Source organism: Cupriavidus sp. 05N39 (assembly GCF_056397325.1).
Genome location: NZ_JBFTNE010000005.1, coordinates 1 through 57,478, shown reverse-complemented (window position 1 = coordinate 57,478; position 57,478 = coordinate 1). Strand labels below are relative to the sequence as shown.

Annotated in this window: 49 protein-coding genes and 8 pseudogenes (1 of these 57 cut by a window edge); 24 read left to right on the top strand and 33 right to left on the bottom strand. The window is 64.0% G+C overall.

What is annotated here, in order from left to right; translation table 11 throughout:
* Together AC1DN0_RS04120 and AC1DN0_RS04115 are read right to left on the bottom strand one after the other, a co-directional pair.
* Positions 1-819, bottom strand: partial view of an acyl-CoA dehydrogenase family protein gene (locus AC1DN0_RS04120; RefSeq protein ID WP_441630881.1) — the 5' portion only. The gene continues 318 nt to the left of window position 1, outside the view; 819 of the gene's 1,137 nt are visible here — the first part of the coding sequence; it begins with the start codon at positions 817-819; the stop codon falls past the left edge of the window.
* Positions 820-893: 74 nt separating this feature from the next.
* Entirely contained in the window at positions 894-2,798 is a 1,905-nt protein-coding gene (locus AC1DN0_RS04115; protein WP_441630883.1) for an AMP-binding protein, read from the bottom strand.
* Between the two features lie 240 nt (positions 2,799-3,038).
* On the opposite strand from AC1DN0_RS04115, the pseudogene AC1DN0_RS04110 reads away from it, so the two are divergent.
* Positions 3,039-3,289 (top strand): annotated as a pseudogene (locus AC1DN0_RS04110) (H-NS histone family protein).
* Positions 3,290-3,396: 107 nt separating this feature from the next.
* On the opposite strand, the pseudogene AC1DN0_RS04105 reads toward AC1DN0_RS04110, so the two are convergent.
* Positions 3,397-3,675: pseudogene (locus AC1DN0_RS04105) on the bottom strand (IS6 family transposase); the annotation flags it as partial.
* Between the two features lie 480 nt (positions 3,676-4,155).
* On the opposite strand from AC1DN0_RS04105, the gene AC1DN0_RS04100 reads away from it, so the two are divergent.
* From AC1DN0_RS04100 to AC1DN0_RS04070, 7 genes and pseudogenes are all read left to right on the top strand, one after another.
* Positions 4,156-6,918: a winged helix-turn-helix domain-containing protein gene (locus tag AC1DN0_RS04100; RefSeq protein WP_477145557.1), complete on the top strand. Its 2,763-nt coding sequence runs from the start codon at positions 4,156-4,158 to the stop codon at positions 6,916-6,918.
* Positions 6,919-7,046: 128 nt separating this feature from the next.
* The gene (locus AC1DN0_RS04095; protein ID WP_042887778.1) at positions 7,047-8,186 is read left to right on the top strand and encodes an acyl-CoA dehydrogenase family protein; all 1,140 of its coding nucleotides are present in this window, start codon (positions 7,047-7,049) and stop codon (positions 8,184-8,186) included.
* A gap of 45 nt (positions 8,187-8,231) precedes the next feature.
* The gene (locus tag AC1DN0_RS04090; protein WP_045242023.1) at positions 8,232-9,419 is read left to right on the top strand and encodes a lipid-transfer protein; all 1,188 of its coding nucleotides are present in this window, start codon (positions 8,232-8,234) and stop codon (positions 9,417-9,419) included.
* A 159-nt stretch (positions 9,420-9,578) separates the two neighbouring features.
* Positions 9,579-9,773, top strand: a pseudogene (locus tag AC1DN0_RS04085) (transposase); the annotation flags it as partial.
* A 52-nt stretch (positions 9,774-9,825) separates the two neighbouring features.
* Positions 9,826-9,955 (top strand): annotated as a pseudogene (locus AC1DN0_RS04080) (IS110 family transposase); the annotation flags it as partial.
* 272 nt (positions 9,956-10,227) lie between these two features.
* Positions 10,228-10,371, top strand: coding sequence for a hypothetical protein (locus AC1DN0_RS04075; RefSeq protein WP_441629686.1), 144 nt, complete (start codon positions 10,228-10,230; stop codon positions 10,369-10,371).
* Entirely contained in the window at positions 10,372-10,896 is a 525-nt protein-coding gene (locus tag AC1DN0_RS04070; RefSeq protein ID WP_477111392.1) for an IS110 family RNA-guided transposase, read from the top strand.
* A 99-nt stretch (positions 10,897-10,995) separates the two neighbouring features.
* Here AC1DN0_RS04070 and AC1DN0_RS04065 read toward each other — a convergent pair whose 3' ends face one another.
* The 11 genes from AC1DN0_RS04065 to AC1DN0_RS04015 all read right to left on the bottom strand — a co-directional run bounded on the left by AC1DN0_RS04065 (position 10,996) and on the right by AC1DN0_RS04015 (position 21,999).
* On the bottom strand, positions 10,996-12,693 hold the full coding sequence (locus tag AC1DN0_RS04065; RefSeq protein WP_477145556.1) for an AMP-binding protein: 1,698 nt from the start codon (positions 12,691-12,693) through the stop codon (positions 10,996-10,998).
* A 35-nt stretch (positions 12,694-12,728) separates the two neighbouring features.
* The gene (locus AC1DN0_RS04060; RefSeq protein ID WP_045238235.1) at positions 12,729-13,148 is read right to left on the bottom strand and encodes a MaoC/PaaZ C-terminal domain-containing protein; all 420 of its coding nucleotides are present in this window, start codon (positions 13,146-13,148) and stop codon (positions 12,729-12,731) included.
* Between the two features lie 13 nt (positions 13,149-13,161).
* Complete coding sequence (locus AC1DN0_RS04055) at positions 13,162-13,605, bottom strand: MaoC family dehydratase N-terminal domain-containing protein (protein WP_045238236.1); 444 nt, start codon at positions 13,603-13,605, stop codon at positions 13,162-13,164.
* Between the two features lie 28 nt (positions 13,606-13,633).
* Positions 13,634-14,566 (bottom strand): SDR family oxidoreductase, encoded by a 933-nt coding sequence (locus AC1DN0_RS04050; protein ID WP_441629688.1) that lies wholly within the window; start codon positions 14,564-14,566, stop codon positions 13,634-13,636.
* Positions 14,567-14,733: 167 nt separating this feature from the next.
* Positions 14,734-15,723 (bottom strand): Bug family tripartite tricarboxylate transporter substrate binding protein, encoded by a 990-nt coding sequence (locus tag AC1DN0_RS04045; RefSeq protein ID WP_045238238.1) that lies wholly within the window; start codon positions 15,721-15,723, stop codon positions 14,734-14,736.
* Between the two features lie 87 nt (positions 15,724-15,810).
* Positions 15,811-16,641, bottom strand: coding sequence for an SDR family NAD(P)-dependent oxidoreductase (locus AC1DN0_RS04040; RefSeq protein WP_477145555.1), 831 nt, complete (start codon positions 16,639-16,641; stop codon positions 15,811-15,813).
* 517 nt (positions 16,642-17,158) lie between these two features.
* Positions 17,159-19,258: an acetate--CoA ligase family protein gene (locus tag AC1DN0_RS04035; protein ID WP_441629689.1), complete on the bottom strand. Its 2,100-nt coding sequence runs from the start codon at positions 19,256-19,258 to the stop codon at positions 17,159-17,161.
* A 46-nt stretch (positions 19,259-19,304) separates the two neighbouring features.
* Positions 19,305-19,703, bottom strand: a complete 399-nt coding sequence (locus tag AC1DN0_RS04030) for a Zn-ribbon domain-containing OB-fold protein (RefSeq protein WP_441629690.1) — start codon at positions 19,701-19,703, stop codon at positions 19,305-19,307.
* 32 nt (positions 19,704-19,735) lie between these two features.
* Entirely contained in the window at positions 19,736-20,902 is a 1,167-nt protein-coding gene (locus tag AC1DN0_RS04025) for a thiolase domain-containing protein (RefSeq protein WP_477145554.1), read from the bottom strand.
* A gap of 111 nt (positions 20,903-21,013) precedes the next feature.
* Positions 21,014-21,604, bottom strand: coding sequence for a DUF2889 domain-containing protein (locus AC1DN0_RS04020; protein WP_441629692.1), 591 nt, complete (start codon positions 21,602-21,604; stop codon positions 21,014-21,016).
* A complete protein-coding gene (locus AC1DN0_RS04015; RefSeq protein ID WP_441629693.1) occupies positions 21,601-21,999 on the bottom strand; it encodes a hypothetical protein in 399 nt (132 codons plus the stop codon). The genes AC1DN0_RS04020 and AC1DN0_RS04015 overlap by 4 nt, the downstream gene beginning before the upstream one ends.
* Before the next feature lie 316 nt (positions 22,000-22,315).
* Here AC1DN0_RS04015 and AC1DN0_RS04010 point away from each other — a divergent pair, with 316 nt between their 5' ends.
* Positions 22,316-26,221, top strand: a complete 3,906-nt coding sequence (locus AC1DN0_RS04010) for a LuxR C-terminal-related transcriptional regulator (protein WP_477145553.1) — start codon at positions 22,316-22,318, stop codon at positions 26,219-26,221.
* A 109-nt stretch (positions 26,222-26,330) separates the two neighbouring features.
* On the opposite strand, the gene AC1DN0_RS04005 is transcribed toward AC1DN0_RS04010, so the two are convergent.
* Positions 26,331-26,759, bottom strand: a complete 429-nt coding sequence (locus tag AC1DN0_RS04005; protein WP_441629695.1) for an acyl-CoA dehydrogenase family protein — start codon at positions 26,757-26,759, stop codon at positions 26,331-26,333.
* Positions 26,760-27,033: 274 nt separating this feature from the next.
* Here AC1DN0_RS04005 and AC1DN0_RS04000 point away from each other — a divergent pair, with 274 nt between their 5' ends.
* A complete protein-coding gene (locus tag AC1DN0_RS04000) occupies positions 27,034-27,879 on the top strand; it encodes an enoyl-CoA hydratase/isomerase family protein (protein ID WP_441629696.1) in 846 nt (281 codons plus the stop codon).
* 104 nt (positions 27,880-27,983) lie between these two features.
* Positions 27,984-29,165: a porin gene (locus AC1DN0_RS03995; RefSeq protein ID WP_477145552.1), complete on the top strand. Its 1,182-nt coding sequence runs from the start codon at positions 27,984-27,986 to the stop codon at positions 29,163-29,165.
* Between the two features lie 66 nt (positions 29,166-29,231).
* On the opposite strand, the gene AC1DN0_RS03990 is transcribed toward AC1DN0_RS03995, so the two are convergent.
* Entirely contained in the window at positions 29,232-30,209 is a 978-nt protein-coding gene (locus AC1DN0_RS03990) for a Bug family tripartite tricarboxylate transporter substrate binding protein (protein WP_441629698.1), read from the bottom strand.
* Positions 30,210-30,538: 329 nt separating this feature from the next.
* On the opposite strand from AC1DN0_RS03990, the gene AC1DN0_RS03985 reads away from it, so the two are divergent.
* Genes AC1DN0_RS03985 through AC1DN0_RS03965 form a run of 5 tightly spaced genes read left to right on the top strand, consistent with a single transcriptional unit; the run spans position 30,539 to position 36,005 of the window.
* The gene (locus tag AC1DN0_RS03985) at positions 30,539-31,750 is read left to right on the top strand and encodes a CaiB/BaiF CoA transferase family protein (protein ID WP_045238248.1); all 1,212 of its coding nucleotides are present in this window, start codon (positions 30,539-30,541) and stop codon (positions 31,748-31,750) included.
* A gap of 27 nt (positions 31,751-31,777) precedes the next feature.
* Positions 31,778-32,941, top strand: coding sequence for an acyl-CoA dehydrogenase family protein (locus AC1DN0_RS03980; protein ID WP_441629699.1), 1,164 nt, complete (start codon positions 31,778-31,780; stop codon positions 32,939-32,941).
* Between the two features lie 19 nt (positions 32,942-32,960).
* A complete protein-coding gene (locus tag AC1DN0_RS03975; protein ID WP_477111331.1) occupies positions 32,961-33,977 on the top strand; it encodes an acyl-CoA dehydrogenase family protein in 1,017 nt (338 codons plus the stop codon).
* Positions 33,978-34,029: 52 nt separating this feature from the next.
* A complete protein-coding gene (locus AC1DN0_RS03970) occupies positions 34,030-35,223 on the top strand; it encodes a thiolase family protein (protein WP_441629701.1) in 1,194 nt (397 codons plus the stop codon).
* An 11-nt stretch (positions 35,224-35,234) separates the two neighbouring features.
* A complete protein-coding gene (locus AC1DN0_RS03965) occupies positions 35,235-36,005 on the top strand; it encodes an enoyl-CoA hydratase/isomerase family protein (RefSeq protein WP_042885533.1) in 771 nt (256 codons plus the stop codon).
* A 27-nt stretch (positions 36,006-36,032) separates the two neighbouring features.
* Here the strand turns inward: AC1DN0_RS03965 and AC1DN0_RS03960 are convergent, their stop codons facing one another.
* The 5 genes from AC1DN0_RS03960 to AC1DN0_RS03940 all read right to left on the bottom strand — a co-directional run bounded on the left by AC1DN0_RS03960 (position 36,033) and on the right by AC1DN0_RS03940 (position 40,837).
* The gene (locus AC1DN0_RS03960; protein ID WP_045238277.1) at positions 36,033-36,932 is read right to left on the bottom strand and encodes a LysR family transcriptional regulator; all 900 of its coding nucleotides are present in this window, start codon (positions 36,930-36,932) and stop codon (positions 36,033-36,035) included.
* Between the two features lie 157 nt (positions 36,933-37,089).
* Entirely contained in the window at positions 37,090-37,845 is a 756-nt protein-coding gene (locus tag AC1DN0_RS03955; protein ID WP_441629702.1) for an SDR family NAD(P)-dependent oxidoreductase, read from the bottom strand.
* Positions 37,846-37,870: 25 nt separating this feature from the next.
* The gene (locus AC1DN0_RS03950) at positions 37,871-38,656 is read right to left on the bottom strand and encodes a crotonase/enoyl-CoA hydratase family protein (RefSeq protein WP_042885535.1); all 786 of its coding nucleotides are present in this window, start codon (positions 38,654-38,656) and stop codon (positions 37,871-37,873) included.
* Positions 38,657-38,696: 40 nt separating this feature from the next.
* Positions 38,697-39,872: a CaiB/BaiF CoA transferase family protein gene (locus tag AC1DN0_RS03945; protein WP_477111330.1), complete on the bottom strand. Its 1,176-nt coding sequence runs from the start codon at positions 39,870-39,872 to the stop codon at positions 38,697-38,699.
* 23 nt (positions 39,873-39,895) lie between these two features.
* A complete protein-coding gene (locus AC1DN0_RS03940) occupies positions 39,896-40,837 on the bottom strand; it encodes a Bug family tripartite tricarboxylate transporter substrate binding protein (RefSeq protein WP_477145551.1) in 942 nt (313 codons plus the stop codon).
* Between the two features lie 471 nt (positions 40,838-41,308).
* Between AC1DN0_RS03940 and AC1DN0_RS03935 the strand changes: the two genes are divergently transcribed.
* The 6 genes and pseudogenes from AC1DN0_RS03935 (at position 41,309) to AC1DN0_RS03910 (ending at position 45,297) form a co-directional block, all read left to right on the top strand.
* A complete protein-coding gene (locus AC1DN0_RS03935; RefSeq protein WP_441629705.1) occupies positions 41,309-41,857 on the top strand; it encodes a plasmid pRiA4b ORF-3 family protein in 549 nt (182 codons plus the stop codon).
* 96 nt (positions 41,858-41,953) lie between these two features.
* Positions 41,954-42,653: pseudogene (locus AC1DN0_RS03930) on the top strand (hypothetical protein); the annotation flags it as partial.
* A gap of 134 nt (positions 42,654-42,787) precedes the next feature.
* Positions 42,788-43,051: an H-NS family nucleoid-associated regulatory protein gene (locus AC1DN0_RS03925; protein ID WP_441629706.1), complete on the top strand. Its 264-nt coding sequence runs from the start codon at positions 42,788-42,790 to the stop codon at positions 43,049-43,051.
* Positions 43,052-43,565: 514 nt separating this feature from the next.
* On the top strand, positions 43,566-43,967 hold the full coding sequence (locus tag AC1DN0_RS03920) for a copper resistance protein CopQ (RefSeq protein WP_441629707.1): 402 nt from the start codon (positions 43,566-43,568) through the stop codon (positions 43,965-43,967).
* A 253-nt stretch (positions 43,968-44,220) separates the two neighbouring features.
* Positions 44,221-44,805, top strand: a complete 585-nt coding sequence (locus tag AC1DN0_RS03915; RefSeq protein ID WP_477111329.1) for a TetR/AcrR family transcriptional regulator — start codon at positions 44,221-44,223, stop codon at positions 44,803-44,805.
* A gap of 255 nt (positions 44,806-45,060) precedes the next feature.
* Positions 45,061-45,297 carry a GMC oxidoreductase gene (locus AC1DN0_RS03910; RefSeq protein ID WP_441629709.1) on the top strand — a complete coding sequence of 79 codons (237 nt, stop codon included), beginning with the start codon at positions 45,061-45,063 and terminating at the stop codon, positions 45,295-45,297.
* A 66-nt stretch (positions 45,298-45,363) separates the two neighbouring features.
* Here the strand turns inward: AC1DN0_RS03910 and AC1DN0_RS03905 are convergent.
* The 12 genes and pseudogenes from AC1DN0_RS03905 to AC1DN0_RS03850 all read right to left on the bottom strand — a co-directional run.
* Positions 45,364-45,621, bottom strand: a pseudogene (locus AC1DN0_RS03905) (glutathione S-transferase N-terminal domain-containing protein); the annotation flags it as partial.
* Positions 45,622-45,632: 11 nt separating this feature from the next.
* Positions 45,633-46,706, bottom strand: coding sequence for a phenylacetaldoxime dehydratase family protein (locus tag AC1DN0_RS03900; RefSeq protein WP_477145550.1), 1,074 nt, complete (start codon positions 46,704-46,706; stop codon positions 45,633-45,635).
* A gap of 299 nt (positions 46,707-47,005) precedes the next feature.
* Positions 47,006-47,518, bottom strand: a pseudogene (locus AC1DN0_RS03895) (MFS transporter); the annotation flags it as partial.
* Between the two features lie 482 nt (positions 47,519-48,000).
* A complete protein-coding gene (locus AC1DN0_RS03890; protein WP_441629711.1) occupies positions 48,001-48,747 on the bottom strand; it encodes a TrmB family transcriptional regulator in 747 nt (248 codons plus the stop codon).
* 150 nt (positions 48,748-48,897) lie between these two features.
* Complete coding sequence (locus AC1DN0_RS03885; protein WP_441629712.1) at positions 48,898-50,358, bottom strand: alginate export family protein; 1,461 nt, start codon at positions 50,356-50,358, stop codon at positions 48,898-48,900.
* Positions 50,359-50,429: 71 nt separating this feature from the next.
* On the bottom strand, positions 50,430-51,140 hold the full coding sequence (locus AC1DN0_RS03880) for a YoaK family protein (RefSeq protein WP_477145563.1): 711 nt from the start codon (positions 51,138-51,140) through the stop codon (positions 50,430-50,432).
* A 27-nt stretch (positions 51,141-51,167) separates the two neighbouring features.
* Entirely contained in the window at positions 51,168-52,082 is a 915-nt protein-coding gene (locus AC1DN0_RS03875) for a glyoxalase (protein ID WP_441629714.1), read from the bottom strand.
* On the bottom strand, positions 52,079-52,549 hold the full coding sequence (locus AC1DN0_RS03870; RefSeq protein WP_441629715.1) for a DoxX family protein: 471 nt from the start codon (positions 52,547-52,549) through the stop codon (positions 52,079-52,081). Before AC1DN0_RS03870 ends, AC1DN0_RS03875 begins: the two co-directional genes overlap by 4 nt.
* Position 52,550: 1 nt before the next feature.
* Positions 52,551-54,443, bottom strand: a complete 1,893-nt coding sequence (locus tag AC1DN0_RS03865; RefSeq protein ID WP_441629716.1) for an amidohydrolase — start codon at positions 54,441-54,443, stop codon at positions 52,551-52,553.
* Entirely contained in the window at positions 54,440-54,730 is a 291-nt protein-coding gene (locus tag AC1DN0_RS03860; protein ID WP_441629717.1) for a DUF1427 family protein, read from the bottom strand. The genes AC1DN0_RS03865 and AC1DN0_RS03860 overlap by 4 nt, the downstream gene beginning before the upstream one ends.
* A gap of 97 nt (positions 54,731-54,827) precedes the next feature.
* On the bottom strand, positions 54,828-55,514 hold the full coding sequence (locus AC1DN0_RS03855) for a hydrolase (protein ID WP_441629718.1): 687 nt from the start codon (positions 55,512-55,514) through the stop codon (positions 54,828-54,830).
* Positions 55,515-55,540: 26 nt separating this feature from the next.
* The gene (locus AC1DN0_RS03850) at positions 55,541-55,882 is read right to left on the bottom strand and encodes a carboxymuconolactone decarboxylase family protein (protein ID WP_006159602.1); all 342 of its coding nucleotides are present in this window, start codon (positions 55,880-55,882) and stop codon (positions 55,541-55,543) included.
* A gap of 374 nt (positions 55,883-56,256) precedes the next feature.
* On the opposite strand from AC1DN0_RS03850, the pseudogene AC1DN0_RS03845 reads away from it, so the two are divergent.
* Positions 56,257-56,638, top strand: a pseudogene (locus AC1DN0_RS03845) (Tn3 family transposase); the annotation flags it as partial.
* A 156-nt stretch (positions 56,639-56,794) separates the two neighbouring features.
* Positions 56,795-57,478: transposase (locus AC1DN0_RS03840; RefSeq protein WP_477144305.1), on the top strand; the 684-nt coding region annotated here is incomplete at its 3' end.

Sequence of the window (57,478 nt, the reverse complement as noted above, 5' to 3'; positions counted from 1 at the left end):
GCCGGCGCGTTCGCGGCTGGCGAGCAATTCCCGCGCGTAGCTCATGCGCTCACGGGTGCGCCCGATGCCGGCCACGTACGTTCGCTCGTGGCCGAGGAGGAACTTGGCATAGTCCCAGCCCTTGTTTTCCTCGCCGATAAGCCCACTCTGCGGGACGAGCACATCGTCGAAGAAAACCTGGTTCAGGCTGTGCCGGTCGTCGATGCCGATGATGGGGCGAATCGTCACGCCGGGCGACTTCAGGTCGATCACGACGAAGGAGATGCCCGCCTGTTTTTTGGCGGCGGCTGAATCCGTTCGAAGCAGGCAGAAGATCCAGTCGGATGCGTGGGCCTGGCTCGTCCAGATCTTCGAGCCATTGACGACATAGCCGCCGTCCACTCGCCTGGCGCTGGTCTGCAGCGACGCGAGATCCGAGCCGGAGTTCGGCTCGGAGAAGCCCTGGCAACTGAGGATGCCGCCGTTGAGCAGTCTCGGAAGAAAGAATTCGCGTTGCGCGTCGTTGCCGAAGTGAATAATGACCGGCCCGAGCATCGTGATGTTGAAAATATGCGGGGTAGGCGCCGAGGCCATCGCGCATTCGTCCGCAAAGATCATTTGCTGGCCGGCATTCCAGCCGGTGCCGCCATGCGCCACGGGCCATGCCGGCGCACCCCAGCCATGTGCGTCGAGGGTACGTTGCCACTGGCGCTGGTCCTGGTAGCTGACAAAGCCGGTGCTGCGTATCCGCTGGCGCATGTCGGCCGGCAGATGGGCTGCGAGGAAAGCACGTACCTCTTCCCTGAAGCGCTTGTCTTCGGGTGTGCCAAGTAAATCCATACATGTCCTTTCTGTTGATGCTTGGAGCTTGAAGCGCGCGCTGCGCGCGATGCCTTGCCTGAAGTGTCCTGGCGCTAGCGCGAGCAGGCGACAAAGGCGGGGGGAAGCTCGGCGTAGAGCACGTCGATCAGTGGCGTGCGTCGCTGGCGCGCAGCGGCCTGGTTGATGTAGCCCTTGTCGGCAATCTCGTTGGCCTCGGACGAGGGCGGCTCCGCCATCAGCAGCAGCCGGCGTACCTGCTGGCTGGCGCCGGATGCCGCCTGCGCGCGAAGCGCGTCACGCAGGGCGGCAATGACCGTCGGATGCTTCACCAGTTCCTCCGGCGGCAGGGCTGCCAGTTCCGGCGCAAGGCGCTGGCAGGCGGCCACGTTGGGCCATGCCAGGGCGGCAACATAGTTGCGGTCGTGGCCGCAGATCACGGCGTCGGCCAGCAGCGGCGCACAATGCTCGACCAGTCCCAGCCGGACCGAGCCGGTGCGTACCCAGGTGCCGTTGGCGAGCTTGAAGTCTTCGACGCATCGTCCGGCGTAGCGCAGGCCGTGCAACGGATCTTCCGGATTCGCCAGGCGCACTGCATCGCCCATGCGGTAGAAGCCTTCCTCGTCGAACGCCGCCTGGGTGAGATCCGGGCGCTTGTGATAGCCATGGAACACGGGCCGGCCGCGCAGGCGGACTTCATAGCGGTCGTCGCCGCCATCGAGCGGTACGAGTTTGATCTCGACGCCCGGGATCGGCACGCCCACGTTGCCGAGGTCGCCACCGGGCAGCGTATAGATCGCACCTTGGCCGGTGGTTTCGGTCGAGCCAAAGCCCGCGACGAACCCGATGCGCTCGCCCACCGTACGGACGGCGGCGCTCTGGAAGCGTTCCCAGACATCGCGCGGCAGGCTGGCCCCGCCATAGGCGACGAAGCGCAGGCGAGAGAAGAACGAGCGGGCGAAGGATTCGTCGCGCTCCAGTTCGGCGGCGATCAGCGCCCACGCGGACGGCACGGTGGCATAGAACGTGGGGCATACGTCGCGCAGGTTCTGTACCGTGCGCGCGAACTGTCCCGGCAGCGGACGGCCGTCGTCGAGATAGTAGGAGCCGCCCAGCGTCATCACGCGGCCCAGGTTGCCCATGCCGCCAAAGATGTGGTGCCAGGGGAGCCAGTCGAGCATGACGACAGGTTCGTCCGCAATGGCGCGATGCAGGTACTGGTACTGCCCGATCATCGCGGCCACGTTGTCGTAGCGGATCGGCACCGCCTTGGGTTCGCCTGTTGAGCCCGAGGTAAAGAAGATTCGCGCCACATCGCGCACGGGATCGATGGAGGCGTGCGCGGCCTGCAGGTCGGCGATCCGTCCGGCAGTCGGCGCGGCGCCGGCGAGCGCGGCCCACGCGGTATGGCCTGCCTGCGGGCTGTCCACCGCGATGACCGCAGCGGCCGGCACGCCAAGCGCGTCCAACGCGCGCGAGAACGGCGCCGACGACTGCACGAACACGGCGCCCGGCTCGACCAGCGCATGCATGCCGCGGACTCGCTGGTGATCCTGGCTCAGCAGCGAATACGACGGGGAGACGGCTGCCGAAGGGATGCCCGCATACTCGGCGCCCAGCAGCAGGACGGCCTGCTCCAGCGAATTGCCGGACAGGATCATCAGCGGACGCGCCTGCGACAGGCCCATCGCCAGAAGTCCCGACGCTACCGACAGCACCTGCCGGTGGAGCTCCGACCACGTCAGCGTGCGCCATGCGTCGCCGGCGCGTTCGCTGATGGCGGGCAGCGCGCCCCGCGTTTCGGCCCAACGCGCCAGGAAGCTGCTGAAGGCGAAGGGGCCGCCTTGCAGCGGCGCGTCGGTCGACCATAGCAGCAACGAACCGTCCTCACGACGTCCGTACGCGGCGCCGGGTTGCGACAGGCCGGATTGTCGGTAGCAGGGTGCAGCTTCGGTTTGGGTGCGCGACGTCGCGGCCGGAATCGTGGTAATGCCAGACATGTGTCGGTCTCCGTGGGATGGCTTATAGGAGACCAAGCATGCATTGCCGGCGCGCTGCAATCACTAGCCGGGGAGGCCAGTTCAGGGTATCCCCTTAGAGCCGCCCCCTTCCAGGTGATCAAACGACACTTCAGTTTTGATGAAGCGGGCGGTGAAAACGTGCCGTCGTGCACGCTCCTGCTACGTAGCCCTTCTTCCTTGAGGGTCGGCCGGGATTCGTGACTATCTGAAGCTTAAGATATTTGCGAATCCCGGCCGACCCTCGACTACGACCTGACCATGAAGGAACTGCAGGCGGCGGGGTGCTTTGATCCGCCGCCCCCACCGCCCACCGCCACCCCCGCCAGCGCCGCCAGCGCCGCCAGCGCCGCCGCCGGTGGTCTGCTGCCGCAACGCCGCGGGGCAGAGCTGGCGACGGGACCGGCGAGATGCCCGACTGGCTGCGGCGGGCGGTCAATGCGGGGCAGAGCGTGGAGATTTTTCGGGTCTGATGGGGCGACTGGGGCACTCTATGTGAACTGACGCGCGCGGATGCGGCCCCTTCCCTCTGAGTTGCTGCGCCGCGTCATCAGGCGATAGAGCGCTTTCAAGGTCAGACCCATTTACCACGAATCTTCAGGTAGATTTCATCAACACGCCATGAGCGCCCTGTGGGCTTGCCGAAACGGTTCCAGCGCTTGACGAACTCCGGCGTATAGCGCCTCACCCAGCGCAGGATCGTAGTGTGAACCAGTGCCAAGCCCCGCTCCGCCATCATCTCGACCAGATCGCGTAGGCTGAGTTTGTAGCGCAGGTACCAGCGCACGCACAGAATGATGATTTCCCGATCAAAATGTCGACCATCGAACAACCCCTCAAGACTCTCCAGCTTGCTCATCACCGGCCATCAGTTCGTTTACCCCGACAACTCTAACCGATTCGCCGCCCCTATTTGCACCAGAGCCCCCTATCCTTCTATCACCACATTCGAGAGCCCAAATGACCGGATCCAAGACCGAGCGGGCAGCGTTCCAACCCGCGGACTTTTCAACCTCGCTTTGACAAAATAGTGAAAACATGCTACCGAAGCGCCGTTATTTGCAGCGTCGATCTGAATACTGTACATACGTACAGATTTCACGCGTATCGCTTAACCCGTGTCCACGGTCGATTCATCCGTCCTATCGCAGGCATGCGAGGCTAAATGCATGTGCGGTCGGTGCTGCTTTTTAGGGGTGCCTGAGCAGGCACAGGAACTTCCGGCCAGCAGGCGGCGCAGAGTCGGCGCTCGACTGCCTTGTCGGCGTACGTTATAAGGTGAGACGAACTTCTGCAGCACTGTCCCCGTGCTGCCTGGATAGTAATAACAGCGTTAGACATGCACGAGCACGCTACCAACTCCCGGGCGGCAGACCAGTCCCCGGGTCTTGCCATCGAGGCCGTCGCCAGTACGAAACTGGTTCCCCCGCGTGCGACCCGCCGCCTAATTTCACGGGATGCGCTACAGCAGCGCCTCCTCGATGCGCGGCGCCAGCGTTGCATCGTTCTGCAAGGCCCGGCCGGCAGTGGCAAGACGTGCAGCCTGGTGGCGTTGCGGCAAGCGTTGCTGACACTTGATTTCGATGTCGCTTGGCTCTCGCTCGCCGCAGAAGACAACGAACTCACGCGCTTCTTCAGTTGCCTGCTGGCCGGCATTGGGATGGTGGACGGTGAAGTGGTGCGCGACGCGGCGCTGCTGATGCGGCGCGATAGCGATGGCACGGATTTTGAACACTGGGTCGTGTCCCTGGTCGAGGCGCTTGCCGCCCGGCAGCGCGATCTGACAGTGATCGTCGACGATCTGCAATACCTGAACAGTCCGCAGATCTGTCAGGCGCTGCAATGCCTGCTCGACTACGCTCCGCCCAATCTGCATCTGGTCTTCAGTTCGCGCAGCGCGTTTCCGCTATCGCTGGCGCGTTTGCGCGCGCAGTCGCTTGTGGTTGAGTTCGACCTTCACGACCTGCGCTTCACTCCCGAGGAATCCGAGCGCTTCCTGCGCGAGCAATTGGGCCACATCGATCGGCGCGACGCGCGCGTGCTGCACGATCTGACCGATGGCTGGGTGGCCGGGCTGCAGCTGTTCGCGGTGGACATGCATGCCAAGCAGGGCGGTGGCTATGCACGTGTGCGCGTGCGCGATGCCAAGGCGTTTGCGAGCTATTTCGAGCGCGAAGTGCTCGACAACCTGCGGCCGGAAGACCTGCAGCTGCTGACCATTGCGGCAACCTGCAGCCAGTTCTGTGCGTCGCTCTGCGCGACGCTGCTCGGCGTGCCGCAGGCGGTAGCGGCCATGACGTCGCGCCTGACGCGGCTCGACGACCACAATCTCTTTATCAGCCAAGTGCGTAGCCAGGACCGCGAGACTTGGTATCGCGTACACCCGCTGCTGCGCGAGGTGCTGTCGCACCGCCTCGACGAAATGCCACCTGCCGACCGGCTCGCGCTGCATGGCGCCGCGTGGCGCTGGTTTGGCGCGCGCGGCCACATCGACGACGCGGTGCGCCATGCCGTGCAAGCCGGGGAGGTGCAGGCAGCGGCCGATATCGTTGAGGCTTGCGCGGTGGAAATGATGGGCCGTGGCGAACTGTCCGAGGTGTCTAGCCTGGTGCGCCGGTTGCCCGCGGAGCAGGTGCAGGCTCGTTTTCCGCTGCGGCTCGTAACAGCCTATCTCGCCATGTACGCCGGCAACCTTGGGGCAGTCGATGCGGCGTTGCGCCGGTTCGAGTCGGACCTCGATGCGCTGGGCGTGGGCGAGCGCTTTGCTGTGCGCGTCCTGCAGGCAGCGCTGGYGCTGCAACGCGACGACTCCGAATCGATCCATGCTATCGCACCCTTGCTCGAAGCGATCCCCGATGATGCCCAGGCGTTCGCGTTCGCCGGCCGCGCCCACCTGCTGGCGTGGATGCATATGCACCATGGCGACTACGATGCGGCTCGCGCGCTGCTGCAGGAAGGCGCGGAGCGCAACGTGGCGCCGGCGCGCCGAATGACGGGACAAGCGCTGTCTGGTATGAGCCTGTCCCTCGAAGGGCGCATTGTGGAGGCCGAGCGCGCGTTGCGTGCGGTGCAGCACGAGGTGGGCCGGCACGACACGCTCTACATCGACGTGGGCGCCGTTGTCGATGGGATGCTCGGCGAAGTGATCTATGAGCTCAACGAACTCGACGCAGTGTGTACGCAGCTGGAGCCATGCCTCGACATGGTGGAGCGGACGTCGGTACCTGACGCGGCGCTGCGCGGCTTCCTGGCCGTGGCGGCGGCGCATTGGCGGCTCGGCCACCGCCTTGAGGCACTCGAGCAACTGGATCGTCTCGACGACTATGCCAGCCGGCGCGGGCTCGACCGCATGCAGGCCCACGCGCTGGCGCTGCGGCTGCGCATGCTACTGGAGCAGGGCGCGACCACCGAGGCCATCGAGGTTCTGGAATCGCTGACCGCGCTCGGCCGGCGGTACGCCACGGCGGCACGCGGTACCGGCGCCGAAATCCGGCGTGTGGCCGACGCCGCACGTGCAGCGGCAGACCTGCACTGGGAGGACTACGACGGTGCTATTGCCTGCCTGAAGCCGCTGCTCGAAGACGCCAGGGCTGCGGGGCGGGGCGCGGCGGTGGCTGCCGCCCACGCAGCGCTCGCGGTGGCTTACCACGGACGCGGAGACGCCGATGCGGCGCGCCGGCAGTTGCTCGAGGCACTGCGGCTTGGCCACCAGCTCGGCCTCATGCGCAGCCTGCTCGACGTGTCGGACCAGATCCCGGCCATGCTCGAAGCCCAGGCTCCTGACGCGCTAGACCCGGTGCTGGCGTTTTACGCCAAGCGCCTCGTGGCTGCGGCGGCCAGCACGCGCGAAGCGGCCGCGCAGCCGGCCCTGCGCGATGCCGGTGGCACGACGGACGTGCTCAACGTCCGGGAGCGCGAAGTGCTGGCGCTGGTCGCCCAGGCCATGCCAAACAAGAAGATTGCGCGCGTGCTGGGCGTCACGTCCCACACGGTCAAATGGCATCTGCGCAAGATCTACAGCAAGCTCGGCGTGTCAGAGCGGGACGAAGCGGTGGCCCGCATGCGCGATCTTGAGATGGATTCGGCGTCGAGACCCCACTGACGGCCGCCTTGCTGCCCAATCCGGCTAGTGAATTGCAACGCTGGATTGGACATCATGAGAGGTATCCGAGAGGCGCGCCTGGATCGGAGCGCGCCGCCGGAACCTTACTCATGGAAAGGAGCTTGACAGTGGAAGTGAATCGCACGGTCTTCCGGGAAGACCATGAAATGCTGCGTCCCATGGCGCGAAGGTTCTTCGAGCGCGAGTGCGCGCCGCGCCAGCCGGAGTGGGACAAGGCCGGCAAGACAGACCGCGATACCTGGCTCAAGGCAGGCCGCGAAGGGCTGCTCTGCGTGTCGGTCCCCGTGGAATACGGCGGCGGCGGCGGCGATTTTGGCCACTCGGCGGTGGTCATGGAGGAGATGCATCGCGCAGGAATCTCGGGTGCGGGCTTCTCGATCCACTCGGACATTATCGCGCCCTATATCGTGCGTCTAGGCACCGAAGCGCAGAAAAAGCGATGGCTGCCCGATATCTGCGCTGGCAAGACCATCATGGCGGTGGGCATCACCGAGCCGGGCGGCGGATCCGACGTCAAGGCCATCCGCACCACCGCAGTGCGCGATGGCGACGAGTACGTAATCAACGGCAGCAAGACGTTCATCAGCAACGGCCTGAACTGCGACATGATCATGCTTGTTTGCAAGACGGACCCGGCGGCGGGCGCCAAAGGTGTCAGCCTGATCATGGTCGAGGCCAATCGCGCGGGGTTCAAGCGCGGCCGCAAGCTCGACAAGGTGGGCCAGCCCGGCGCCGACACGGCCGAACTGTTCTTCGACAATGTGCGCGTGCCCGTGGAAAACCGGCTCGGCGACGAGAACGGCGGCTTTGCATACCTGATGCAGGAACTGCCGCAGGAACGCCTGCTGATCTCGATCTATGCCGCCATTGCCATCGAACGGCTGCTGCAGATTACGGTGGACTACGTCAAGGACCGCCGCGCCTTCAACCAGACGGTCTGGGATTTCCAGAACACCAAGTTCAAGCTAGCCGACGTCAAGGCCCAATCGGTAGCTGTGCGGACCATGGTCGACTACTACATCGGCGAGCACATGAAGCGCAAGCTCACCGTCCAGGAAGCGGCTATCGCCAAGCTCTTCGCCACTGAGACGCTGTGGAAATGCATCGACGACATGGTCCAGCTCCATGGCGGCTACGGCTACATGCTTGAGTACCCGATCGCCCGCGCGTTCACGGACTACCGCGTCTGCCGCATCGCGGGCGGCGCCAGCGAAGTGCTGCGCGACCTTATCTCACGCAAGCTGTGAACCGCCACCGATTTCCCGCAATCCATCTCAATAACAGGTTGAACCATGAGTGAGAAAGTCATAGTCGCCGGCGTGGGCATGATCCCGTTCCTGAAGCCGGGCGCCAGCAAGAACTACTTCGAGATGGGTGCCGATGCCGTGCGGCTGGCCCTGGCCGACGCCGGCATCGGCTACGAGCAACTGCAAGAAGCCTACGCCGGGTACGTCTACGGCGATTCCACCTGCGGCCAGACCACGGTGTACGAGGTTGGCATGACCGGCATCCCGGTGGTCAACGTCAACAACAACTGTTCCACTGGCTCAACGGCGCTATACCTGGCCCGCAAGGCCGTTGCATCGGGCGACGCCGACTGCGTGCTGGCGCTCGGGTTCGAACAGATGCAGCCGGGCGCGCTGAAGATGCACTGGGACGACCGTCCGCCCCCGCGCACGCGCTTCTTGCCCGTGCTGAAGTCGCTGACCGAAGACATGAGCCACCTCGGCCAGGCGCTGCGCTCTTTCGGCGGTGCCGGGCGCGAGTACATGGAGAAGTACGGCGCAAGCATGGAAACGTTCGCAGCGGTGCGCGCCAAGGCGAGCCGGCATGCCGCCAACAACCCGCTGGCGCTGTTCCGCAAGGTACTGACCGTCGGGGAGGTGATGGCCGACACCGTGATGGTTCCCGGTGTCATGACGCGGCTGATGGCGTGCCCGCCCACCTGCGGCGCGGCGGCGGCAATCGTCGTCTCGGAGCGATTTGCGCGCAAGCATGGCCTGCGCACCGATGTGCAGATTCTCGCGCAGTCCCTGACCACCGATCCGCCCGAGGCGTTCGATCCGCCTTCGATGCTGAGCTGGGTTGGCTCGCACATGACGCGCGCCGCTGCGGGCAATGTCTACGAAAAAGCGGGCGTGGGTCCCGAAGATATCGACGTGTGCGAACTGCACGACTGCTTCGCGCAGAACGAAGTCATCAGTTACGAGACGCTGGGCTTCTGCCCCGAAGGCGGTGCCGAGAAGTTCGTCCGCGACGGCGATAACACCTATGGCGGCAAGGTCGTCATCAACCCTTCGGGCGGCCTACTGTCAAAGGGGCACCCCCTAGGCGCCACCGGCCTGGCGCAGTGCTATGAGCTGACGCAGCAGTTGCGCGGCGGCGCCGACAAGCGCCAGGTGGAGGGTGCGCGACTCGCACTCGCCCACAACATCGGTCTGGGCGGCGCCTGCGTGGTGACGCTCTACGGCAAGAACTAAGCTTCTGTACAGAGTCGGACTTCGGCCGCCGCGACGCTTGAATGCGTCCGGCGGCTTTTCTTTTGCCTAGGGTGACACTGGAGGCTTGTACTGGGAACAGACCTGGTAGATGACCGGCTGGAACGGCAATTGACTGATTGCAAGAAGCGCCAGGTGGACTGTCAAACGGTCGCCGTCATCCCGGGCATTGGCAGGCTCACGGCCACTGCCCCAATTGCTACCGCCGGAGACGCCAAAGCCTTCAAGTCAGGAAGAGAGTTGGCCGCCTTCCTCGGCCTGGTACCTCGCCAGACCGGTACAGCGGGCAAGGTGCAGCTCGGAGGCATTAGCATCCGCCGCGATGTTTACCAGCGCTCGCGCACGGATGCAATTCCAATCGAAAGAGAAGGGAATCTGGTGCGATCGTCTGCGCCAGAGACGACCGACCAACGTCGCCGCCGTGGCCTTAGCCAACAAAATGGTTCGCACTGCCTGGTGCGCTGCTAGTGCATGGAACCACATTTGAAAAGAACCACGTGTCAGTGAAGCCGGTGTAGCTTGTACGCCTGACGAATCCTCGTCAGCAAGTTGCGATGGGAAGCGGATAGATGATGGCGTGACAGGGTGGACTGCAAGAGCGCAAGCCTGCTTTGGTGTGAGAGGGCTCTCGGCGAATTCCATCAGGACCCGCAGGCATGGCCTGCACGATGAGGCCGGATATATTGGAATGGCCCCATCCCTCCCCCGTCTCTCGAGACTCCATGCGATCATGAAGTCTCGAGAGACGGGGGCATGGAAACGTAGCTATTAGGCTACTTGGGAGTCCATCATGAGCATCGCGCTTGTTGGTATCGATCTTGCGAAAAACGTCTTTCAAATCCATGGAGTAGACGAGCATGGCAAGCCGGTGCTGCGTCGCCGGGTAAGTCGTTCAAAGCTGCGGGAGACAATAGTCCGTCTGCCAGCCTGTTGAATTGTCCTGGAAGCATGTGGCGGCGCCCACTACTGGGCGCGTCGCTTCATGGCTATGGGACACCAGGTCCAGATGATTGCTCCGAAGTTCGTGAAGCCGTTTGTCAAATCTCTGAAGAACGACTGCAATGACGCCGAGGCAATCGTCGAAGCGGCCTCTCGTCCGACGATGCGTTACGTGGCAATCAATGGCATCGAACAGCAAGACGTTCAATGCATGCACCGGATCCGAAGCTTGCCGATGCGAGATCGCATCGCGCAGATCAATCAGATTCGTGGCCTGCTTGCCGAATACGGCATCGTCATTGCTCAAAGTTCGCTGCAAATACAGCGGCACCTCCCCGAGATCGTCGCGGACACGACCACAGAGTTGACGGAACTCACCAAGGGAACGCTGTGCGACATGTACGGGCGACTCAAGCAACTCGATGAACAGATCGCGCGATATGACAACAAGATTCGCCAGATACGGCAAAGAGGGGTGGGGCCATGTATGAGTCTGCAACCAACCCTCTGTCGAGCCTGACCTTGCGTTCACCTGGAAAGACCAGGCGCGTTCATATGAGAACCAAAAAAGGCCGGCAAATACCACGCCGGCCTCTGCATCAGGAACAGCCCCCAACCTTTAAACTTGCCCCCGCGCCCCCCGATCCCGCTCGTCCTGCTCCAACTGCATTTCGCGCCAGAGGATTTTTCCCGTCGACGTCTTTGGCAAGCTATCGACAAACTCCACCGTGCGCGGCACCTTGTACGCAGACATGCACCCTCGGGCCCAGTCGACCAGTGCCTGTGGCTGGACCGTGCCGCGCGAAGCCGGGCGGAGCACCACGAGCGCCTTTACCGTTTCGCCGCGATGCGGGTCGAAGGCGGAGATCACGCACGCTTCCTGCACGGCTGGGTGCCCGTATAGGATCGATTCGATCTCGGCGGGCCACACCTTCAGGCCCGATACATTAATCATGCGCTTGAGCCGATCCGTAATATAGAAGTAGCCGTCCTCATCATGGTAGCCGAGGTCGCCGCTGCGTAGGAACCGCTTGCCGTCGAGCTCGATGAAGGCCGCGGCCGTCGCTTCCGGCTTGTTCCAGTAGCCGCCAAACATGGTCGGCCCATGCATGACGATCTCGCCTGGCTCGTTGGTCGCTAACTCGACGCCCGTTTCGGGATTAATCACGCGGGCATCGCAGTTGATCACGGGAACGCCGGCACACTGTCGCCTTGGGGCCTGCGGCGGATTGCTGTGCGACATGCCGCAAAACTCCGTGAGGCCGTAGCTTTCCAGAAATGGAATGCCGAGCCGCGATTGCATCCTGCGCGCCAGCGCCTCCGGCATGGCTGACGCGCCGCCGTAGATGCGCGTCAGCGAGGAAAGGTCACGCTGGTCGATATCGGGCCGTGCGAATAACTCCGCGAGCATCGTAGGCACGGCCGCCCATGAGCGCAGCCGCAGCCTTGCGATTAATTCCAGCGCGGCGTTGGCATCCCAGCGCGCCAGCATTGCGAGGGTGCGGCCCAGCCGCACCGCCTGGTTCATCGCGCGCATGCCAGCCAGGTGGCTGACTGGCAGCGTCAGCAACTCGTCCTCATCGGCGCGGTCCGATTGCCAGTGCTCACGATGCGCGAGCGTGTAGGCGAAGTTGGCATGGCTGAGCATCGCACCCTTGGGCTTGCCCGTTGTGCCGGACGTGTAGCCGATCACTGCGAGGTCGCGGCCCCGGGCGCGCACGGGCAGCGGCGCGATGCCAGCGGCCAACGCCCGCGAGAAATCATGCATGCGCGGATGCATCGCACCTTGCCGCGGTTCGGTGACGAAGCCGGGGATGGCGAGATAGGGCACGTCCTCGGGCCTGCCGGCGAACTCACCCGCCAGGCCCACTACACAGCCGTCGAGCACATCCTGTTCGAGCAGGCCGGTAACGGGGTCTATCAGGTCCTGGGTCGCGATCACTACGCGCGCGCCGCTGTCGCGCGCGTAGTACTCCATTTCCTCCCGCGTACTCATGGGATTCATGGCAACGACCACGGCATCGCAGCGCATGACGGCATAGAAGGCAATCATGTACTGAGGGCAGTTCTGCATCAATAGCAGTACGCGGTCCCCTTGCCGAACCGACAGTCGATGCTGAAGATAGCCGGCCAAGGCCATCGCGGCGGCATGCAGATCGTGGAACGTCATTCGACGGCCGTAGAACACGACGGCCGGCTTGTCAGGGACGCGCGTTRCAGACTCCTCGAGGTGGCAGAACAGGTTGCAGTCCGCCACCTCCAGCGAGCGGGGTACGCCGGCGGGCCAGTGCGCGAAATGTCGTGTTAGTTGCGGCATGGGGACGATTGCTGAATGAATGCTTGGATCGGAAGTCAGACCACGGCGACGACGGCCTCGCCCACGATCTTCTGCTCGCCCTTCTGGTTCACGCACTGCATCTCCACGCGCAGCCTTGCTTCGCCAGCGTGTTCGAAGCACTCCGTGACGCGGCCGGTGCAGCGTGGCTCGTCATAGAGGTGCGTGATGCCCGTGAAGCGCATCTTCAGGCCGCGCAGCCGCGCGGGGCCGGCCCAGTCGGTAACCAGACGGCCCAGGTAGGCGGCAGAAAGCATCCCGTGTGCGAACACGTCGCCAAGGCCATTTTTCTTAGCGTAGTCCGAATCGATATGGAGCGGATGATGGTCGCCCGAGGCGCCGGCGTAGACCGCCAGTGTGCGGCGGCTGACCGCCGGCAGTTGCAGGTCCGGAATACTGTCACCGACCTTCAGGCCGGCGAGGTTGCGTTGCGTCATGATGGAATCTCCTTCAGACTCTGCGTTGTACGAGCACGGTACGCGAGTCCGCCACGTGGGCGCCGTGCTGGTTGGTAATGCGCGTTTCCTTGACCAGGAATTCGAGCGCGCCATCCTTCTTGTCATAGACATCGACGATCTTTGGCTCGTAGGTCAGCGTGTCCCCGACATGCACCGGGGCGTGGTAGTCGTACTGCTGCTCCGCATGGAGCACGCGCGATGGCTCGATCTTCGCCATCGCGAGCAGGTCGAAGGTCTTGAACAGCCAGCCTTCGAGGCACGACAGGAAGGTGGGCGGCACGCGCAGCGAAGGCAAGCCGGCGGCCTGAGCGGCGGTCACGTTGCTGTACTCCGGATTGGTTTCGCCGATCGCGTTCGCGTACCAGCGCACCGGCCACTCTTCCACGTTGACTTGGCGCTGGCCAAAGCTGTGGCCGATCAGGTTTTTGTCGAGCATTTTGTTCTCCGTGGGTCTGGTTGCGCCATCAGGCGCGGCCGGGGATGACACCGTCGAGGTTGGCGCTCGGCGCGGCGCGCGAGACCAGTTCGTGCATGCGCTCGCCCAGTTCGGCCACTTCCCAGCGCCCGGCCTTCTCGATGCGGGGGCCGGCATGCCAGCCTTCGGCCACTGTGATGCGTCCGCCACGGCTGCCGAACACGCGGCCCGTGACGCCTTCGGACTGCTCGCTGCCAAGCCAGACGATCAGCGGGGCCACATTGGCCGGGTCGAAAGCGTCGAAGCCTTCCACGGCGTCGATCGACACGCTGAGCCGCCCGCTCTTGAGCAGGTGCTCGGTATGGCGCGTGGCGCCACTCGGGTAAATTGTGTTGACCGTCACGCCGTAACGGCTCAGTTCTTCGGCGGCGATATTCGACATGGCGGCGATGCCAGCCTTGGCCGCGCCGTAGCAGGTCTGGCCGATGTTGCCGAACAGGCCCGCCGACGACGACGTATTGATCACGCGCGCCTGGCGCTGGCGGCCGGCCTTGGATTCGTCGCGCCAGTAGGTGCTGGCATGGCGCATCGGCACGAACGTGCCGCGCAGGTGGACGCGCATCACGGCGTCCCAGTCTTCCACCGGCATGTTCACGAGCATGCGGTCGCGCAGGATGGCGGCGTTGTTGACCACCACGTCGAGGCCCCCGAACGTGTCGATCGCGCTCTGGATCATGCTGCCGGCGCCGTCCCAGTCAGCCACGTCGGCATTGTTGGCGATGGCCTCTCCGCCCATGGCGCGGATCTCGTCCACCACATCCTGTGCCGGACCGGCAACCACGCTGGAACCGTCGGCAGAGGCGCCGAGATCGTTCACGACAACCTTCGCGCCGTGGCGGGCGAATTCCAGCGCATATTCGCGGCCCAGGCCGCGACCGGCGCCGGTGATGACAACGACGCGGTCCTTGCAGAGTTGTTGCATAGCTCTTCCTTTCATTGGTTGACACAAGATTGGGTTGTGCGGTTGCGCACGCCGCCGGCACCGGGCCGCGGCATACGCAGTGCCTCATTATTTGCAGCGGCAAGACAGGGCGCACTAGCCGGATGGAGCAGTCGATTGGCGTGCCGGGAGCGGCATCGCCTGGCGCGCTACTCGGCGAGGATGCCCGCCATTGAGATCACGCGCTGCCACTGTGCCTGGTCGCTAACCAGTGCGCTGGCGAATGCCTTCGGGCCCAGCGGATAGGCGCTGGTGCCTCGTTGTGCGAAATGCGCTTTGGCTTCCGGCGTGTTGACGAACGCGAGCGCCGCCTCCGCGAGCTTGTCCACCACGGCGGCGGGCGTACCCGCGGGGGCGGCAAGTCCAACCCAACCAATGACCGTTGCTTCCGGCATGCCCGCCTCGGCCAGCGTAGGCACGTCGGCGATTACCGGGACACGGGCAGTATTGGAGACCGCCAGCGCGCGCAGCTTTCCTGACTGGATCAGCGGCACGGCCGCCGAAATCTCGAGCACGGTGTAGTCCACCACGCCACCGATGAGATCGGGCAGCAACGTGCTCATGGCCTTGTAGGGCACATCGACAGCCTTGGCTTTCCCGGCATCGTTAATGGCCGCCAGCATCGCACGGTAGCCTGAACTGCTGGTGCCGTAGTTCAACTTGCCGGGCTGGGCGCGCGCAGCGGCCATCAACTGCCCAAGCGTGCGGTACGGCGAGGTGGCCGGGACGACTACAGTGACAGGAAGCGAACTCAGGCGCGCAACAGGAACGAAGTCGCGCGTGGGACTGTAAGGGAGTTGCTTGAACAGGAATGGGTTGGCCGACATGGCGCTCGACAGTGCCAGCAGCAGCGTGTAGCCGTTGGGGGCTGCCTTGGCCACAGAGTCGGTGGCGATGATCGAATTGCCGCCTGGGCGGTTCTCCACATAGAATGGCTTGCCGAGCTTCTCGGTCAGGTGCTTCGCCAGCAACCGCGAGAAATCGTCGACGCCCGTGCCGGGGCTCGTGGGCGATACGATCTTTACCGGCCGTTCGGGATAGCCCTGTGCCAGGGCGCTACCGCCCGCAGGAATCAGCGTGATGGCGACGCCGGTCGCCAGCCAGGCGAGGGCGCGTCGGGCTCTGTCGATATTCGTCATGGGCGTTGTCTCCGTGTCGTTGTTATGGTAGCGACGTGCCGCGGAAGCTCCGGGAACGTCGCGTGCTGTCTTGCTGTTTTCGCGCGCTCAGAAGCCGCCGCGTCCGCCGCCACAGATGATGGTCTGGCCATTGACGTAGTTCGATTCGGGGATGCAGAGCATGTATACCGCGCCGGCCGCTTCCTCGGCGGTGCCGAACCGGCCAAGCGGGGTGTCGCGCCCGGCTGCCGCGATGCGGTCCGGATGCACCCCCACCTTGATCTCGCGACCTTCCACCTGCACGGTCTTGTCCTCGGTGGTCGACTGGGTCAGGCGCGTTTCGATGGCGCCGAACGCCACGCAGTTCACATTGACCTTCATGCGGCCCCATTCCTTGGCCAGCGTCTTGGTCATGCCGATCACGCCCGCCTTGGCAGCAGAGTAGTTGACCTGGCCCGCATTGCCCTGCGTGCCCGAGACCGACGAAATGTTGACGACCTTGCGGAACACTTCGCGCCCAGCGTCTGCCTCGGCCTTGCTGGCCTCCCGGAAATAGGGCTGTGCCGCGCGCAGCAACATGAACGGCGCCTTGAGGTGGCAATCGACGATCGCATCCCACTGYTCGTCGCTCATCTTCTGAATCACGTTGTCCCAGGTATAGCCTGCGTTGTTGACGATGATGTCTACCGCGCCGAATGTGTCGAGTGCCAGCTTGACGATGTTCGAACCAAAGTCCGGTGCCACCACGCTGCCCGCGAACGCAACAGCCGTGCCGCCCGTCTTCACGATCTYGGCCACCACCTCGTCGGCCGGTGCCTGGTCGAGATCGTTGACGATCACCCTGGCACCTTCGCTCGCAAACTTCAGCGCTACCGCGCGGCCAATGCCCCGGCCCGATCCCGTGACGATGGCAACCTTGCCTTCCAGCTTCCTGCTCATGAACACTCTCCGTAGTGTGGGGTCCGCGTATCGCGTGGCTTAATGATTGCAAGCGCGACGCGCTGAGGCACTACCCGGATTGGCGAGTGGTGGGCAACGGGAACGGTGTAGGACGGGCCAAAAGGTAAGCGAGGCCCGGCAGGGCAGCGTCGCCAAGACTCTGGGTGCCTAATGCATCTCGCGGAGCCGATTGCGCTGCTGGTGCGGCGCGGTGCCTTTTCAGTGACGATTGGCGCGAATGAGGTTCGAGACCTCGCCATAGCCGAGCGGCTTGCCCGTTTGCGTGATCGACAGGCCGCTCGCCAGTCTCCATGGACGGGCTCGCTGCTGTGCTCTCTCCGACCACCGGCCGGCCCACAGGCATGGGTGGAGGTTCGGCATGGCGGATCGCCGGCCCTCGCTAACGCAGAGGCGCTCGATACGAGCCGTAACTGATTGACAACGGGTGCCGCGAGCGCTGACGCTCGCGGCCAATTTCTCCCCTCGACGCTCAACACCCCGGAGAGGAGGCCACTCATCACTCAGGGTCCACCCCGATCACCGCATCCACAGCGTAGACGCCCTGGCCGTGCGGCATGGCCAGCACCGGGTTCAGGTCGATCGACTGCAGGCGCGGGCCCGCGGCAACGGCGAATGCGGACAACTGCGACAGCGCCTGGGCCAGCGCGGCAATGTCCGCCACGGGCCGTCCGCGCGCACCGAGCAGCAGTGGTGCGCCCTTGATCGAGCGGATCATCTGTTCGGCCACGTCCGGGCCGAACGGGCAGCGGCGGAGCACCACGTCCTTGAGCACCTCGACGAACACACCACCGAGCCCGAACATGGCGATCGGGCCGAACACCGGGTCGCGGTTGATACCCATGATGCACTCCACTCCGCCGTTCATCTGCTTGGCCACGAGCACACCCTCGATGCGTGCGTCGGGCATGGCCTTGGCGGCTCGGTCCAGCAGCAGCGCAAAGCCTTCACGCACCGCGCCTTCGTTGGCCACGTTCAGCAGCACGCCGCCAATCTCGGACTTATGAATAATGTCGGGCGACAGGATCTTTAGCACGACCGGGAATCCGATCTCGCGCGCGGCCGCCACAGCAACCTCCATGTCGGCACAAGCGCGTTCAGGCGCGCTCGGGATGCCGGCTTTCGCCAGCAGCGCCTTGGCCTCCGCTTCGGTCGGCGCCTGCCGCGGCAGCGTGACATTGGTCACCCGGGGCACCGGTGCCAACGTGTTTCCTGCGAATGCCTCACCGAAGCGGCCCATCGCGGCGATGGCGGTCACGGCCCGACTCGGATCGCCGAACACCGTGAAGCCGGCTTCCTCGAAGCGAGCGAGGATGGTCGGATCGCCACGGGCCACCAGCACGTAGAGCCGATCCGGATAGCGCTTGCGCACGTCGCCCAGTTGCTGCAGCAGTGAATCGGCCACGCCCGGTACGGCCGCCGCGTAGCTGAAGAACGCCAGCAGCGTGGCGTAGCCCCCTTCAGCCATCATCGACTCCGTGAACGGCGTGACCAGCGTGGTGTCGTTGATGAACTGGGCAGTCACGTCCACCGGATTGCGTGCGGCGCAGATCGGCAGCAGTTTGCGCATGCGGGCTTGTGCGGCGGCTGGCATCTCGGGCATCGGGATGCCGAGTTCCTCGGCGGCATCCGAGACGATCACGCCGGCGCCGCCGCTGACGGTCACCACGCCCAGCGAGTTGTTGGCCGGGAAGATGCGGCGCCCCGCCAGGCGCAGGATGTCGAGCATTTCCTCGGTGGTACGCACCCGCACCACGCCCAGCTCGTCGAGGACGGCGCTAATCACGGCGTCATCACCGGCAATCGATGCGGTATGCGAACGTGCAGCGGCCCCGCCCACTTCGCTGCGGCCCACTTTCATCATCACCACGGGCTTGCGCGCGGCATGCGCTGCGCGGAATGCCTCTATCAGGCCCGGGCCGTCGCTGATGCCCTCGGCGTAGACGGCAATCACGTCGGTGTTGGGGTCCGCGGCGAACAGGCGCACGATATCGGCCACGTTCAGGTCCGCCTCGTTGCCGGTCATGACCACGCTGGACGGGAATACACCCGCTTCCATGGCCGACGTGACCAAATGGCTACCATAGGCGCCGGACTGGCTGACGATGCCCACGCGGCCGGGCCGTGACCCGGTCGCCGATGCAAAGCCCGAGAAGCTGCCAACGAATCCGTTGTGCATGTTGACCATGCCCAGCGTGTTGGGCCCGAGCAGCCGCATGCCGGCCCGGCGCGCGATGGCAACCATCTCAGCCTGCGTGGCCGCGCCTTCATCGTTGACCTCGGCAAAGCCTGCCGTAAACATGATGGCCGCCTTCGTGCCGCGGTCGGCCAGTGCCTGGACCGCTGTGACCGCATGCTCGCCGGGCACGGCGATGATCGCCACGTCCGGGACTTCGGGAAGCGCGGCCACCGACGGATAGGCCGGCAGGCCCTGCACCGTAGCGCGGTTCGGGTTGACCGGCAGGATGCGGCCAGCGAAGCCCTTGGCAAGCATCGAGGCTATTGGCCTGCCGCCAATGCGGATCGGATCGTCGGAAGCGCCGATCACGGCGACCGAATTCGGGTGAAGCAGGCAATCTGGAATGGACAGGGTGGTCATGGCTGCGTTGTGTGCGTGTATCTGCGAGGGCGGTTGGAGGCGGACATCAGAGCGGCTTGAACGTCGGCATGGGGGGGCCGTTGTCGGTGGGCGTGAAGGTCACCTGCACCTTCTGGCCAATGCGCACGGTATCGAGGTCGCAATCGACGATGCGCGTCATCATCGTCACGCCTTCCTCGAGCGTGACATAAGCCATGCAGAACGGGGTGGGGCCCGCACGGCGCGTGACGCTGTACGAATAGATCGTACCCCGGCCGGACGCCGCCTTCCAATAGGTTTCGCCCATGCAGAACGGGCACAGCGTGCGCGGATACCAATGCGGTTTTTCGCAGCGCTCGCAGTGGCGCACTAGCAGGCGGCCTTCGCCGGCAGCCGCCCAGAATTCGGCGTTCTCCGGCGATTGTTCGGGCGACGTCAGAACTTGGGGAGTGTATGGAGTGCTCATATGGATTGCGCGGATGCATTGTGTGAGGTGGACTACTCGCGTTCGAGGATCAGCGTGGCGCTGCCGTGGCGGGAGCCAAGCAGGCCGCCGGTTCCTTGGGCCAGGGCTAGGTCGCAGTTCTTGACCTGCACGGCCGGGTGCGCTTCACCGCGTAACTGGCGCACGGCCTCGATTACCTTGGTAATGCCGCCCCGATTGGCCGGGTGGTTGTTGCACAGACCGCCCCCGTCAGTGTTGAACGGCAGCTTGCCAACGCCGGAGATCAGGTTGCCGTCCATGACGAATCTGCCGCCTTCGCCTTTTTTGCAGAAGCCGAGGTCTTCGAGCTGCATCAGTACGGTGATCGTGAAGCTGTCATAGATCGATGCGTACTTGATGTCCCCGGGTGCCACGCCCGCTTCGGCGAATGCCGCGGCGCCCGAAACCTTGGCCGCCGACCACGTCAGGTCCACATGGCCGCCTAGCTGGCCCTTCACATGCTCGCCCGCGCCCAGCACCTTGATCCTCGGCCGGTTCAGCTTGGCCGCGATCTCCGGGCGGGCGACGATGAGTGCGCCGCCGCCGTCGGACACCACGCAGCAGTCGAGCTTGCGCAGCGGGTCTGAGATCATCGGCGAGTTCAGCACGTCTTCCACGGTCACCACGTCGCGCAGCATGGCGTGGGGGTTGTGTTGCGCATGGTGCGACGCGGCCACCTTGATCCAGGCCAGTTGCTCGGGCGTGGTGCCATATTCATGCATATGGCGCATGGCGACCATGCCATACGAATTGACGGTGRCCGGGCTGTATGGCAACTCGAAGGGCGAGTCGGGAATGTTGGCGCCCCAGGCGCGCGGTTTGGTGCCGCTCGAACCCTCGGAGCGTGGGCGGCCGGCCAGCGTGATCAGCGCCACGTTGCACTTGCCCATGGCGATAGCCTGCGTGGCGTGCGACACATGCACCAGGTACGACGAGCCGCCGGTCTCTGTGGCGTCGACGTGGCGCAGCTTCAGGCCGAGGTAGTCGACCATGTTCAGCACGCCGAGTCCGGGTGCATCGCCGGCGCAGAAGTAGCCATCAACGTCGGCCAGCGTCAGTCCGGCGTCTTCGAGCGCGCCGCGCGCGCTTTCGGCGTGAAGCTGGGCCACTGACTTGTCCGGTGCCTTGCGGGTCGGATGTTCATAGGCACCGACGATATATGCCTTGCCTTTGATGCTCATGTTTGATTCCTTCAATCGAAACGTTGGCGGGGGATGAAACGTTTTGCGGACGAGAGCGGGCCCGGCCCGCACGGCCATGCTCGCGCTGTCACGGGGCRGGCGAAGCGCTTTTCAGGCGGGCGCGCAGTCCTGGGTTGGGGTGTCGGCGTCGCGCACGCGGCGGTGCGGCGGCCAGATGACCTTCACGGCGGCGCTTTCCGCGCGATAGGTGTGGCACGACTCGATCAGCGCCGGCTTAGGCATGAAGCCGACTTCATCGCCAGGCATGCGACCATTGCGCCGGGCACGGTCGAGCGCGAAGCGGCTCTGCACGGCCGTGGTGGCCATCGGGCCAAGCAGGTCGGTCATGTGCGTGCAGCCTTTCACGCCGCCCACGCGCTCCTTGACCATGCGCCGGAAGCCCGCGCGCAGCGCCAGGCCGCGCAGCGCATCGTAGGCCGGTTCCACTTCGGGGCAGCTGCCGGCCGGACCGCTCAGCATGCGGGCGGTGATGTCTTGGATCACGAGGTCCATGTCCACCGTCACCGAGACGTGCATATGGTGGATGGCGCCGCCGGGCGGCACCTGCTTGAACAGCAGGTGCGTGCCGTCGGGCGAGACGTCTTTCAACTCTGCTTCGATGTCGATCACGCCGTCGTCGCGCAGGTAGGCGGTGCAGGTGATCTGCCGCCTATGCAGGGGCTTGCGGGTGGGAAGGGTCATGTGGCTGTATCTCCTGTGCCGGTGTAGTCAATGAGGCGCCCACCGGTGAATGTCTTCGCTTGTCGCTTCTGGCTCTCAGTCAGGCCGGGGCCAGGCGCCCGGCCGCCGTTGCCGCCCCGACTGCATACGTCGGTAGGCGGCCCAGAACAGCACGCGCATCGGAAACCCGAGCCCCCCGTCATCGCCTGCCGGGCGTGTTCGGCAGCCAGTTCAACGTGGACGCCAAGGTCCGCCGCCGACGCGTAGCAGATGATTCGCGCGCGCCGATCGGCACCCTGCATGCGGTCGTCGATCAGATCCCGCAGCGCGTCGGCATAGGTGATTCCGCGCGTGCAGCGCCGGGCGGCTACCTGTAGTTGGCGGCTGACTTGCCGCACCTCGTGGAGCAGGTCCATCAGTGCTTGGGCGGGGGGAGGACGTGGGGCATGGATGGGTGCGGTTCAGCAGCGGATACGAGAAAACGGCACGACCTTTACCGAGTTGACCCCGTGTTTTGTTCCATAGACATCACTATGCGAGCCGGCGCTCGCCATTCTGGCTAGGTTGGCTCCCCATGAATCCTTGGTAGTCTGCCCCGGCAGCAAGAGTACCTGCGCCAAAGGCTTCGACGAATATTAGGCTCGTACGGCCCGCCGTAGCAACGGGACATACGGGGGGCGGGGCCAGATGGTACTTCTGACGGGCCGCCAGCAATAAGGAGGAACACCACGTATGCGTTTCGCTTGCCACATCGTGCTGACCGACACCGAGCGTGCAGAACTCGAGGCRCTCGCTGCGGTAGGTTCGGGAAACGCGCGGCTCGCCCAGCGCGCGCGCATGATTCTGCTGGCTGCCGCAGGATGGCAGAACAAGGACATCGCGGCCGAGGTCGGCGTAGGGCGCATACAAGTGGCGCGCTGGCGCGACCGCTATGCCGTGTCGCGGCTGGCCGGGATCGAACGGGATCTGCCTCGCGGTGCGCCGCCGGTGCGGATGGACGTCGCTCGTCTCGTGGCGCTGGCACGCGATGCCGAGCCCGGAACACTGAGCGCGCGCCAGTTTGCCGCCGAACTGGGCGTTAGCTCGGCCTGCGTGTCGCGCCACTGGCGTGCCAGCGGCCTGCCGGCCCGCCCGGATCGAACCGCCGCTGCCGCGTTACCGTCCGGCACGGCCGATAAACTGCACGCCGCCGAGATCGTCGGCCTCTACCTCGCGGCGCCCGAGCATGCGGTGGCCGTGGCGATGGAGGCGGGCGCTCCCGCCGGAAAACCGACATTTGCCGTAGCCAACCAGCGCAACAGCGCAGCTTTCCGCCGCACGATGGGGGTGTCGTTCCTGACCACGCTGAAGATGCTCGACGCCGCTACCGCGCCTGATTCCGATGCCGGACGCGTCGGCGGCTGGCTGGCCTTCCTGCGCCGGCTGGCGCCGCACGCGCCGCCTGGCCGCCAGTTGCTGATTCTGGCTGACAACCCTCTCTCGCACGAGCATCCCAAGGTACAGGAGGTGCTGGCCGGCCATCGCTGGACCGTGCGCTTCGTGGCGGGCCACGCCGCTTGGCTGCGTGGCGTCCAGGCGTTGCTGCGAGAATCGTCCGGCGGATTGCCGGGAAGCGTCGCGCAGGTGCTTGCGGCGGTAGGACAGCATGAAGCGCGGCGGCCGTTCGACTGGGTGCGCGGGGCTGACGCGGCCCCCCATTGCGAAGTGGATGTGGTCGGCCTGGTAGAGCCGGTCGATGCCGCCGACCTGGCGCCGGCAGGGCACGCATGGCCTATGATCGACCGCGGGCGTGCCCAAGCGCCGATACAGCCATCGCCGCCGCCGCGCGCCACCGCACAGCCAGTCCTTTCGCTGGTATTGCATCCAGCAGTGCCGCGGGTCCGCCCGCGCACGGTGGAAGCCGTGGCCAGCGCAAAGCTGCTGCCGCCGCGTCATGTGCGCAAGCTGCTGCCGCGCGAGCGATTGATGAGCCGGCTGCTGGACGCGCGCCGGCAGCGCTGCGTGGTGATCCAAGGCCAGGCCGGCGCGGGCAAGACAAGCGCGTTGATGGTTTGGCGCAAGGGGCTGATCTCACTGGGCTTCGACGTGAGCTGGCTGGCGCTGGGCGTGGAAGACAACGCGCCCGCACGATTCTTCGAATGCCTGCTGGCCAGCCTGGCCGAGGCGGATCCCGCCATCGCGCGCAACGCGGAAGCTCTGACCGGCACCGGCCAGGACGACAACGCGATCGAACACTGGGTCATTACGCTGGTGCAGACGCTAGACCAGCGCGAGCGCGAGTTGGTTTTGATGATCGATGATCTGCACCACCTCACTGACACACGCATCTTTCGTGCGCTCCAGCGTCTGCTCGACTACGCGCCGCCAAAGCTCCATCTTGCGTTCAGCTCGCGCAGCGCGCTGCCCCTAGCGCTCGAGGCATTGCGCGCTCAACGGCTGCTGACCGAGATCGACATGCACGACCTGCGCTTTACGCCGGAGGAGTCGGCACGCTTTCTGCATGACCAGGTCGGTGCGGTGTCGACGCGCGACGCCGCGGCTCTTCACGCGCTGACCGATGGCTGGGTGGCGGGGCTGCAGCTCTTCGCCGTGGAATTGCGGAAACGGCACGGCGGTGACTATCCGTTCGCACGTGCAAGAGACCCGCACATGTTCGCCGCGTATTTCGAGCGTGAGGTGCTGGGCCTGATGGCATCGGATGACCTCGCCATGCTCACGCGCATGGCCGTCTGCCCTCATTTCCGCGCCAACCTGTGCGCGGAAATGCCGGGCGAGACCGATACCCCGTCGCGCATCGCCGCGCGGCTGGCCCGGCTCGAATCCGACAACCAATTCATCACCCAGGTGGGCAGCGGCGACAGCGAGGCGTGGTATCGGATCCATCCGCTGCTGCGAGAAACGCTGCTGGCGAGGCTGGAGCCCGCGGATAACGGCAGGATTGGCGATCCGGACATTGCCTGCGTCACCACGGAGGCGCGCGCGCTGCATGCCGCCGCCTGGCGCTGGTTCGACCGACGCGGCCAGCTCGGCGACGCCGTCTACCACGCCGTGCGCGCGGGCGAGGCGGCTGCCGCCGCGGCAATGGTGGAATCAAGCGGGCACGACCTGCTCAAGCGCGGCGACCTGACGCAGCTGCTGGCGCTGATGCGCCGGCTGCCCGATGACCAGGTGCAGAGCCGCTTTGGCCTGCTGGCGCTGGTGGCGTTCCTGCGGCTCTACATGCGCGACGTGGACGGGCTGGAACAGAGCCTGGAGCGGCTCGCAGTGCTGTGCGACCGCACCGACACCGTTCACCCCTACGTCGTCTGCCTGCTTCGCGCCGGCCGCGCGGTGCAGCTGGATGATATCGACACGATCATCGGCATACTGCCCGAACTCTGGGCGATCCCGCCCCAGGCAGACGATCTCTGGTGGACCTGCCGCAGCAACGTGCTGTCGTGGTACTTCCTGCTGCGCGGAGAATACAAAGAGGCGCGCCGCCTACAAAGCGATACCGAGCGACGCAGCAATGTGCCGCGCAGCAGCATGTTTGGCCGCTATATCACCGCGATGAGCCTGGCGATGGAGGGCGAGATCCAGCACGCGGCCAAGAGTGCCCGCGTGGTGCTGCGCGAGGCCGAGCGCCGCGGCCCCGCTTTCCTCGGACTGACATGCATGGCCGCCGGTTTGCTGGCCGACATCCTTTATGAACTCAACGACTATGACAGCGCATGCGAGTTGCTAGAGCCGCGCATCGCAATGCTCGAGCGCGTGTCGCTGCCCGATGTGGTACTGCGAGCGTTCACAGTTCTGTCCAGGGCGTACTGGCTCGCCGGGCGGCGGGCGCAGGCCACCGCGTGCCTGGATCGGCTCGAAGCCTACGCCGTGCGCTATCGGATCGACCGCCTGCTGGCGGAGGCGTTGCTGCTGCGTTTGAGCCGGCATCTTCAGCTCGGTGAGACCGAACGTGCCAATGCGGTGCTCCAGCGCGTGCAGCAGCTTGCGCAGCGTTACGCCGGCCAGCCCGGCACGGTAGCCGCCCATGTCGCCCGTATCGCTGCACAGGCCGGGATCGAGATGTTGCTTCATACGCACGACTATGCGAACGCGGCGGCACGCCTCGAAGCTCGGCTCATACTGGAAAGCGAAGCACGGCCCGCCCGGTCCGCCACACTGTGGCTGCAGACGGCGCTGGCACGCCATGCAGCAGGCAATAGCGCAGGTGCGCGCGCTGCATTTGTGCGGGCGCTTCGGACGGGGCACGGTTCGGGGCTGATCCGCACGCTGCTCGACGCGACGGCCGGTGCTGCACCATCGTTCGCGGCACTCATCGGTGAGGGGCTCGACGACCCCGTGCTTGCTTTCTACGCGCGCCGTTTGCCGACGGCTGCCATAACGGCCGCGCCTGCGCCGCCAGGTACCTCGGCGCAGGCGGGGGCCATCGCCATGCTGAGCGAGCGCGAGCGCGAGGTTCTCGGGCTGCTGGCGCAGGCCATGTCGAACAAGAAGATCGCGAGTGTGCTCAACGTGTCGCCCGCAGCGGTGAAATGGCATCTCAAAAACATCTACGTGAAGCTCGGTGTCAACGGCCGGGGTAAGGCTGCAGCGCGGCTGCGCGACCTGGCGCCGTCGCAACCGGGCAGCGCGCTGGCGGTTTGACGTGCGCAACTGCGGCCAGGCCACGTCATGCACGGGAGTGGGGATGGCGCACGTCCCCAGCACTGGATAGTCCCGCTGCAGTTCCCCTTAAGTCCGTTCAAATTTCGCCCTAGCAAATTTCATCATAAGTTCCGCCACCGCCTTCCACCCACGTCGGGGAGTACTCCCCGGCCGGCGGCGCCGCGATGATGGTCGCGCCGATATGCTCCTCCCGCTGCGCGGGGGTGCCGAAATGGTTGATTAAGGGGCCCACGAGCTTCTGCGCGAAATTGTCCTGCGAGGGAGTGCCAGCCAGCGCGCATTCCTCGTCGAACACCAGGCGCTGCTGCACGGTCCAGCCCGGCCCCCCGTGCTCGGACGCCCAGGACGGCGCACCCCAGCCTTGTCTATTGAGGGTGCTCTGCCACGCGACTAGCGTGTCGCGCGGAGAACGTATGCCGTGGTTGCGGCTTGGCGTGTCGGCGGGCAGGTGATCGCGCAGGAACGTGCGTACCTGCTGGCGGAACTGCGTGAGGTTGGGGTCGGCTCGAAAGTCCATTTGCGTTGCTCTCCATCAACCGGCGGCACCGCGAACGCGGCTTGCCGACATGCTGCACCTTAAAGCAAGGCGGCATGAGGTTGCGCCCCCCGCCTTTGGTGGCGATAAGTGTCGCCAGGTGCGCGCCGCTGTGGCGATACATTCGTCGCGCTCCATAAGTCCCTTCGGGTTGCATTGCATCCCCTCACGTCGGGTGGGACCGTTGGGCTGCGCGTGCGTGGAGACTGTCTGCCCAGCACGTGCAGGACGTTTCCCATCCACCGAAGGATCCTCAATGCCAACCTTGCAATATCCGCTGCGCCATTCCGTACTGACCGTCCTCGACGGGATCGCGGAGTTCACGCACCAGCGCCCCGGGGCGCGCAACGCGCTGTCGCTGGAGATGCGGCAGGACTATGCCGACATGCTCGATATCGTTGAAAACGAGTGCAGCATTCGTGCGCTGATCCTTACCGGTTCGGGCGGCAGCTTTTGCGCTGGCGGCGACCTGAAGTCCGTCGCGGCGCTGATTGACGACCCCGACCCTGCGGCACGCGCCCCCGAGGTGACGCGCCACCGCGTGGCCGCTACCCATGCTTGGTTACGGCGGCTGCACCAGCTTGGCGTGCCGGTCATTGCCGCCGTCGATGGCCCTGCGGCAGGCGCTGGCTGCTCGCTGGTGCTGGCAGCCGATTTCGTGCTCGCCTCGGAGCGGGCGTCGTTCTCGATGGCGTTCGTGAAAGTCGGACTGATACCGGACATGGGTGCGCTCTACGCGCTGCCACGCATCGTCGGGATGAGCAAGGCAAAGGAACTGATGCTGACCGGTCGCCGCGTGGACGCCCAGGAGGCCCGGCAACTTGGCATCGTGCACGACATCTACACCGCCGATGCGCTGCCCGAAGCCGCGCGCCGGTTTGCGGCGCGCTTCCTCAACGGCCCTCGTGAAGCCATGGCGCTGACCAAGCGCGCTGCAAACGCGACGTTCGAGACGCCTTACGACACGATGTTCGAGATCGAGGCACAGGCCCAGGCGCTAGCCGCCGCGGCGCCGCACTACGGGGAAGCGGTGCGCGGCTTCCTGCGCGGTGAAGCGCCGAAGTATGACTGGGATCGTGAAGTCCGGCGTAACCCGGCGTGACTGGATTTTTTCAATCCGCGCATGCGTGGAGGACGCTAGCGCGGCGCATCAGGTCGCCCCAACCACTGGGGCGACGCCACCAAGCAAAGGGAGAAGGGGAGAAAATGAAGAAATCACAACTCGCGCGCGCGTCGTTGGCGGCGCTGGGCACCATGGCTGCTGGTGTCGTCCATGCGCAGACCAACGTCACGCTGTATGGCGTGATCGACGGCAGTATCGAATACGTCAACCGCGTGGGCACCGCACCCGCGAACCTGGCCACGACGGGCACGGCCACCGCGCCGGTGGGCAAGCGTTTCGACATGCCGCGCGCGGGCGGCCTGTCAGCGTCGCGCTGGGGCCTGCGTGGGACGGAAGACCTGGGGCAGGGGTGGTCGGCGCTGTTCAACCTGGAGTCGGGGTTCGACTGGGACTCAGGCAACCTGACCACCGCGCCGTTGTTCAACCGGACGGCCATCGTGGGGCTAGGCAACAAGGATCATGGCCGGCTTACGTTCGGCCGTCAGTACACGTCGATGACCGACGCGCTGATTGTCTTCGCGCCATTGCGCTTTGCGGCCAGCTATGAACCGGGGGTATGGTGGCTGGGCCTGAACTACCGCCAGTCGAACATGGCCAAGTACAGCGGCAAGTTCGGCGGCGTGCAAGTGGGAGCGCACTATTCGTTCGGCACGGCATCATCGTTGCAGGCAGCCGGAACGGGGCAGCCCCTGGGCCCGGGAGAAGCGCCCGGCAATATCAAGGACAACAGCGCATGGGGCGCGGCGGTCTCGTACGAGGGCGGTGGCTTTGCCGTGGGCGTGGGGTACGACCAGTGGAATCCCGCGCCGGCCGCGACGCCTGGCAACACGGGCCGCGAGCGCAAGACCGGCGTGGCCGCGRGCTACACGACGGGCCGGCTCAAGATCAGCGGCGGCTACCGCTATCGCGATAGCCAGTTCAGCAACGACGCCACGCTGATCCGCGACGACTTCTGGTTCGCCGGCGTCAACTATAACGTGACTGCGGCATTGGGCGCGCAGCTCGGCTACTACTACTCGAACATCAAGCAGTACCGTCCGACGCCAGCGGGGGTGGCGACCAATCCTGCCAATCCGCAGCAGGTTTCGCTCGTGCTCGACTACTCGCTCAGCAAGCGGACCGACGTGTACCTCGCCAGCAGCTACGTCCATAACGGCAGCCTGATCAACGACGGCCCCTTCACCGGCTACCTGTTCAACTATCCGCAAGCACCGGGACAGAAGAACATGGTCGGTGTGACCGCGGGCGTGCGGCATATCTTCTGATTGCAGGTCCGGTAGGACGATAGGAGCGCCGCCGACCCGAAACGGGTGGGCGGCGCTGTTGCCTCGTCACTCCGGCTGGATGCCAGTCAGCGCGATCATACGCTTCCACATCTGCTGGTCCGCGACGATGGTCTTGCGCAGCGCCGCGCCGTCGGCGGGATAGGCTGCGCTGCCGCGTGCGTGGTAGTGCGCCACCGCCTCAGGCGTACCGATGAACTCCAGCGCCAGCCTGGCCAGCTTGTCGACGATCGGCTGCGGCGTGCCGGCTGGCGCGAAGAGGCCGGTCCAGGTATTCAACGGTTGCCGCTCAAGGCCCAGTTCGGCCAGCGTCGGTACGTCCTTTAGCGGCGATAGGCGGGATGGGCCGGTGACGGCCAGCGCACGGAGCTTGCCGCTCTGCACGTGCGGAATGATGGCGGACGCCTCGACCGCCGCGTAGTCCACCACGCCGGCCATCACGTCCGTCATCAACGCGTTCGAGGCCTTGTAAGGCACGCTTGCCGCGTCGATCTTCGCGGCTTCATTGAAGGCATAGGCGATGACGCGATAGCCGTTGCTCGAGGTGGCGCAGTTTAGCTTGCCGGGATTCGCCTGCGCGCTCGCCACGAGTTCCTTCACCGAGCGATAGGGCGAGTTGCCCGGAACGATGATGGCGATCGGCAGCACCGACAGCCGCGCCACGGGCACAAAGTCCTTCATCGGGTCATAGGGCAGCTTGCGGAACAGGTATGGGTTGGCCGCCATGGCGCCGGAGCCCGCGAGCAGTACGGTGTAGCCATCCGGGGCAGCCTTCGCCACCAAGTCGGTTGCCACGACCATGTTGCCGCCAGGCCGGTTCTCGACTACGAAGCTCCGCCCGAGCTTGTCCGTGAGGTACTTAGCCAGCAGGCGCGTGTAGTCGTCGACGCCGGTGCCTGCGCTGCTGACCGAGACGATCCTGACGGGCCGCTCGGGATACTCGCCGGCATGGACCGGTGTTGCGATGGCGAATCCCGCCAGCCAGGGGCACAGCAGCCTCATCATGCGGGGCTTGAAACTGGGCATAAGTGGTCTCCTTTTATTGAATCGGTGCCGCCGTACAACGCGGGCCGCGTGCATCGGCATGGCGCACGTCCGGCATGATTGCCCCGCACGCGGGCAGGCGATACACCCCGACAAGGGTGGGTTGGACGGCGCATATCCAGCAGATGAAACGGTGCGTGGCAGGTAGTACCGCTTCACACCACCGACAGACCGATACCCCGATACAGCCCGTGTATGGCGCGACATATCAAAAGTATTTTTTCGCCTTCCCGCTGTTCTGTACGATGGCCGCATACGAACGGAGGAGACATCATGAAGGACGTGACGCCATCGCACCTGCGGAGCCGGCCATGAGCGGCCCATTGCAGGGCATCCGGATCGTCGACATGACGACGGTTCTGATGGGACCTTACGCCACGCAGATCCTTGGCGACCTGGGCGCGGATGTGATCAAGGTAGAACCGCCCGCGGGCGATACCGTGCGCGACGTCGGGCCCCGGCGAAACGACGGTATGGCGGGGATTTTCCTGCACGCGAACCGCAGCAAGCGCAGCATCGTGCTGGACCTGAAGCAGCCAGCCGGGCGCGAGGCGCTATTGCGGCTCGCGGCCGATGCCGACGTGCTGATCTACAACGTGCGCCCCCAGGCCATGGCACGGCTGAACCTCGGCTATGAAGACATCGCGAAGATCAATCCGCGCATCCTCTACGTGGGCGTCTACGGCTACGGACAGGGCGGCCCCTACGCGGCCAAATCGGCCTACGACGACCTGATCCAGGGCGCAGTCGCCATCCCGTCGCTGGCCAAGGCCGCTGGCGCCGATTTGCCGCGCTACGCGCCCAGTGCGATGGCAGATCGCATCGTCGGCCTGGCCGCTGCCAACGCGGTCAGTGCCGGCCTGCTGTATCGCGAGCGCACCGGCGAGGGCCAGCGCGTAGACGTGCCGATGTTCGAGACCATGGCGCAGTTCGTACTAGGTGACCACATGGGTGGCATGACGTTCGAGCCGCCGATCGGCCCGAGCGGCTATGCCCGCATCCTGGACCACAATCGGCGCCCGCTCAGCACCAAGGACGGCTACCTGTGCGTGCTGTTTTACAACGACAAGCAATGGCGCCAGTTCTTCGCGCTGGTCGGACAGCCGGACCTGATGGACAGCGACCCGCGCTTCGCCACGATCGGCGAGCGCACCAAGCATATCGATGCGCTGTACCGCATGGTGGCGGAGGTGATGCCTACCCGCACGACCGCGGAATGGATCGCAGTACTCGAAGCCGCCGACATGCCAGTGATGCAACTGCACACGATCGACTCGCTGCTGGCCGACCCGCATCTCGATGCGGTAGGCTTCTTCGAAGTGGTTGAACACCCGACCGAAGGTGCCATCCACTCGATGGCTGTGCCAAGCACGTGGTCGAAGTCATCGCCCGAGATCACGCGCCAGGCGCCGCGCCTCGGCGAGCACAGCGCCGAGGTGCTGGCCGAAGCAGGCTACAGCACCAAAGACATCAGCAAGCTGGCTGCGTCCGGCGCTACCGTGCTGGCGCCATCGCGCCAGTAACGACAATCCGCTACCAGGAGCATTCCCTTGACCACGAGCCTCGAGTCATTGCCACTCGTCGCCCTCCCTCCCGAGGATGAGGCGCTGCGCGGCCCGATCCGCGCTTTCCTGCAACAGGCGCTGGCCGATACGCCCACGCACGTGCGTGCCCGCACATGGATGGGCTATGACGCGGAATTCAGCCGCGCGCTTGCCGAGCGGCGCTGGCTTGGCCTGTCGCTGCCGAAGGAGTATGGCGGCGCGGGTCGCAGCGCCTTTGCGCGCTTCGTGCTGGTGGAGGAACTGATCGCCGCCGGTGCGCCCGTGTCGGCCCACTGGTTCGCGGAACGCCAGACCGCGCCGCTGATCCTGAAGTTCGGGACGCCGGCGCAGCGCGAGTATTTCGTGCCCCGCATGGTGCGCGGCGAGATGTTCATGTGCATCGGCATGAGCGAGCCGGACACGGGATCGGATCTGTCGAGCGTGCGAACGCGCGCGGTGCGCACCGAGACCGGCTGGCGGCTCAACGGCCGCAAGATCTGGACGACCAACGCACACCGCACCCACTACATGTGCGCACTGGTGCGTACGTCAGGCCAGCATGGCGACCGCCACAAGGGTCTGTCGCAGGTGCTGATCGACCTGAGCCTGCCCGGTATCAGCTATCGCCCGATCGAGGACATGGCCGGCGACGCGCACTTCTGCGAAGTGGTATTCGAGGATGTGGACCTGCCCGCCGATGCGGTGGTCGGCGAGGAAGGATCGGGCTGGAAGCAGGTGACCGCCGAACTAGCCTTCGAACGCAGCGGCCCGGAGCGCATCCTGACCAGCCAGCTCGTGGCCGAAACGTGGCTGGCGGAGGTGCGGGCCTGCGGGCTGCCGGTGCCCGATGCCGTCAAGGCGATCGCCGGACGCATTGCCGGGCGGCTTGCCGTGCTGCGCGCCATGTCGCTCGCCGTGGCCGACCTGCTCGACAAGGGCGGGAACCCCGAGACTGACGCGGCTTACGTGAAGGATCTCGGCACCGAGTTCGAGCAGACCGTGCCGGCCTGGATCGCCGAGGCCATGGAAGGGATGCCCGAATTCGACCCGTCGGAGCCGCTGCAGCGCGCGCTGGCCTACGTCACGCAGCTGTCCCCAAGCTTCTCCCTGCGGGGCGGCACGCGGCAGATCATGCGCGGCATCATTGCCCGCGCGCTCGGACTTCGTTGACGCAATATAGACACACGCCATGACTGATTCCCTTCTGGAAGGCTTCGAGCGCGCGCTCGCCAACCTGTGCGCCGACGACGCGGTGCGCCGCAGCGAGTCCAGCGCAGACGGTGCCGCTGCGCGTCAGTGGTCCGCCATTGACGCCCTCGGTTACACCGACGCACTGGTTCCCGCCGAACTCGATGGCGCGGGCTTGTCGCTGGCCGACGCGTTCCCGCTGTTCCTCGCCGCCGGCCGTTCTGGCCTGAGCCATCCGTTCGCCGAGACCGCCATCGCGCGTGCCATGCTCGCAAAGGCGGGCCGCAGGAGCGAGGGCGAGTGCATCGCCATCGCACCGTGCTCGGGCGCGACGCAGATCACGTGCCGCAATGTGCCGGGCGCGGCGTTGGCTGAACTCGTGCTGACAGTGTGGCGCGGAGAATGGTTGCTGCTGCCAGTGGTGGCCGCCACCCATGTGCCCGGCATTTATCGGCCGCATGCGTCGGCTTCGCTGCAATGGCAGTCGGCCGATGCCGCGATATTCCGCTTCAGCGATGGCGAGCCCGACATCCTGGCGCTTTGCAACGCGGCCCACGCCGCAGGCATGGCCGGTGCGATGCAGCGCGTGCTGGCGATGAGCGTCACGTATGTTAACGACCGCCAGCAGTTCGGCCGGGCCATCGGCCAGTTCCAGGCCGTGCAGCAGGAACTGAGCGTGATGGCCGAACAGGCCAGCTCGGCCGTGTTCGCGGCGCGCATTGGCTGTGCCGCGGACGGCTACGTGCCTGACCCGCTGCGCGCAGCCGCCGCCAAACTGCGCGCCTGCGAGGCCGGCCAGCGTGTGGCGGCGATCGCGCATGCGGTACACGGCGCCATCGGCATTACCGAGGAATTGGCGCTCGGGCTGTTCACGCGCCGCCTGCACGAGTGGCGCAGCGTGGCAGGTAGCGAGACGTACTGCGCCACGTTGCTTGGCGAGGCGGTGTTCGCGCAGGACGCGGCATCGGGCCACGCCATCCTTGACTTCGCCCGCACACAGCTGGCCGTCCCCGCCTGACCTTCGGCGTCGGTCCAGCCCCATTCTCCAGCTTGTAGGCACAGAGACTTTCATGCAGAACAACAACGAATCCATTGTCATCGTGGGCGCCAGGCGCACCCCGATTGGCGCATTCAACGGCGCGCTGTCATCGTGCAGCGCGCCCGAACTGGGCGCGGTCGCCATTGGCGCGGCCGCCATTGGCGCGGCCGTGGGACAGGCCGGCGTCGCCCCTGCTTCGGTCGATGAAGCGATCATGGGCCTGTGCCTGTTCGCCGGCGTGGGCCAGGCACCGGCGCGGCAGGCCGTGCTGCGCGCCGGGTTGCCTACCACCACACCCGCCACCACCATCAGCAAGATGTGCGGCTCAGGCATGAAAGCGGTCATGCTTGCGCATGATCTGCTACTGGCCGGCACCTGCAACGTGGCGGTGGCAGGGGGTATGGAGTCGATGACCAATGCGCCCCATATCGTGCCGCGCGGCCGCCAGGGCTACCGGCTCGGCCATGGCCAGTTGCTCGACCACATGTACCGCGACGGCCTGGAAGACGCCTATGAAGGGCACCTGATGGGCTACTACGCCGACCTGGCCGCCGAGGCGCACAACATTGGCCGCGAGGCACAGGACGCGTACGCGCGCGAAAGCCTGCTGCGCGCCCAGGCGTCGGTGGCGGAAGGCCGCTTCCGTGATGAGATCGCCCCTGTGCCGCTGAAACGCGGTGCCGAATTCGCTGAGGACGAAACGCCGGGCCAATGCGACGCCGACAAGCTGCCGAAGCTCAGGGCCGTGTTCCGCGACGGCGGCACGGTCACGCCGGGCAATGCTTCTTCGATCTCCGACGGCGCGGCGGCGCTGGTGCTGATGCGCGAGAGCGATGCGGTACGGCAGCGCCTGAAGCCGCTGGCGCGCATCGTTGCCCATGCCACGCGTGCCAACCCGCCGCAACAGTTTGCCGAAGCACCGGTGCATGCGTCGCGCCGCGTGCTCGACAAGGCCGGCTGGACCACGCAGGACGTGGACCTGTACGAAATCAACGAAGCATTCGCCGTGGTATCGATGATCGCGATGGCGCAGCTCGGCATCAGCCCCGAGCGGCTCAACGTCAATGGCGGCGCCTGCGCGCTGGGCCATCCGGTGGGAGCCTCCGGGGCGCGGCTGCTGGTGACGCTCATCCATGCGCTGCAGCAGCGCGGCATGAAGCGGGGCCTTGCCAGCCTCTGCCTGGGCGGCGGCGAAGCCGTGGCCATGGGACTCGAACTTTGCTGACGGAGACCGCGATGTGCCTGCAAACCCGCATCGATGGTCCCGTCGGCTGGCTGACGATGGACCGCCCAGCCGCCATGAACAGCCTGAACCGCGCGACGGCTGGAGCGATGGCCGCGCAGCTTGACGCCTGGCGCGACGACCCCGCTATCCGCGTGGTGGTCCTGACAGGCAATGGCAGGGCGTTCTGCGCCGGCGCGGATCTCAAGGAAGTGGCCGAGCCCGGCACCACGGGCGAGCCCGATTTCCTGGACGTTGTTGTACGCTTCATCGATACGCTGCGCGCGTTTCCCAAACCTGTCATCGCCGCCGTGAACGGCCTGGCGCTGGCAGGCGGACTCGAAACCGTGATGGCGTGCGATCTCGTGCTTGCTGCCGAAAGCGCGAAGCTCGGGGACGCCCATGCCAACTTCGGCGTATTTCCAGGCGCCGGTGGGGCCGCGGTGTTGTCGCGCAAGCTGCCGCCTAACGTGGCGCGATGGTTGCTGTACACCGGCGAGAGCTTTACCGCCGCGCAGATGGAGCGTTTCGGGCTGGTCAATGAGGTGGTGCCCGACGCCGTACTTCAGACGCGCGCCCAGGCATTGGCACAAGCGCTGGCCGCGAAAAGCCCACTGGTGCTGGCGCGCATGAAGCGGGTGGTGGCTGAGGCCGCCGACAAGACGCTGGGCGACGCACTGCGGCACGAGCTGCTCGAACTGCGCAACCACCAGCGTTCCCACGATATGCGCGAGGGCCTGCAGGCCTTCACAGAGAAGCGCCAACCGGTTTTTCAGGGGCGTTAGAGCGCAGCGGCGCGCGTTTCGGGACGATCATGCGGCCGACTGCGCCACGGCCTCCGCCAACGCCACAAAATTGCGCGCTGTGGGGACGCTGGTATCGCGCATCGTTGCCAGCGCAAGCCCGAAGCTGAGCTTTTCGGGTATGCCGGTCAGCGCAATCAACCGCGTGCCGCCTCCGGCGTAGCCGGCCGCAGTGGCCGGCACCAGCGCCACGCCCAGCCCGCTCTCCACCAGCGCCAGCAGCGTCTGTACCTGGACCGCCTGCTGCACGATGGGTGGACGGATGCCGGCCTGGTGAAACGCCGACATCGTCATCGCGTGCATCGCCGGCACGCGCGATTCCGAGTACACGATGAACGGCGTGTTGCCGAGTTCAGACAGGTCCACGGTCGTACGGTCGGCAAGGGCTGAGTCGGTGCTGACAGCCAGCACGAGCGGATCGGCGCGCAGGAACGTGATCTGCGCCCGCGTCTGCGCCAGCACCGGATAACGCACGAGCGCCACATCGAGCGAATGGTCCTCGATGGCGCGCAGCAGGTCGGCCGTGGTCGATTCCTCGATGGTCAGCTCCACGTGCGGATAGCGCAGCCGGAACGCGCGGATCAACTGCGGCATGACCGAATACACCGACGAGCCTACGAAGCCCACCCTGAGCGTGCCTTGCTCGCCACGCTCGCCCTCGCGCGCAGCCCGGCGGATTTCGTCGGCGAAGAACAGCGTGCTGCGCATCAGGGGCAGCACGAGTTCGCCCACCGAGGTCAGCGAGAGGCCCGACGGTTGCCGGTCGAACAGCGTCACGCCGAGCTCATCCTCGAGCTTGCGGATGGCAGTGGAGAGCGGGGGCTGCGCCATGTGCAGCCGTTCGGCGGCGCGGTGGAAGTTCAGCGTCTCGCTTAGCACCAGGGCCTGTTTCATTTGACGAAGATCCATGTTCATTCCCTTTGAGTATCGGCGAAGTGTGGTGGAAATCTACATTGGTGCACCGCGCATGACAATCGGGACAATCATTGGCGTGGCGCGCCCCGGAACGCAACGGAGCCGGCATACTGCCGGCTCCTGGCCCTGCCCTGGAGAGGATCGATGTGGCCTACTTCGGCTGCATCCGGATCGCGCCGTCGAGCCGGATCACTTCGCCGTTCAGCATCGTGTTGCCGATGATCGCTTCGACCAGACGGGCATACTCGGCCGGCCTGCCCAGGCGCGACGGGAACGGCACCATCCGGCCCAGCGCGTCGCGCACGAGTTCGGGCAAGCCAAGCAGCATGGGCGTCTCGAACAGGCCCGGCGCGATGGTCATGCACCGCACGCCGTCGCGCGCCAGGTCACGCGCCACGGCCAGCGTCATGGCGGCGACACCACCCTTGGACGCCGCATATGCCGCTTGGCCAACTTGCCCCTCGAACGCGGCCACCGATGCGGTGTTGATGATCAGGCCGCGTTCGCCATTGGCGTCGGGTTCGTTCTGCACCATGCTGGCCGCCGCCACGCGCGTCATGTTGAACGTGCCGATCAGGTTGATCCGCACGGTCCGCTCGAACAGGTCGAGCGGATGCGGGCCATCCTTGCCCACGGTCTTGCAGGCCGGTGCCACGCCGGCGCAGTTCACGAGTCCGGCAAGCCGGCCGATGGCGGTGGCCGCGCGTACAGCCGCATCGGCATCGGCTCCGCTGGACACGTCGCAACGCACGAAGCGCCCGTCCAGTTCAGCGGCCAGTGCTTCGCCGGCCTCGTTAATGTCGGCAATGACCACTCTTGCGCCGGCCGCAGCCAGCATGCGCGCGGTTGCTTCGCCCAGGCCGGATGCGCCGCCGGAGATCAGGAATACATTATCGAGAATGTCCATGTTGTCCCTTTGTCCCTCTCTCCCCTTATCCGCGGATCCGTGCCAGCACGCCGTCGAGCGCCGCGTTGTGCTCGGCGGTGTGATGGGCTAGCGCCTGGAAGCCGGCTGACATTTCGAGGATCGTGTCGAGACGCGCGTGCTGCGCCTCCTTGAGCAACCGCTTGCACATGCGCAGCGCGTGGCCCGGATTGGCCGCGATTCGGTGCGCCAGCTCCAGGGCCGTGGGCAGCAACGCGTCGTGCGGCACCACGCGGGACACCAGCCCGTACTCCAGCGCCTGCTTCGCGTCGATCGTGTCGCCGGTGAAGCAAAGTTCCGCCGCACGCGACGCACCCACGACGCGGGGCAACAGCCATGCGCCTCCATCGCCCGGTATCAGTCCCAGTTTCACGAACGTGGCCGCGAAGCTAGCCTGCTCCGATGCGATGCGGATATCGCAGGTGCAGGCCAGGTCGTTGCCGGCACCGAGCGCCGGACCGTTGATGGCGGCTATGACCGGGATTTCGAGATTGGCTAGCGCCAGCGGCAGGCGCTGGATGCCTTCGCGGTAGGCGTAGCGCGCCATCACGGGCTCGCCGCTCTCGTTGCCGAACTTTGCGCGCAGCGTCTTGAGGTTGCCGCCCGAGGAAAACGCCGCGCCGGCGCCGGTCAGGACCACCACACGCACGCTGTGATCGCGGTTGAAGGCATCGCACATGGCGACCAGAGCGTCTACGGCGTCGTCGTCGGACACTGCGTTGCGCGTCTCGGGACGGTTCATCGTGACGATGGCCACGGGACCGTCACGGCGGATATCGAGGAAATTGCTCATGGATAGTGAAGATAGTGAAAAATGATGAGATGCTGTCCGGTCAGCGCGCAGCTTGCTCGGTCAGCGCGCGGATGCCTGCGATGCGCTCCGGAGGCAGCCAGCCCGCCAGCGTTTGCGCGTAGTCGCGTACGTCGGCGGCGCGCGGCTGTGTCGGGCGGGCGGATGGCGTGCGGCTGAACCGTGGCGCCGGCGCGGGCTGCGTGACGCCGTCGATGTCGACGAACGTCTGCCGGGCCCGCAGGTGAGGGTGGTGCGGCGCCTCGGTGAAATCGAGTACCGGGGCCACGCAGGCGTCGGTGCCTTCGAGCAGTGCGGTCCATTCGTCGCGCGTGCGCGTGAGGAAGATCGCGGCCAACCGGTCGGTTGCATCCGGCCAATTGCGCGGGTCCAGTTGCTCGCCGAGGCTGTCGGGATCGATGCCAATGCGGGCCAGCAGATCCCGATAGAAGCGCGTCTCGATCGGCCCTACCGAGATCCAGCCGCCGCCCTTGCACGCGTAGACGTTGTAGTAGTGCGCGCCGGAGTCGAGCACGTTGGTACCGCGCTCTGCGTTCCATATGCCGGCGGCCGACAGCCCGAAGAAGACGCTGCTCAACGCCGCCGTGCCATCGACAATCGCCGCATCGACGACCTGGCCCTTACCCGATTTGCTCGCCTCGAACAGTGCAGCGAGCACGCCAGCGACGAGGAACATGCCGCCACCCGCGAAATCGCCGAGGTAGGCCGGCGGAATCGAAGGCGGCTGCCCGCGTCGGCCGATGGCGTTCAAGGCGCCGGTGAGCGCGATGTAGTTGATATCGTGCCCCGCGCTGGACGCAAGCGGGCCCGTCTGGCCCCAGCCCGTGACCCGGCCATAGACGAGCCGCGGGTTGCGCGCGTGGCAAGCCTCGGGTCCGAGGCCGAGCCGCTCCATGACGCCGGGCCGGAAGCCCTCGATCAGCATGTCGGCCGATGCCACGAGGTCCAGCACGGCCTGCACAGCAAGTGGTTCCTTCAGGTCGAGCGCAATCGCCTTGCGCCCACGCAGCATCAGGTCGTAGCGGCGCTCACGCTTGACGCCAAGATCGGTTTCGCCTGGCCGCTCGATGCGCAGCACCTCGGCACCCATGTCGGCCAGCATCATGCCGGCCAGCGGGGCGGGACCGATGCCGGCCATTTCGATAACCCTGACACCTGCCAGCGGGCCACGTTGCGGCGCTTGTTGTTCCGTGTGCATAGAATCTCAATTGGTCCGATGGGTTATTCAATCTGGATGGCGGCATGCTTGACGATGTCGCGCGTTCGCTCAATTTCGGCCAGCTGGAACTGGCGGAAGTGTTGGGGCCCGCCGAGATAAACCTCCCCGCCCAGGCCCGTGATGAACTTCACGCTGTCGGGCTGCTGCATGGCTTCACGTACGGCGGCGGACAGCACGTTAACGATCTGCGCGGGCACCTTGGACGGCGCAAAGATGCCGGTCCATGCCRCCACATCGAAGCCCGGCGCACCGCTTTCGGCAACGGTAGGAACCTGCGGAAGATCCTTGAGCCGTTGCGGGGCGGTCACGGCGAGCGGGCGGACACGGCCCGCGCGAATCAGCGGTAACACCGCGCTGATCTCGCCGATCGCGTAGTCGACGTTGCCAGCGGCGACGTCGGTCATGGCCGGCGCCGTGCCCTTGTAAGCGATGGGATTCGCGCGCACATGGAAGCGCTCGTTCAGCAGTTCGGTATAGATCTGGTAGGTGGGACTACCCGCCGCGTAGTTGAGTTTGCCCGGCGCGGTGCGCAGGGCGCCGATGAGCCCCCCAAGCGCCTTGTACGGCGAATTCGCCGGCACGACGACGACCATGGCAAAGCGCGCGAGGCGCTCCACGGGCGCAAAGCCGTTGACGGGATCGTAGGGCGGGTTAGTGAACAGCACGGCGTTGGTTACCATCGTCGAGTTGCTGCCGACGAAGAGCGTGTAGCCATCAGGCGCGGCGTCGGCGACGGCGCGGGCGCCGATGAAGCCGTTCCCGCCGGGGCGGTTCTCCACCACGAACGGCTGGCCCAGCTTTGCAGCGAGCTTCTGGGCAATGAAGCGCGCCGTGGAATCCGCGCCGCTGCCGGGCGGCAACGACACCACGAGCTTGACTGGCCTTGCCGGGTAATCGGGCTGCGCACCGGCCGGCAGGGCGAATAGCCCGAGCGCGGCCAGCATGAGGCGTCGCCTCACGGCGTCAGTTGCCATGTTGTCTCCTTGTTTTCGTGCCGGTGGCCCAAAAGGTTTGGCATCCGGATGGACTCGGATGTTACTGATTGCGATGCCTCTGGAAAAATACTTTCGATATGTCAGCCGATACGTCCGCTGTATCGGCGACGGCCCCATTCGGTAGCCGTCTCACTCGATAGGAGGCGGGCCTCGGCGTAGTGCAATATTGTTGCGCCAGCGGTAGCACAGGCGGCAATGGAAACTKGCGTCGCGACACGGCCCGTAGTCAATAGCGAACACGATCCGCGCTACAAAGACTTCTGAAAGTCGTATTACCGGCTCATGGCTCGCAGAGGCATCAGCGAGAAAATGGCGAAGTTGGAGGTGCGGCGTCGCACACCATTGAAGGAGACCGCGCCAAAACGGGTGCAGACGACCGGACCTCTACTGAGAGGCCAATGAGACACCTACAATGCGCACATGGCTTCCGATCCCGGGCCGGCGACCTCCGTCCTTCAACTTCGAATTGCTCTGCGCGGCCTGAGCCCGCCGGTTTGGCGACGCGTCCTCGTTCCCGAGCACTTGACGCTCGGGCAATTGCACCCTGTCATCCAGGTAGTCATGGGCTGGGCCGACCAACATCTGCACCCGTTCAGCATTCGTGGCAGGCGTTACGGCGAAGCTCATGAGGGCGTCTTGCAGTTCTCCACCGTGGCAAACGAGCTACCGCTGACCGCGTTTCATCTCCGCGAACACGAAGGCTTCGCCTATGTGTATGACTTCAACGCGTGGTGGCGTCACGAGATACGGATGGAGCGGCGTATGTTGCGGCAACATCCTGGCCGACTTCCCCGTTGCGTGGCGGGTTATGGGCCATGCCCGCCAGAGGACATTGGCGGGATCGAGAGGTATCTGGAGGCCAGCGACGAACGCGGTGAGTATGAGTTCCTCGATTGGATTGAGTCGCTGCGCGAGGATCCAATCGTGCTGGAAGACTTACGCGATGAGGTCGGCCAGTGGCTGACTTGACTGGACCGCCGCTTCGACCGCCAAATTTTCCATGATCGGTTGCGACGGCTCCAGGCGTAGACTGGTCGCCGCAGCTTCCACGGGAGGAGGGCGGCCATGCGTATCAGCTTGCAACTCGTAGTGCACGATGAGGGAGGCGAGCCAGCCACCATCACCGAAATAGTCCAGTTCGAGAGAGGCGGCCTTGATGTGGGCTCGCTGGGCCTCCATCTGGACGAGGCGAAATTTTTGCTGGGTCGGCTGCAGCGCACGATGGTCGCGGCACAGGTTGCCGAGGCAGTTGCCCGGACCAGCGTTTGTCCCACGTGCGGGGCGCAGCTGCCTTGCAAGGGCCACCATCACTTGGTCTTCTGTAGTGCGTTCGGGCGATTGTCGATTGACAGTCCCAGGCTGTACCCCTGTCGGCGGTGCAAGGGCGACGCAGCTAGCTTTTCTGCTATGAGAAGGTGTGCAACCCGGTCAACCGGTTACCTTCCTGTCGGACGGCGGAGAGACGGTACGGTTTGCACAGCTCGGCTTTGGTGACCGCGGCGAGTACGTTCTCGACTGGTTCCACATCGCTATGCGGATCCAGAACCTCGAACAGATGATCAAGGGCCGGCCGGCACACTGCGATGGCCCCAGCAATACCGCATTGATCAAGACGCTGCATGGCGCCAAGTGGCACCTGTGGCACGGCTGCCCCTATCCGGCGTTGCGCCGACTCGAAATCCTGGGCTCGGTTCTGGACGCCGAGGCTAGCCCTGAGGAGGCCAAACTCCTTGGCAAGCTCGAGGAGTTCATTGTCTACCTCGACCGCTTAGTCAGCCCCCGTTTTGGCGCGGTCTCCGTTACACCAGCGATCCGCCGGAACAATGTTGAGGCCCCACGGTCTTTGAGACGACAACGCAGGATCCTGTTCTGCAGCTTCCTCAAATCTGTGCACCTAAAATGAAGTCGATCGAAATCGAGCGCGCCGAAGCGATTACCTGGATCCGCATCCAGATGGCCCAGCACGGCCTGACCCTGGCTCACCCGCAGGCCGGCGGCTGTTTTGCCGAGCCGCCACCGGCGACGTTGCCTGGGACGGTGCGCTATCGCAACGCGCACGGGCAGGGCTGGGACGGCTGCGGCGCCATGCCGGACTGGCTGCAGCGGGCGATCCACGCCGGGCAGACGGTGGAACATTTTCGGATAGTTGCGACAAGGGAATAGTTGAGCGCGCCATGGTGGGACCCGCCTCCGCCCCCTGATTACATGGATGACCCGCTCATGTCGTGTACCACCTATATCCAGAGGAATGACACATAGTCTGGAAAAAGTGGGTTAAGCACGACTTCGCGTCAGGGTTAGGCGCCCAGCAGGGTTCTTGGCTGGTTTGGTAATGCGCTCCGGCTAGGACGTCTTTGTCGTCTTGGCCGGGCTTGGCGTGATCGCGAGCGGAGCGAGGTCAGTCTGGCGAAACTTGAGAAATTCCTTGACCATCTATCTACAGGTAGATAAGATTCAAGTCATGGAATCTGCTGCACCGCAGGCAACAAACAAAGGCCGCGCAATGTGGAGATCTCACAAGCAGTAAATGTGACATCACCGGCATGCGCTGTTTTTTTACCCTGCACGCCTATCTATTAGTAGATAACCACCAAAGAGACTTACGTCTTAACAAGCAGTTCCGGTCTTCGCGGCCTGTGCAGACCTCGGACCTCAGCTAAACGAATTGGAGAACTTCATGAACACCAAGCTCATCGCCAAGTCGCTGATCACCGTCGCCGCTCTTGCCGCTGCCTTCGTCGCAGGTGGTGCCCAGGCATCCGGCCCCAAGGACAGTGCCTTCAGCGGCGACCGCTACGGCTACAACTTCCGCGTCAACGACAGCCGGAGCGCGTTCACCGACGGCGCCCGCGCCGGTAAGTTCGACCCGTTCACCGAAGGCGCCCGCGTCGGCAAGGCCGATCCGTACAGCGACGGTGCGCGCATCGTAGCCGGCCTGGATCGCACCGGCGTGTCGTCTTCGCCCGCCCGCAGCCGCGACATCTACAGCGACGGCGCTCGCACCGGCAAGTTCGACCCGTTCACCGAAGGTGCCCGCGTCGGCGAGGCCGACCCGTACACTGACGGCGCCCTGGCCTGAGCAGGCGGAAGAGGCGGCTGGCCACAGCGCGGGTCGCGCCGTTTCGGGCCAGCAGTACCAAGCGCAGGCCCTCGTGGCGGCAACTCGACAGATCGGGAGCACATTATGAATATTCGGCAAGGTTTCCTCGCAACCGCTGGCTGGTTTCTGCTGTGCGCCGCCAGCGGTTCGATGGCCGCTGCGGTGGCACAGGTGCTGCCGGCTTGATCCGGCAACCACACCGCGGCCCTGCCAGACGCATCGGAGTTTCGCAATGACCACGCTTTCCGTACGCGACCAGCTGGTGGAACACGCCCTGTCGCTGATACGCCGCCGAGGATTCAATGGCTTCAGCTATCGGGACCTAGCGGAGCTGGTCAGCGTCAAGACATCGAGCATCCACTACTACTTCCCGTCCAAGGACGACCTGCTGCAGGAAGCGATGTCGCGCTACATCGCCCGGCGCGCCGAGCGCCTGCGCAGCATCGACACCAGCCTGCCGCTGGCCGAGCAGGCCGAGCAATACCTAGGCTCGGTGCGCGATAGCGCGGGCAGCGACCAGATCTGCCTGTGCGGCATGCTGTCGGCCGAGCTGGCGCTGCTACCCAAGTCGGCGCACACGGCCCTGCAGGGCTACTACAAGCTCAATGAGGCCTGGCTGGCCCGGCTGGTGCAGCGCGCTGCCGAAGCCCGCGGTGACACGCTGCCGGCTTCGCCGGGCGCCATCGCGCAGGTGCTGTACGGCGCGCTGCAGAACAGCGTCGTGACGACACGTCTTTTCGGCGCGCCGGAGCGGCTCGATGCAGCCTGCAACGCGGTGCGCACGGCCTTGGCCGAGCCGGAACAGCAGCCGGCCTAGTCTATGCGTTGGGGCGCTGGCCAAGGCTCGTGACGGGTCTGGTGCACACGCGGTTCTTGCGTCGGATCTTACGTCGCCGATGCGCCAGCTTCGCACTCTCTGTCTCATCTGTTTCAACGCATCGCTTCTCACCGCGGGAAGAAAGCCAGTAAATCGCCGGTGGTGTCTGTTCGATGCTGCTCTCGGCCCGAACGTAAAGCCGAGGAACGCAAACTGCACGTTCGGACAAGTGCCGGTGCGCTTAAGCGTGAGGTCATGCCCGGACCAGTAAGGGGGGCCGCGCTCGATAGTTTCATTCGCAATGGCGCTGTGTCCTACTTTCATGAAACCTGCATGGCGAAGATGGGCCGTGACCGGATGTCGGTCGTAGATGCGAAGCTGCGCGTCTACGGCGTCGATATCGATTGCACTGGCCATTGGCACAAGTTCTTCGTCGTAGACAACGAGGCGGCGTGCCGCACATGGGCCAAATGCGATCTGTCCAACAGCTAGCGAGAGCCATTGCTGCACAAGTGCATTGCCTTCCGGATCTTCAGGGAGCCAAGAGGGCTCGCCATACTTCTTAGCCGAGTACACCAGAATCGCGTTTGAATCGTAGAGCGTCGTATCGCCGTCAATGATGACGGGGACCTCCCCGAAAGGGCTCCGCGCAAGGAATTCTGGCGTTTGCAGGTTGCCGCTTTGCGGCTCAATATCGATCTTCTCGTAAGGCAGGCAGAGTAGCGACAATAGCAATTGAACGCGATGGCCGTGGCCCGAATACGTCATCGAGTACAGTCGAATCGGAACCAAGTTTGTAGGTCTTTTGGTTGTCATGGTGTTCGTCCTCATCCGATCGCGGCGACGATCTTTCCCCATGCGTGGGCAAAACGGAGCAAGCCGGTGCCGGCGTGACAGTTCACGTACTCAAAAGACGGCGTCGTGCCGAGAACGAAGACTTCATGCCAGGTGACAACGCTGCGTGCGGCCCGATACTTCCGGCGCATCGCGAGCGCGTGCTTGAAGATGTCAAGATGACTCTTGTGTCCAGCAGCCCATCGTTCAAGTTGTCCAAGCGAAAGGAAGTATCCGTGCTTTGACGTTTCCTTCAACTCGTTGCCCTCTTGATCCAGCGTAACCAGCGCACGCAGTGACAAACAGCCTGTCGTTGCGGCATGGTCCTTAAGGTAGGCCATCCCCGTCTCAAGCTTGGGCTGAAGGTTGGTGTAGTAGTCGTCAAGTTGGTCGCCTTCTGCCTTCTCCCAGTACTGGCCAGAGCGAATGTTCACGRCGTTGGGCGGAACATCAATCCGGATGCGGGCCCGCGAAGCGCCCAAGAACTCGCCTTGGGGGACTGATTCGCCGTAAGGGGACGCGAGAGGATCGACTGCAGAAATCGGCAGCCGGTCGCGCATCGCACCGAAATAGCCAGCGATATACATGGRCTCCAGTTCGCTTCCCTTTGTGCGAGCGATCCCCGCCCGATAGTACGGCTCTGAAAAGATGGTTTCGATCCTGTCATAAGGCACCGTAAGCGTTTCACGCCAGTAGCCTACATTCTCCTCTTCTCGCTCTTGAGAGGCGAACCAGGTGTTAAAGGCATCCTGGTGCTTCCAGATCGCGTACCGCGTAATGTCGGTCCAGTACGCAATGACAATCGAATTGGTAGACCCGGCCTCGTCGGTATGTCGCACCTCATCGAAGCAATCCGGGCCCCAGGCGCTTGCAAAGGCGTCGCGAGTCCTTTTGAAGAATGCGCGTTCCGTACCGAAGTCCGCCGGAGTACGTTGCACTGCGATGTAGTCCGACACAACGGTCGTAAGGGGGGCGTTCCACCGGACGTGGAACTTCGGGGCGGCCGGTGCAAACTCTCCCGGCCGTTGGGCTGGGATCGTGCGGGGATACTCGATATGAAAGCTCATTTTGATTCGCTGGCAGGAAAGAGGGAGTAGCCACTGTCGATCAACGGCTGGCTGTTTTCGTTTACCAGAACACGGAAGACGTCTGGCCGTGAATAGTGGCCGACTGCGTCAAGGTCGTACTTTGCTGGAGGGATATCGTCTAGATCAATCTCGGCTACCAGGATCGATATCGCCGGTGAATGTCACCATTGCAAACGCGACAGCGGGGAAGAAGCCACCGAAGATTCCGTTTCCGACGTGATACGGGAACGACAAGCCGGTGTATCGAACCCGCGCGGGGAACATTTCAACCAGTGCGGCAGCGAGAGGATGGAGCCGCCTGCGCCTGTCATCTGGATCCAGCTCGTGTTGCGGCCCTTTCTGCCGGGGCTCGCGTGCTCGGCTACGTAAATGGCAGCGCCGCCATATTCACCACCCAGTCCAATGCCTTGAACCACGCGAAGCAGCAGAAGGATTGGAGCGAGAAATCCGACCTGTTCGTACGTCGGAAGCAGGCCAACGCAGAATGTGGCTCCCCCCATCAGGACGATCGTGATGAGGAAGGTGTACTTACGGCCGATCAGATCGCCCAAGCGGCCGAATAGCAGTGCGCCCAGCGGACGTACGGCGAAGCCCACACCAAAAGCGATGAGGGCGAAGAGATAGGCGCTGGACGGGGAACGTGGGGCAAGGAAGAGTCTGGAGAATACCGACGCAACAGCGCCGAACAGGAAAAAGTCGTACCACTCGAAGAGCGTCCCGAGGGTAGATCCGACGATCACAAGGCGCTCGTGCTTCTGCGAGTGCTGAATAGTTGACGATTGTGTTGACATGGCCTTCCTCTGCACAGTCCCAATGGATATGGTGACTGAAGTCTAGAAGGCAGGCATTTTCACGTCAAAATTATGCGACCAAAATTTTCAAAAAACGTACTAAATATATGATTTATAAGAATAAATATTGTACTATCTAAGCGAACGAAATTGGTTTAAGTAATTCATGAGGCGCTTGATAAAAAGCAACTTTCAGGTCGCTTTGGATTTAAGCGCATCTGCGTCCTCCGCAGAGTGCTCGTGTCGTCTTGGATAGCGGGCTGTGTCTGATTTGACGATGAATCGTCCGAGCCCTTAGTGACTATGGGCCAGGAGCGGCAGTGGGCTCCCGCCAGGTGCGTCGCTTGCGGCCGAGATTGCGCGGATCCACCGCCCTGTCAGGGCGACGGTCAGGGCGGCGGTCGCTGCGGCAGGCGCAATGCACGCATCCCACGATGCGTGTTGCCAGAAGAGCGAGCACTGGTTCGAGTCAAACCTTGGGCTTAGCTCGCACTAACTGGAGCGCTAACGCTCCAGAGTATTTCGAAGAGGCTCATCTGAAAAGCAAAGAACTCCGGGCTTTGGATCGACAGTGCATAGTGCTCGGCACGTGAGGAAATGATGGACACTTTGTCGTCGAATAGATAAGTTGTCACACCCATTTCAAAGTCCTCCGGTGCGCACCGAAGTTCTCGCCGGTCCTTTTTTGACGATCGCCATAAATCCCGAGAATCGCCCGGCCCAGTACGAATGACGCGCATATTGATCCCTGCCTTCGCGCGACGGGCTATAAGATCATTGATGAAGTCAAAGCCTGGGGTACGGAACAGCTCGCTGTTAGACATGATCGCGCTGACTTCTTTCGATTGACATTCCAGCGTTTCACTCATGACAGTCTTGATGCCCTCCAATCCCGAGAAAAATCGGACTTTCGGTTTTCCTCCAGAGGAATTGTGAATGGAGCGGAGTTGAGGGAGAACTTCCTGAATGATTTGACGCTGAGATTCGATCTTGCGTAACAGCATGATCGGATCCTGTGGAATTACATAAGAGCGTGCGCCTTTCTGGATCGTCGATACGAAGCCCGACGCTACGAGCCTGTCCAGCACTTCGTAGGCATTAGTTCGCCCGATACCTGCTTTTTGTGCGATTGCAGCAACAGTTGCTTCGCCCAGTTCCAGTGAGGCGAGGTAAAAGTCGGCCTTGTGGCCATCAATGCCCGCCGCTTGCAGCATTTCAACCATGTTCATGGATCGGGTCCTCTTCTAGTCGATGCTCCAGATTTGAGGCGAATGGCACACCTGGCCCGCACGGGGTGCGGCGCCGACCCCAAGAGGGACTACTGCCATTACCGGATCGCAAGCTAGACAAAATGTTCACGTACCGTGGAAAGGGGCCCTCTACCAGCCGTATTTTAGCTCCACCCCAACGTAGTCTGAATTGCGTCCGCCGATATTACGAATCGAGTCGCCCACCTGGAAATGCACGGCTTCGACCGCACCTGTCAGGTGCGCGGTAATGGCCCAGTCAGCACGCAGTTGCAGATAGGCGCCTGTCCATTTGCTGCCTCTTCCGGCCGTACCGGGCACAGGAACATTGGGCTGTTGGTACACGGCGTCCGCTGTCGTCTGACGCCACTGGAATCCGACTGCCCCCAGGATTGTCAGGTTACTCTTCGGTTTGACCTTGATCGATGGCTTGACGTGAAGGATGTTTGCATAGCCCGTATAGCCGGCAAGCGTGAAGTAGTAGCCATTGGGGAACAGGGGATTGAACGTGCCCAGACTTCCGTCTCCTGGATGCTTGTCACCCGACGCCCCATCGACCTGCAGCGCCAGGCGCGGTGACCATGGCATGTCAAGCGTGTAGCCGACGATGGAGCCCACGGCCCACGCATTGATGGATTTGTTTCCGACATGACCGGACTGGTACATCGTCTCGACATCCCAATCGATGCGGCTGGCCTTTCCAGAGTAGCGGAGATCGAAAACATTGCGGTGCTCACCGCCCGCCGCATCCAGATAATTGGCGCTGGAGCGGTTATAGGCGGAGTAGTAGCCGGACAGGTCGCCGGGTCCGACATCCTTGCGTTCGAAACGCGCGCCACTAAAGGTCAGGCGACGGTTGGAGACATCGTCGAATACCTCCGCATCGCGATACTGAACGGGCTGCGTCAGGTAGCCGATAAATCGCCACTTTCCGTATTCGTAGTCTGCCCAGACCGCATCGTAAGCCTGCCGTACATTCGGACCATCGCGCACGGAAATGAACCGCTGCAGATCGAACGCCATTTCCTGGCGCCCGACGCGAAACTTGAATGTGCCGGGACCCAACGGGCTGACCCATGCCACGAAGGCCTGCTCCAGGTCCACCGGATTCTTGTCTACGGGCGTGACCGCATCTTTGCCAAACGGCCTCGCATCCTCGATCTGGGCAAAAACCTGCAAATACGGGCCAATACGCGCATCGGCGCTGATCTGCGCGCGTTGGATGACATAGGTGTCGTTGCGTGCCGTACCGAGTCCGAAGAGCGGCGCATTGTTGACCTCCATGCGCTCCCGCAAGTTCGCGCCCAGCGACAGATAGGATTTGGGATCCCCGCCAAGCGGGATGTACTTCAAGCCGTCGAGCGGCTCTCGTGGCACGCATGGATCCGCAAGCGCCGACCAATCTTCCTGCCAGCGATTGAAAAGTACCTCAGGGCGCCTGGCGGAACAAGCAGGCACACTCTCTATGCTCGCTTCTTCGGCTTGCTCCGCATACGCATTTCCAGCGAATGCTAGCGTCAGAACAACACAACTCATGACCAGGCACGAGAGAGTATTCATTTCGTAGAGGGGGCGGAACAATGCGCGAGTCATGGCGCTCACTCCTGTGACACTTTTGGATGCGCGCCAAGTGTTGGTCGCCGCAGGTAGTACTCGTTGCGAAGCTAGCGGCCGGCTGGGCTTGCCGTCCGACTTTGCTGGCTGCCACCATCCATGCGGGTCAGAGGAGCGGTCACGCCTTGTTGCCGTCTTGACGCATTGAACGTCAGCCACAAGAGCGCGAGGAAGGGCAATAGTAGTGCCCAGAAGCCCACATTGGCGTAACCTATTGCGCCGCCCACAGCTCCGCATGCGAACGACGAGACCGCGGGGGCAGTTCTTTCCAGGCGTTCGCGCGAGGTGGCTTTCGTGTCGGATGAACTCGCTGGCGACAGCAGTTCGAACAGGTCCAGCACTATCTGCGTCATGTGTTCCGCCTTGACGGTGTTGGGCACATGCCCCTGCCGCGAGATCAAACGGTCGCGTGCGTTTTGTACTCCCATCGCCGCCGCACCGAGCATCCCGCAAAGGATGACCAGTATGTCGTCGGGGTGAACGATGGGAGCAGCGGCAATGCCGGCGGCGCAAAAGGCAAGCATCAGCGCAGCCTGCATTGCGTAGACACGCCATGCCGCGTTTTGCGATGCCACGGCTTCGGTACTCGCAACCAGACTCGTGATAACCACGCCGGCCAGGAAGGCGGGAATGGCCATCAGCTTCATCAGCACGAAGTCCTTGCCCATGGCGTGGGCGGTGAGCAGCCCGAAAAGTGCCACGACACTAAGGGTGTCGACGTAGCCAGCTATGCACGCGAGCAGGGTGTCATCACGTCTCATCATTCACCTTCCGTAATACGTCGTCCGTCACCGGACCGTTGCATGGATTTCTGCGATGTATCCGCCTGGGAACTGAACCAGCGCAGACTCGCGCTGGTCCGACGTAAACGGCTGCACCAGCACCGTTGCTCCCGCGCCTTTCGCCTTCGCCAGTGTGGCGGCGAGATCCTTGACTTCATAGCCGGTCATTTCATGGCCGAAGGGGTACGGCAAATGCCCGTTGGTCACCAGTATCGTCATCTTGCCGAAGCCGGAGTCGAGTCTCACACGCCTATACGTGCCTGTCGGATTGCCGATCTCAACGCCGGCCGCATGCGGATCATCAGACACGACTTTGCCGCGGGAGAAGGCAACAAAGTCACGAATCAACGCATCGGCGCGCTCGGGTGACACATAGACGCGATTCTCCGGGACGGTTTCGAGGGCGTCATACTTGGGTGCCTGGGTGTGCCAGTAGAGTTGCATGTTGACGCCGCCAGGCCACGTAATGATGGCATCGCGGCCGATAGGATCCGGGAACGTCGCAACCTTGACGTCCGCACCGTGCTCCCGGGCGGACCTGACGGCTGCGTCCATGTCTTCTACAAGATAGCCGGTTCGCTCGCTTCCGAAGGGATACGGGACGGGCGTCTTGAAGCCGAACACGGACACCGTGCCAACCGGGGTAAAGACGAGCTGCGACATCGTCTGACTGGGCGTCGGCGTAACCTGGAATACGCCCTGTTGTGACTTGTGGCCCCCAAAGGTTGCCACGAAGCTGTCCGTAAACTTGTCGAAATCTTCCGGCGCCACGTAGACGTGGGTCGTGTCGTACTGGGGGCCAACAGCGAGCGGTGGCGCGCTGGCGGACGCTGCGGACGCAACAGACGGCACAAGAGCAGACACAGCCAGGCCCGCGACGAGTGCCGCCGTGACAACGGCAGAACGAAGATTCAGGTTCATTGATGAAATTCCTTCCAGTTTTGATTGCGGGCGGAATTGCCGGTGAGGGGCGCCGCTCCAGCGAGGATGGTCGCCATGAGCAGCGCCGCGATGAGGCCGAGGTGCTCGAAGAATCCATTCAACGCCATAAGCCTCGCGTTTCCTGCCAGATTCCAGAAGTCATTGGCCACGAGCATGGCGACCAACGTCAGCACGCCCAGCCCACCGGCGCCCAACCACAGCCATCGATTGAAGATTACGCAGACTGAGCCGCCAAGTTCGACAATGATGGTTGCCACCGCCCACAACCCCCCCGGGTGCAATCCGAAGTGTTCCATCTCGAGCACGGCGGCGTGGAAGCCGAACAGCTTGGTCAGACCGCCTATGACGTAGGCGGAGACAAGCATGGCACGGGCCGCAGGCGGCAGCCATGGCTGCGTGAGCAGGGTGGCAACCCAAGGCGGATTGACTTGCGCGCGATATTCCATGTCACACCGCCCAGCAGGCACAGCCCAGCGCACCCCAGAACGAGCGCAGGTCGGATGTCGGCGCATTGCTCGCCCAGGCGCGGGCATGGTCGTGCCCATGGACCGCACAGGTTTTTGCACAAGCGCAGGACGCCGCGGCCACCTGCTGCAATGCGCGTTCGCGCTTGCCGTCCGAGTCCTTCCAGGCGCCGAAGCCACCGAATTTGCGGACGGGCGACCAGTCAGGCATCGCCGGCGGTGGCGCATTGCGGTCAAGATGCTGGAAATCGCCTGCCCCGTAGACAACGCGGCCGCCAACGATCGTCAGGTCCGACGTCGTGTTCACAATCTCGTCTTCAGAACAGGTGAAGAAGTCGCGGTCCGGAACGATCAGGTCGGCCAATTGACCGGCCATGACCTGACCCTTGGCGCCTTCCTCGTTCGAGAACCACGCCACCTTCTCTGTCCACATGCGCAGCGCGGTATCACGGTCAAGGAGATTCCGATGCGGATACAGGCGCAGGCCTCCGACGGTCTTGCCTGTCACCAGCCAGGCTAGAGACACCCAGGGGTTGTATGACGCCACGCGCGTCGCGTCGGTCCCGGCCGACGTTCGCACGCCTTTCTCCAGCATTCGCGCAACCGGCGGCGTCGCCTCGGCAGCCTTGGCGCCATATCGTTCGACGAAGTATTCACCTTGGTACGCCATGCGATGCTGCACCGCGATACCGCCGCCGAGGGCGGCGATACGGTCCATTGATCGCTCCGAGATGGTCTCGGCATGATCGAAGAACCAGTTCAGTCCGCTCAGGGGAATGTCGCGATTCACTTTTTCAAACACATCCAGCGCTCTGCTGATGGTTTCATCGTAGGTGGCATGCATGCGCCATGGCCAGCGATTCTCGGCGAGCACGCGTACGACGTCTTCCAGATCCGCTTCCATCTGCGGCGGCATGTCCGGCCGCGGTACGCGAAAGTCTTCGAAATCGGCCGCTGAGTACACCAGCATTTCGCCGGCACCGTTATGACGGAAATACTCGTCGCCTTGCTTGTACTTCGACGATCTGGTCCAGTTCAGGAAGTCATCTTTTTCCGCTTTCGGCTTCTGCGTGAACAGGTTGTAGGCCAGACGAATCGTCATTTGCCCCTCGTCTGCAAGCTTGCGGATGACTTCGTAGTCTTCGGGGTAGTTCTGCGATCCGCCGCCCGCATCGATGACGCTCGTCACGCCCAGCCTGTTCAGCTCGCGCATGAAATGACGGGTGGAATTGAGCTGGTAGTCGAATGGCAGTTTTGGGCCCTTGGCCAGCGTGGCGTAGAGGACCGTCGCGTTTGGCTTGGCAAGAAGAAGGCCAGTTGGGTTGCCGTCGCCGTCTCGCATGATCTGCCCGCCCGGCGTCTCGGGCGTGTCCTTCGTGTAGCCCACGGCCCGCAGGGCGGCGCCATTCAGCAACGCGCGGTCGTAAAGATGAAGGATGAATACAGGCGTATCGGGCGCGACGGCATTGAGTTCGTCGATGGTGGGAAGTCTCCTTTCGACGAACTGATTCTCCGTGAAGCCACCTACCACCCGAACCCATTGGGGTGGCGGCGTAATGGCAACCTGGCGCTTCAGCATGTTCATCGCATCGGCAAGCGAGCGCACGCCGTCCCACCGCAGTTCCATGTTGAAGTTCAGGCCACCGCGCACGACGTGCGTATGGTTGTCGATCAGTCCTGGCAAGGCGGACCGTCCCTTAAGGTCGATCACGTTCGTTGCCGGTCCTGCCAGAGACAGGATCTCGGCGTCGCCGCCAATCGCTGAAAATCGTCCCTCGTGGATGGCAACGGCAGTTGCGACTGGCTTCGCCTTGTCAAGCGTGGTAATCCGGCCGTTGTGCAGGATCAGGTCGGGGGCTTTGGCGGAGGCAATCATGAGCGGGTCTCCTCGTTCTTTGCAGACTTGCGCACAGCCGTAGTGCCGGAGACGCCGTACTGCAATGTGCCGGACGCTGCGGTTGCGTCATTTGATGCGCGCTTCACTGTCGAGTGGACGGCGCCACGGAAATATTGCTGACTGATCGGTATGAACTGCTCTCCGGCAAGAATGCCGAGCAGCCCGACCAGTGCAACGAGCGGTGGCGCGGGCGACCGCACGCCGATCAGGTAGTAGCTGACGCCGACCAGAACGCCGGCACCTAATGAGAACAGATAGATCTTCATCGGCACATCTCTCCTGCTGCTGCTGGGCACGTCCGGCCACACTATTACGCTGCATCGGGCCGGACGCGGGCCACCAAATGAGACGGAGGGCCGCCGATTACTTTGCCGGAACCGGAGGCACGATCTCATGAGAGCCGACCGCTCGCTGTGGCGCTTTGTGCACCATGGTGTAAGCGTAGTCGACACCCATCCCGTATGCGCCGGAGTGTTCCCTGACCACACTCATGAGGGCGTCATACGTATCGCGACGCGCCCAGTCGCGCTGCCATTCGAGCACCACCTGTTGCCACGTCACGGGTACGACGCCGGCCTGGATCATGCGCTGCATGCCGAAGTCATGTCCTTCCTTCGTAATGCCGCCTGAGGCGTCGGCCACCATATAGATTTCGTACCCGGCATCGGCCATGGCGCTGAGTGCGAAGGTGTTGTTGCAAACCTCCGTCCACAAGCCCGAGACCACGATCTTCTTGCGACCGTTCGCCGCCAGCGCGTCACGAACCTTCTGGTCGTCCCACGAATTCATTGAAGTGCGCTCGAGCAGGGGCTGGCCGGGGAAAACGTCGAGCAGCTCCGGGTAGGTGAATCCCGAGAAGCTTTGCGTTTCCACGGTCGTGATGGTGGTCGGGATGTTGAAGATCTTCGCTGCCTTGGCGAGGCCGACGACGTTGTTCTTCAGCACCTGCCGGTCCATGGACTGGACACCGAATGCCATCTGCGGCTGGTGGTCAATGAAAATCAACTGGCTGTTTTGAGGGGTCAGTACTTCAAGCTTGGGATTGGTCATGATGGGATCCTGTCAGGGTGTAACGGTTAGGCTTGCTTCAGCGCGTCGATGGCGTCCAGCACGTGCGTGCTGTACGTAATGGCGGCGCCGGCGTTCAGGTTGATGGCGACGCCGAGCGCTTCTGCGATCTCTTCGTCGGACACGCCGAGCTTGACGGCCTCGGCTGCATGGAAGGCGATGCAACCATCGCAGCGCGTGGTGACTGCGACGGCCAGCGCGATGAGTTCACGCGTCTTCGCGCCGAGTTGCTCGGTTTTGGCACCCGCACCAGCGATAAGCCCAAAACCGCGAATGGTGTCCGGCGTGCGCGTGGACAGTTCTTTGAGGCGAGAACTGATGTCCTGAATTTCCTGTTTCCACTCAAGCATGAGATAGCTCCGTGAGATGACTTCGAAAGGGATGTATGTGGCCTGGTCCAGCAGTTCGCATCGGCGAGTGCAAAGCGCGCGAGGGTTGCGTCGAGCTACTGGTTACGTTCAACGCTGGATGCAAAACGAGATCACGAGGTCAATCCTAGGAGTCGGACGATTGACTGTCAAAGCAGCACGCATTAACTACCTTAAAAATATCTTAACTGCATGATTTATAACGATAAAATATGTACTATGGTGGCGAACGAAACGGCCGGAAGTGCGTTCAGAGGCTTCAGGGGAAGAGCGATGCACGCAAGCAGATCCCGCGACGACTGATACGGCCACGAAGGCGTAAGAATTGTTGAGCCTGGAGGGTTACAATTTGCACCGAACCGGCCCCTATTTCGACCACGATGCGCGCGCTCGAAATGCCTGGCCGGTTGTCGCGCGCGAACAACCGCGCGGTGGAGTTCCAGCGAACGCGCGATCACCGAACTCTGGGGAAGCGGGCAGCAGGCATCGAGCGAATCCATGAGTCTCGACACCTAGCCCCACCGGTTTTATGCACGCGTCGATCCCCGGTGGCGCGCCGCACGTGCTGGACCAGCATCGCATCGTGTACAACCAGCCGATCGTGCTCAACGAGCGGCTGGCAGGCGTCGCAATCGAAGGAGTCATTCGTCACAATGACGCGCGCGACGATGGTGGCTTCCTCCGGCTTTCCGTCGAACGCATGGGTACACGAGCGCCAGCATGGCGGTCTCGAAGTTGCGGCGCGATGCCAAGCAAGGGACCGTGTTAGAGCCACCCCTTTCAAGGTGACGAAAATTAGGGCAACCTCCGTGTTCTCGAACAGAAACCGGAGTCAATGGCGTGGTACTGGACGCAGTGGTGGAACGCTTTCTCGAACACAGCCCTGTTAGCGTGATGGCGCGCCTGGGGTTGCAACGCGCCCTGGATCCGGCCTGGATCGACGAGTTGTTCGAGCAAGAGCGTGAAACGCAGTACACGCGSGAGTTATTGTTCTCGACGACGGTGGAAATCATGTCGCTGGTCGCCGTGGGGCTGCGCCCGTCGGTGCATGCGGCAGCCAAGGCCAGTCCGGCGCTGCCGGTTTCCATCACCGCGCTGTACGACAAGCTMAGCCGGACCGAGCCGGGGCTGGTTCGTGSCCTGGTGCAAGGCAGTGCGCAGCGGYTGGGGCCGGTCGWGCAACCGATGTTGCGCAAGCAGCCGCCATCGGTGAATGGCTATCGCCTGCGCATCGTGGATGGCAGCCATTTGCCGGCGAGCGAAAAGCGCCTGAAACCATTGCGGGGGTTTCGGGGTGCGGCCTTGCCAGGGCAGTCATTGGTRGTCTATGACCCGGACACGGCGATGATCGTCGATCTGGTGCCCTGTGAAGATGCGCAYGCCCAGGAGCGGGCCATCATGGAAACCCTGCTCGCATCGGCCCAGCCGGCCGAACTGTGGATCGCCGATCGCAACTTCAGCACCCGGGCGATTCTTGCCGGGTGGCAGCGTCGCGGCAGCGCCTTCATCGTGCGGGAGCACGGCCGCAATCCGAGCCCCAGCGAGCTGGAGCCGTTACGCGAAATGGGCCGGGTCGAA

Bases quoted from the DNA above. Each gene is read 5' to 3' on its own strand.
- AC1DN0_RS03985 (WP_045238248.1), top strand. From the start codon at position 30,539: ATGAGCGGCCCATTGCAGGGCATCCGGATCGTCGACATGACGACGGTT.
- AC1DN0_RS03935 (WP_441629705.1), top strand. From the start codon at position 41,309: ATGGCTTCCGATCCCGGGCCGGCGACCTCCGTCCTTCAACTTCGAATT.
- AC1DN0_RS04015 (WP_441629693.1), bottom strand. From the start codon at position 21,999: ATGGACCTGCTCCACGAGGTGCGGCAAGTCAGCCGCCAACTACAGGTA.
- AC1DN0_RS03975 (WP_477111331.1), top strand. From the start codon at position 32,961: ATGACTGATTCCCTTCTGGAAGGCTTCGAGCGCGCGCTCGCCAACCTG.
- AC1DN0_RS04045 (WP_045238238.1), bottom strand. From the start codon at position 15,723: ATGACGAATATCGACAGAGCCCGACGCGCCCTCGCCTGGCTGGCGACC.
- AC1DN0_RS04030 (WP_441629690.1), bottom strand. From the start codon at position 19,703: ATGAGCACTCCATACACTCCCCAAGTTCTGACGTCGCCCGAACAATCG.
- AC1DN0_RS03945 (WP_477111330.1), bottom strand. From the start codon at position 39,872: ATGCACACGGAACAACAAGCGCCGCAACGTGGCCCGCTGGCAGGTGTC.
- AC1DN0_RS03875 (WP_441629714.1), bottom strand. From the start codon at position 52,082: ATGAACCTGAATCTTCGTTCTGCCGTTGTCACGGCGGCACTCGTCGCG.
- AC1DN0_RS03925 (WP_441629706.1), top strand. From the start codon at position 42,788: ATGAAGTCGATCGAAATCGAGCGCGCCGAAGCGATTACCTGGATCCGC.
- AC1DN0_RS04050 (WP_441629688.1), bottom strand. From the start codon at position 14,566: ATGCAACAACTCTGCAAGGACCGCGTCGTTGTCATCACCGGCGCCGGT.
- AC1DN0_RS03865 (WP_441629716.1), bottom strand. From the start codon at position 54,443: ATGATTGCCTCCGCCAAAGCCCCCGACCTGATCCTGCACAACGGCCGG.
- AC1DN0_RS03890 (WP_441629711.1), bottom strand. From the start codon at position 48,747: ATGAACATGGTTGAAATGCTGCAAGCGGCGGGCATTGATGGCCACAAG.
- AC1DN0_RS03965 (WP_042885533.1), top strand. From the start codon at position 35,235: ATGTGCCTGCAAACCCGCATCGATGGTCCCGTCGGCTGGCTGACGATG.
- AC1DN0_RS03885 (WP_441629712.1), bottom strand. From the start codon at position 50,358: ATGACTCGCGCATTGTTCCGCCCCCTCTACGAAATGAATACTCTCTCG.
- AC1DN0_RS03910 (WP_441629709.1), top strand. From the start codon at position 45,061: ATGCCCGGACCAGTAAGGGGGGCCGCGCTCGATAGTTTCATTCGCAAT.
- AC1DN0_RS03990 (WP_441629698.1), bottom strand. From the start codon at position 30,209: ATGCCCAGTTTCAAGCCCCGCATGATGAGGCTGCTGTGCCCCTGGCTG.
- AC1DN0_RS04060 (WP_045238235.1), bottom strand. From the start codon at position 13,148: ATGACGCAACGCAACCTCGCCGGCCTGAAGGTCGGTGACAGTATTCCG.
- AC1DN0_RS04035 (WP_441629689.1), bottom strand. From the start codon at position 19,258: ATGACCACCCTGTCCATTCCAGATTGCCTGCTTCACCCGAATTCGGTC.
- AC1DN0_RS03870 (WP_441629715.1), bottom strand. From the start codon at position 52,549: ATGGAATATCGCGCGCAAGTCAATCCGCCTTGGGTTGCCACCCTGCTC.
- AC1DN0_RS03880 (WP_477145563.1), bottom strand. From the start codon at position 51,140: ATGAGACGTGATGACACCCTGCTCGCGTGCATAGCTGGCTACGTCGAC.
- AC1DN0_RS04005 (WP_441629695.1), bottom strand. From the start codon at position 26,759: ATGGACTTTCGAGCCGACCCCAACCTCACGCAGTTCCGCCAGCAGGTA.
- AC1DN0_RS04055 (WP_045238236.1), bottom strand. From the start codon at position 13,605: ATGCTCGACAAAAACCTGATCGGCCACAGCTTTGGCCAGCGCCAAGTC.
- AC1DN0_RS03920 (WP_441629707.1), top strand. From the start codon at position 43,566: ATGAACACCAAGCTCATCGCCAAGTCGCTGATCACCGTCGCCGCTCTT.
- AC1DN0_RS03915 (WP_477111329.1), top strand. From the start codon at position 44,221: ATGACCACGCTTTCCGTACGCGACCAGCTGGTGGAACACGCCCTGTCG.
- AC1DN0_RS03850 (WP_006159602.1), bottom strand. From the start codon at position 55,882: ATGCTTGAGTGGAAACAGGAAATTCAGGACATCAGTTCTCGCCTCAAA.
- AC1DN0_RS03855 (WP_441629718.1), bottom strand. From the start codon at position 55,514: ATGACCAATCCCAAGCTTGAAGTACTGACCCCTCAAAACAGCCAGTTG.
- AC1DN0_RS04075 (WP_441629686.1), top strand. From the start codon at position 10,228: ATGAGCATCGCGCTTGTTGGTATCGATCTTGCGAAAAACGTCTTTCAA.
- AC1DN0_RS03950 (WP_042885535.1), bottom strand. From the start codon at position 38,656: ATGAGCAATTTCCTCGATATCCGCCGTGACGGTCCCGTGGCCATCGTC.
- AC1DN0_RS04000 (WP_441629696.1), top strand. From the start codon at position 27,034: ATGCCAACCTTGCAATATCCGCTGCGCCATTCCGTACTGACCGTCCTC.
- AC1DN0_RS04115 (WP_441630883.1), bottom strand. From the start codon at position 2,798: ATGTCTGGCATTACCACGATTCCGGCCGCGACGTCGCGCACCCAAACC.
- AC1DN0_RS04090 (WP_045242023.1), top strand. From the start codon at position 8,232: ATGAGTGAGAAAGTCATAGTCGCCGGCGTGGGCATGATCCCGTTCCTG.
- AC1DN0_RS03960 (WP_045238277.1), bottom strand. From the start codon at position 36,932: ATGGATCTTCGTCAAATGAAACAGGCCCTGGTGCTAAGCGAGACGCTG.
- AC1DN0_RS03970 (WP_441629701.1), top strand. From the start codon at position 34,030: ATGCAGAACAACAACGAATCCATTGTCATCGTGGGCGCCAGGCGCACC.
- AC1DN0_RS04020 (WP_441629692.1), bottom strand. From the start codon at position 21,604: ATGACCCTTCCCACCCGCAAGCCCCTGCATAGGCGGCAGATCACCTGC.
- AC1DN0_RS03860 (WP_441629717.1), bottom strand. From the start codon at position 54,730: ATGAAGATCTATCTGTTCTCATTAGGTGCCGGCGTTCTGGTCGGCGTC.
- AC1DN0_RS03955 (WP_441629702.1), bottom strand. From the start codon at position 37,845: ATGGACATTCTCGATAATGTATTCCTGATCTCCGGCGGCGCATCCGGC.